This window comes from Achromobacter sp. T5-5, from assembly GCF_055397965.1.
In genome coordinates this window covers 1,757,287-1,811,543 of sequence record NZ_AP027919.1, presented here as the reverse complement: position 1 = coordinate 1,811,543, position 54,257 = coordinate 1,757,287, and the positions used below count along the sequence as shown (strand labels likewise).

The window sequence follows — 54,257 nt, the reverse complement described above, 5'->3', positions numbered from 1 at the left end:
CTGCAGATGCGGGTCCGACGCGATGTCCTGCATGGTCCATGACACGTGCGCGCACAGGCCCGCCTGCTGCAACGCGTCGGCCGTGGCATCGGCGTCGCGCGACGCAAGCCATTGCGTGACCATGGCGTCGATCTCGTCGCGATGCGCCAGCCGCGACGCGGCGTCGGGATGGCGCGCGGCGTCGTCCTCGTGACCCAGCATGCGCGCCAGCGTGCGCCACTGCGCATCGTCGCGCACGGCCAGCGTCAGCCAGCGGTCCGGCTGCGCGGTGGGATAGACGCCGTGCGGGGACATCGCCAGGTCGGCATTGCCCGGCCGCTCGGGGGTGATGCCCAGGCTGGCCAGGACCAGCGCATCGCCGATCATGGCCGAGGCGACCTCGCGCGCCGCCAGGTCCACGTGCTGAGCCTGGCCCGTGCGCCGGCGCTGGTTCAGCGCGGCCACCGTGGCCAGCGCGGCGTGCACGCCGGCCGCGTGGTCCATCACGTGCCGCATCTCCACGGGAGGGCCGTCGCTATAGCCGCTCATCCATCCCAGCCCGCCCCATGCGCCGAACAGCGGCGCATAACCGGCAAAGTGCGAGTCCGGGCCGCTCTGGCCGCAGGACGACAGGGACAGCAGCACGAGATCCGGCTTGACCTCGCGCAGCGCGTCAAAGCACAGCCCCAGTCGCTTCATGACGCCGGGGCGAAAGCTTTCCGCCGCCACGTCGGACAGCGCCACGATCCGCTTGGCGAGCGCCACGGCCTCGGGCTGCTTCAGGTTCAGGCGCACGGACAGCTTGTTGGCCGACACCTGGTCGAACGTGGCCGCGGACATGCGGCCATAGACGGCGTGCGGCTTGCGGAATGCGTCGGGCCGCGTCAGGCTTTCGATCTTGATGCACTCGGCGCCCAGTTGCGACAGCAGATGCGTGCAGAACGGGCCGGCCGCGTGGATCGTGAAATCGGCGATGCGCACGCCGGCCAGCGGCGCCCGCAGCGCACGGGGCGGGTTGCCGGAGAGGGTGTCGGATGGGTTCATGCGGATGTCTCCTGCGCCATGTCGCCCAAGGGCGGGACGCGTCCCTTCCTGGGCAAGGGCGTGCAACGGAACTGAAACGGCGCGACCAGGATGTGGGCGTCACGCCCGTTGGCCAGCACCGCCGGCGCGAAGAGGCCCCGCGCGGCCTCCTGCTCGCCGGCCACCACTTCGGCGGGCAGGCGGTACTTGGCCGCGGGCACACCCAGCTCCTGCGCGCGCCGCACGATGTCGTCGACCGGATGGCGCGCCATCCACGCGCGGACGTGGGCGTTGATTTCGTCGCCGCGCCGGCTGCGCTCGAGCGGATCGCGCAGCCCGGGATCGGCCGCCCATTCCGGATTGCCCAGCAGGTCGACGAGCGACGACCATTGCCGGTCCTCCAGCGTGAGCAGTTCGATGAACCCGTCCTGCGCCTCGAACACGCCGCCGTAGCGAAAGCGCCGGCTGGTCCGGTGCTCCAGCGACCCGTCGCCCAGGCGCTGCAAGGCGAAGGCGCCCACGGACAGCACGGCGTCCTGCACCGACACGTCCACATACTGCCCGCCGCTCGCCGGCACGGCCCACCATGCCGACAGCGCGCAAAACGCCGCCATAGCCCCGCCCTGGTAGCCGCCGAAGTGGCCGTATATCTTCAGGGGCGGCCGGTCGGGGAACAGTTCGTTGGACAGGCCGTTGGGCAGCAGAAACCCTTCGCCGCCCGCGTGCAGCAGATTGACTTCCTCGCCGTCCCAATCGGCCTTGGGCCCCTGGGCGCCGAACGGCAGGACGCTGACGTGGACCAGGCCGGGAAAGCGCCGGCCGATGTCGCCCGGGACGAGGCCCAGCGTTTCCCGGTCGCGCACCGGCGTGTCGTCGATCAGGATGTCGGCGCGCGCCAGTTCGCGGTCGAGCAGGTCGCGGCCGGCGGGCAACGCGAGGTCGGCCTGCAGGCTGCGCTTGCCCACCGCGAGGTACGCGAAGAGCGCGCTTTCGCCGTCGTCTGTCAGCGGCGGCGCCTGCCGCAGGCGCGAACCGCCGGGCGGCTCCAGCATCACGACCCGCGCGCCCAGGGCGGCAAGCATCCGTCCGGCATAGGCGGCCGCCACCGTGTTTGAACGCTCCAGGACGCGGCATCCGGACAACGGCAAGGTGGCGGTGTGTGGCGTTTCGTTGGACTGCATAAGGGGCTGCCTCGAAAGGTTGCGGCCGCGGGCCGGATCAGCGCGTCACCGGCAGTTCGAGGTCGACGCCCGAACCGTCCAGGAAGGCCGGCAGCCGCACGTCGCGAGACGGCAGGGCCACGGTGGCGATCCCCGGCGTGGTCAGTTCGCCGCGCTGGTTCTCCGCCGCCAGCTCGATGTCCACCAGGCCGGTCTTGTCCTTCACGTACTTGCGGACCACCTTACCCTTGCAGAAGGTCGTGTCGCCCATGATGTTGAAGCGGCGCATTTCGGTGCGCACGCGCTTGATGACGCCGGCGTCGCCCATCCAGTTGGTCACCAGCGAGCACATCCACGACGAACGCTGCGGGCCGTAGTCATAGGTGCCGGGCACGCCGACTTCCTTGGCCACGGACTCGCGGTGATGGCCGATGCCGGTGTATTCCACGCCGCCGCCTGCTTCGGGGTTGCGGAAGAAGTGGCCCGGATGCTTGACGGCCGCCTGCAGCACGACGCCGTGCGTATGCCCGCGCCCGCAGCCCACCAGGAATCCCATCGTGTCCATCAGCGACAGCGGACCGCGTGCGATCGTCGGCAGTTCCTCGCCCTCCTGCACGTCTTCCCAGTAGCGCACATTGGCGCCGCGGATGTTCTTGGGCTCGTCCAGCACCATCTGGTCGATGCGGTCGCGTTCCTCGTCGGAGTATTCGTGCTGGACGATCTCTTTGTACTTGCCGGTTTCACGCGCGGCCTTGCGCTCGTGGCGGGTGCACGTGCCCAGCGCGCGGGCGACCAGTTCGCCGCGCTGGTTGTAGTAGCTGGCCTCCACGTACTGCAGCACCAGGCGGCCCGAGAATTTGCTCTCTTTTTCCTCGACGCCCACCACGCGTTCGATGGCGGTGATGCGGTCGCCGGGACGGACGTGACGGAACAGCTCCCAATCGTTGCCGGCGTAGAAGCCGTGCACGCCGGGCAGGCCCCAGCGGGTGCGGCCCAGCCAGCCGAACGCCATGGGGAACATGGGATGGCCGAGCAAGGTGCCGTAGCGCGTGCCCGCGGCGTAGCCGGTATCGCGGTACAGCGGATTCAGGTCGCCGATGCCGTTGCACCAGTTGCGCAGGGTGTCCGCCGTGGCGTCCTGCAGGTAAGGCCCTTCGGGCCGCAGGTGCAGGCCGATCATCGCGCGGGCGGCGGCGACGGCCTCGTCGGTGATGCGGCCTTCGGCGGGCGCGTTTCCGACATCGGCTTGGGGAAGACTCATGACATTGCTCACTTTGATGCTCCTTGCTATCAACGGAATGCAGAATGCATTCTTCAAGTAATCAAAAAAAGGGGCGCGCGATGGCGCTTTCGGTGGCGGTTATTCGATGCGGATCCCGGCGGCCTTGATGATGTCGCCCCACTTCTGGCGTTCGTCCTTGACGAAGGCATCCAGTTGCGCGGGCGGCATCACCAGCGGTTCGACGCCGATATCCAGCATCCGGCGGCGCATGTCCGGCTGTTCGAGCACATGCCGGATGTGGCCGCCAAGTTCCTGGACGATATGGGCCGGCGTGCCGCGTGGCGCGAAGAGCGCATCCCAGGCCACCACGTCGAACCCCTGCACGCCCTGCTCGGCCACGGACTTGACGCCCGGCAGCATGTCGCTCGCCTTGAGCGAGGTGATCGCCACCGCGCGCAGCTTGCCGCTCGCCAGGTGCGGACGGGCCGCGGTGACGGTGTCGATCGCCAGCGGAATCTGCCCTCCCATCGTGTCCGTCAGCGACTGGCCGGACGCCTTGTACTTGACGGCGAAGAGCGGCGCCTGCGCGGACTTCACGAACTCGGCGAAGACGACCTGCGCGGTGGTGCTGGGCAGGCCCACGTTCAACGCATTGGGCTTGGCGCGGGCCCGCTCGATCAGCGCCGGCACGCTGTTGGCGGGCAGATCCGCGTCCGACGTGGCAATCACCATCGGCAACAGGCCGATCATGGCCACGCCCACGAAATCCTTCGCGGCGTCGTAGCCGGGGTTGGCGTAGAGGAATTCGTTGGCCGCGTTGGTGGCGTTGGTGCCAAACAGAAAGGTGTAGCCGTCCGCCGGGGCGCGCGCCGCCGCGGCCGAGCCGATATTGCCGCCCGCCCCCGCCCGGTTCTCGATCACGATGGGCTGGTTCAGGCGTTTGCCGATTTCCTGGAACACCAGACGCGCCAGCACGTCGGCGCCCTGCCCGGCCGCGTACGGCACGATGACACGGATGGGCTTGTCGGGCCACGCCTGCGCGACGGCCGCCGGGGGCAGAACCCACAGGGCCGCCGCGCCCAACATGGCTGCGATGGCCGACCGGCGGGCGGGGTTCTTCGAGCGCTTCATCGATGCGTCCTTTGCGTGAAGGTTCATTGGGAGCCTCCCCCGTTGAGCGCCAGTCCGGCGCGAGGCCAGCGCGCGGCGAAAAGCTGGCCGTGCCCCGACAGGGTGATGTAAGCGGTGCGCCGGTCGGCACCCCCGAAGCAGATATTGGTGCAATAACCTTCGGGCGCCTCGTGGAACTCCAGCAGCTCGCCACCCGGCGAGAACACGCTGATGCCGCCGCGCACGAGCGTGGCGACGCAGATGTTGCCGCCCGCTTCCAGCGCCAGCGAATCGAAGCGTTGATAGCCCGGCAGGCCATGCACCAGCCGCCCGCCGTTGGGCGACGGCCAGGGTTCGGCGCCCAGCTGTCCGCGCTCGCCCTCCAGGACCGGGTACGACCACAGCCGGCTCGTCTCGGTCTCTGCCACGTAGAGCACGCGGCCGTCCGGCGACAGGCCGACGCCGTTGGGCGTCAGCACGGGATGCGCCGCGCGGCGGATGTGGCTGCCGTCGGCGCGGGCGTAATACACCGCGCCGCGCAGGATGCGGTCTTCAAAGGTCTTGCCGAAATCGGTGAACCAGAAGCCGCCGTGCGCATCGAAGACGATGTCGTTGGGGCCGTGCAGCGCCACGCCGTCGCAGTGCGTGTAAAGCGTCTGCACTGCGCCGGTCGCCACGTCCACGCGCTGGATGCTGCCGCCCGCGTAGTCGGCCGCCGGGCCGGTCGGCCGCGTGAAGCCGTTGTCGGTGCGCCAGCTGAACCCGCCGTTGTTGCAGACGTAGACGTGCCCGTCCGGACCCAAGGCCGCGCCGTTCGGCCCGCCGCCCAGCTCGGCCACCTTGCGCAGCTCGCCATCGGGCAGCACGCGCGTCAGACGTCCCGCGGCGATCTCCACCACCAGCACGCTGCCGTCCGGCATGGCCACGGGCCCCTCCGGGAATTCCAGTCCGCTCGCCAGGACCTCGCCTTGCAGCTTCGTATGTTCCATCTCGGTTCCTTTCATGCGTGGGTGGCGGACGTGGCGGACGGGCTGGCCTGCCCTCGCGCGCCCAGATAGGCGTCGATCGCGCGCTGGCGTCCTTCGCGGCTGCGCAGCGCCTGCTCGTCCAGTTCGCCCACGATATGGCCGTGCCGCAGCACCCAGGCCCGCTCGGCCAGCCGCGCCGCGACGTGAAAGCTCTGCTCCACCAGCAGCGCCGCGAGCTTCTGTTCCCGCTGGATGGCGGCCAGGCGCTCATACACGCGCGCCACCAGCAGGGGCGCCAGTCCCAGCGAGGGCTCGTCCAGCAGGAGCAGGCGCGGGCCGGACATCAGGCCGCGGCCGATCGCCAGCATCTGTTGCTCGCCGCCGCTGAGCAGGCCGGCCGGCGCGTTGCGCCGCCCCGCGATCTCGGGAAAGAAGTCCATCACCATCTGTTCCCGCCGCGCCCGCGTGCGCGCATCGACGAAGTAAGAGCCCAGGATGAGGTTCTCGCCCACCGTCAGGTCCGTCACGATGGCACGCCCTTCCGGCACGTACACGATGCCGCGCCGAAAGCGCTGCGCCGCCGACAGGCCAGTGATGTCCTGCCCATCGAGCAGGATCCGGCCCTGCGCGGGCTCAAGCCCGGCGATCGCCCGCAAGGTGCTGGACTTGCCCGCCCCATTTGCGCCCAGCAGCGCGGCGACAGACGCCGCGCCCACCGACAGCCCGATGCCGTGCACGACCGGCCCGGCGCCGTACCGCACCGTCAATCCTTCCACCGCCAGCAGCGTCGATGCTCCGTCATGCATCCTCGTCTCCCAGATAGACCCGCACGACGTCGGGATTGCTCCGCACCTGCCCGGGGCTGCCCGAGGCCAGCAGCCGCCCCACGTTCAGCACGTGGATGGTGTCGCAGACGTCCATGATCAGGTCCATGTCGTGTTCCACCACCACCAGCACCAGCCCGGGCGCGCGCAGGCGCTTCAGGGCGCTGGACAGGTCGCCCGTTTCGATGGAATTCAAGCCGGCCGCGGGCTCGTCCAGCAGCAGCACCCGCGGATCGCCGGCGATGGCGCGCGCGATCTCCGCCAGGCGCAGCACGCCCGGCGGAAGCTGCGCGGGATAGTCGTCGGCCACGTGCAGCACGCCCAGCCGGTCCAGCGCCGCCAGCGCGCGCTCACGGTTGCGGCTGCGCTCGGCGCGGCCGCCGGGCAAGGGCAGGAAGGCGTCCAGCCAGCCGGCCGACGACTGCCGGTCCAGGCCGATCATGACGTTCTCGGCCATGGTCAGCTCCGGGCACAGCGCCACATGCTGGAAGCTGCGGGAGAAGCCCAGCGCCGCGCGGCCGGTGGGCGGCACGCCCTCCAGGCGCTGGCTGCCCAGCCGGATGCTGCCTTGTTGCGGCGAGTACAGCCCGGTCAGGCAATTGAAAAAGCTGGTCTTGCCCGCCCCGTTCGGTCCGATCAGCCCGGTGATCTCGCCCGCCTTCAGGTGCAGGGCAATGTGTTGCAGCACCTGGATGCCGCCGAACGACAGCGACAGGTCTTCGACCACCAGCGGATCGCGGTCCAGCGTGGCTTGCGCGCTCATGGATTGCCTCCGTGCAGACGGGCGCGCAGCTTGGCGGGCAGCGCATTGACGCCCAGCACCACGGCCAGCAGCGCCGAGCCGTACAGGATGGGCACCCAGTCGCCCGCGCCGGCCAGCAGCAGGGGCATGAGCGTCAGGAACAGGCCGCCCAGCAGGCTGCCCAGGATCGACATCGAATACAGGCTGACCACCGAGCCCACCAACAGGAAGATCGAGGTCCACAACGTAAAGCTGTTGGGCGACACGGTTGACGAGCTGAACGACAGCAGAGCGCCGGCGATGGCCGCGATGGCGCCGCTCAGGGCCATGCACGACAGGCGCGCCCAGCTGCGGCGCACGCCGAACGATTCGGCCGCGTGCGGCGAGGCGCGGATCAGCAGCAGCGCCATCGCCTGGCGCGAGCGGCGGAAGTGGCGCAGCAGCAGCGCGACGGCGACCAGCCCGGCCAGCGGCAGGTAATAGCGCTGCGTTTCCTTGGCGATGCCGGGCAGCGCGTCCAGCTTGACGTACAACCCTTCGTAGCCGCCCGACACCGACGAGAAATGCAGCAGCACCTCGGGCAGGGCCAGCGCCAGCGCCATCGTGGCGACGGCCAGGTAGATGCCCGACAGATAGCGCGAGGGATAGGCGAAGAGCAGCCCCAGGAAAGCGCCCGAGACCGCCGCCAGCGGCAGGCTGGCCAGCAGCGACACGCCCAGGTATTTTTCCATCAGGGCGACGGTATACGCGCCGGCCGCGACGAACACGCCATGGCCGATCGAAACCTCGCCGCCGTAGCGCACCAGAAAGCTCACCGAAATGATGGCAATGGCGTTGGCAAAGCACAGGCCCAGGGTGTAGGTCCAGTAGCCGCCCGCCACCAGGGGCAGCAACGCCAGGACCACCACGCCGGCCACGCCCACGCCCGCCATCAGGCGCCGCGGCGCCGCGGCGACCGCGGCCGGCTTTGCGTCCGCCGCCAGGCGGTTGGATGACATGATCACGCTAGACACGGGCGCCTCCCCGGATTGCCAGAACGCCCTTCGGGAACACATTGAGCACCAGCAGGATCGTCAGCAGCAGATAGGTGTTGTTGAACTCGGCCGAGACATAGAACGACAGCAGGTTCATGATGGCGCCGATCAGGATGCCGCCCAGCACCGCGCCCGGCAGGCTGTTGAAGCCGCCCACGACGGCCGCAGCGAACGCCTGGAGCATGAAGGAAGACACGCTGGTCGAGGACAGGAACGTCGTCGGCACGATCAGCAGCGACGCGATCAGCCCCAGCACGCCGGCCGTGATCCACGAAAACAGATGCACCCGGCGCAGGTTCAGCCCGCACACGCGGCTGGCGTAGGGATTGGCCGACACCGCGCGGAACGCAATGCCGATGCGGGTGCGTTCGATCAGAAGGTACAGCAGCCCGATGGCGACGGCGGTCGCGCCCAGCACCGCGAGGTCATAGGCGGTGATGCGGATCGGACCGATCTGGCCGCGCCACGCGGGCAGCGGCAGGTCCAGCGACACCACGTTCGAGCCGAAGAGCAATTGCGTCGCCCCCTGCGCGATCAGGCCCACGCCAAGGGTGGCGATGGTGCTGGTCAGGTCCGACTTGAAGACCAGCGGCGCGATCAGGAAGTAGCTGACCGCCATTACCGCCACCATGACCGCCAGCGTAAGCACCACGGCCGCGCCCCAGGCCAGGTTCGCGAACAGGCCGGCCGTGAAGCCGAACACCAGGAACGCCGCCAGGCCCGCCAGGTTGCCGTGCGCGAAGTTCACGACATTCGAGCTCTTGTAGATCAGCACGATGCCGATCGCACCCATGGCGTAGAGGCAGCCGCTGACCACGCCCGCCCAGATGAGTCCGATGAAATCATCCATGGCCGGACTCCTGCTGCGCCGACGCCACGCCGGCGCCGTCGCCGCGATCGATGATTTCGATCACCGACGGGAAGTAGCGGCCGCTCCATCCGCCGCTGGCCGTCGCCGCGTAATACCGTTGGGCCAGTTCCGTGACGCGCGCCGTCAGTCCCGTCTGCCCGGCAAGCTCCAGCACGTAGCCCAGATCCTTGAGCGCGTATTCAGGCGGAAAGGATTTTTCGGGAAATTCCCGCGGCAGCATCGCCCGGCGCCCGTGGTTGCGCAGCACGAAGCTGTCGCCCGACCCTTTGGACACCGCATCCAGCAGCACCGCCGGCTGCACGCCGGCGCGCTCGCCCAGCACCATCATCTCGGCCAGGGCCACGGTGTTCTCGAACACCAGCGCATTGTTGATGAGCTTGACCACCTGACCGCAGCCCGTCTCGCCGCAGCGCGTCACGTCCGAGCCGATGTAGCGCAGCAGCGGCTCGATGCGCGCATACAGCGCCTCGTCCGCGCCCACCATGATGCTCAATTCGCCGCGCTGCGCCGCTTCGCGGGTGCGGGCGACGGGTGCGTCGGCGAATGCGACGCCCAGGTCGGCAAGGCGCTGCGCCGTCGCGCGGGCCGACGCCACCGTGGTGGTGCTGAGGTCGACGATCACGGCGGGACGGCGCGCGCCGCGGGCAAGGCCGCCCTCGCCCAGGCAAACCGCTTCCACCTGCGGGCCGCCGGGCAGCGACAGGAACACCACGTCGGCGCGTTCGGCCACCTCGGCCACCGAACCGGCGCGGTGCGCGCCGCTGCCGTCCAGCAGCGCGTGGGCCTGCGGGTTCGTGTCAAAGGCGATGACGTCGCCGGCGTGCTTGACGGCCATGTTGCGGCACATCGGGCCGCCCATCACGCCCAGGCCGATAAAGCCGATCACGGGTAGGGTATCTGCGGTCATGCGTGGCTCCTGTCTGCGTCGGCGGTCGTCAGTCCATCCACATGCCGCCGCTGATGTCCAGCGACGTGCCCGTGATCCAGTTGGACGCGGGCGAGCACAGGAACAGTGCCGCCTGCGCGATGTCGTCGGCGTTGCCGTAGCGGCCCAGCGGCACGGTGCCGTTGGCCGAGGGCGCGCCGCCGCTGGTGACGCTGGCCCACATCGCCGTCTCGACGGGTCCCGGGGCCAGGGTGTTGGCATAGACGCCGTGCGGCGCGCCGGCCTTGGCGATCCAGCGCATCATGCCGTGCACGGCCGCCTTGGACGCGACGTAGGCCGGTCCCGACGCCACGCCGCCGTTCTTGGCGGCGATGGAGCCGGCCGCCAGGATCTTGCCGAAGCCCTGCCTGCACATCAGCGGAAACAGCTTGCGCGCCGGATTGACCACGCCGCGCACGTTGACGGACATCACCGCGTCCCATTCGTCATCGGTGCTGTCGCCCAGCGGCGTGCGGGCGATGATGCCCGCGCACAGCACCAGGATGTCGATCCGGCCGTATTCGGCCAGCACCGCGTCGATGACCTGGTCGGTCTCGGCGCGCGAGGTCACGTCGTAGCGGCGATAGTCGATGCCGCCGCCCAGCGCCTGCCCAAGCTCCTCGGGCGCCACGCGGTCCGTCGCAATGACGCGCGCGCCTGCCTGCCGGAATGCCTTGGCGATCGCCTGACCCATGGCGCCCGCGCCGCCGGTGATGAACGCAACCTGGCCTTCAAGATTCGCCGGACCGCTCAAATGCTGTGCCATCTTCTCTTGTCTCCTGTCAGTGTTTTTATCCGGGCCGCGCCGCGCCTTACCGCAGCACCGCCGTGGCGGACATCGCCAATTCGCCGTCCGGCCCGCGCGCCCACAGCGCGAACGCGCCGTCTTCCTGCGTGTGGCCTTCTATGTGGAAGGCGCGCGATACGAACAAGGGGCTGACGCCGCGAAAGTCAAAGCGCGCCAGGCCGCGTCCTTCTCCGTGCTCCACCGCAAGCTGCTGCAGCAGCGTGGCGGTCAGGGGCCCATGCACGACGAGGTCCGGATAGCCTTCTTCGTTGCGCGCGTAGGCCTGGTCGTAATGGATGCGATGCCCGTTGAAGGTCAGCGCCGAATAGCGGAACAACAGCGTCGTGTCGGGCCGGACCTCGCGGCCCCAGCGCGCCTCGGCCTCGTGCCGCGTCGGCGTCGCGGCGGCCGCGCCGGGCGGCGGCGCCTCGCGGTAGACGATGTCCTGTTCCTCGACGATGCAGTCCGTCCCGTTGCACTGCGTCGTGTGCTGGACCGTCACGAACCACAACGCGCCGCGCTTGCCGACCTTGTTCTCGACCTTCACGATGCGGCTGCGCCGCGTGGCCTGCTCACCGATGGGCAGGTCCGCCAGGTAGTTGATCCTGCTGCCCGCCCACATGCGGCGCGGCAGGTCGATGGGCGGCAGAAAGCCGCCGCGCCGCGGATGGCCATCTTCGCCCAGCCCGCTGCGGCGCGCGGCCGGATTGAAGAACAGCCACTGCCAGCCGGGCGGCAGCGGTTCGCCCGCGCGCGGTGCGCCTTCCAGGTCCAGCGTTGCCGCCATCGCCGCCACGGCCGCCGCGTCGATGCGCTGCGTATGCGCTTCTTCGCGGCCGACCCATTCTTCATATGCATTGCTCACGCGGGCACTCCTTTACTGTGTGCCGGCCTAGGCCAGCTTGGCATCGAACACGTCGGCCGGATAGGGCTTGAAGTCCCGCACCAGCTTGAAGCTGCCGCCGGACACGGCCTGGATGATCCCTTCCTGGCGCGCGCCCCGGTGGTCGCCGGGCTTGAAGGTCACCTCGCGCGCGCCCCCGACGGTCTGATTTGTCATGGTCTCCATGACATCCACCAGGTTCGCGCGCGTCAACGGCTTGCCGCTGGCCAGCAGCATCTGGAATCCCTTGGCGAACAGCGCCGCGTTGCTCCAGCCGTTCAGGCCGAAGACGCCGATCGGGTCGTTGGGATAGTGCTTGGCCACGGTGTCGCGGTAGGCCTTGATGTTGGCGTCGTCCGCGTCCACCGGCATCAGCCACGAGGAAAAATACGCGCCGTCCAGCAACGGGCCGGCCAGCTTGTAGGTGGTGGGATCGGCGGTGAAGAACGGCGCCATCCACTTGCCCTGATAGCCCAGCCGGTCCGCGGTCTTGAGCGCCGCGGCCAGGTTGGCGTTGGAGCCGAACAGGATCACGACGTCCGCCTTGGCGTTGGCGATGCGGCGCACGTGGGGCGTGAAATCGGTGCTGCGCACCTCGAAGGGGATGGACTCGGCGGGCTGCTTTTTGTTGGCGGCCATGAGCATGTCGAAGCCGCGCTTGGCCGAGCGGCCCAGCTCGTCGTTTTCCCATAGCAACGCCACACGGTCGGCGTTCAGGCCGCTGAAGGCGTAATCCAGGTTCGAGGCCGCGGACCAGCCGTAGTCGGGCAGCAGCGGGAACACCAGCCGTTCCGCAAAAAGCGCCGTCGCGCCGCCGATGGGGCCGATCATCGGCAGGCCGACTTCCTTGGCGTAGGGAATCACCGCCACGGATTGCGCCGTGCCGACGGGCGCGGCCAGCGCGAAGATCTTGTTCTCTTCGACCAGGCGGCGCGTGACGGCGACGCTGCGGGCCGGCTCATAGCCGTCGTCATACGTGACCAGCTTGATCTTCCAGCCGTTCAGCGCGTCGGTCTCGTTGATCCATTTGAAGCAGGCGTCGGCGGCGCGGGAGAGGATCGCATAGAACGGCACCGGGCCCGTGATGGGGGTGAAGGCGCCGACCGTGACCGTCTTGCTGGCCGTATCGATGCCGGGAGAAACGGACTGCGCGCGCGCCCAGCCTGGAAGCGAAATCGAGGCTGCCGCCGCACAACCGGAAAGAAAAGTCCTTCTGTGCACGTTGTGTCTCCTGGTTGTTCTTCGATTGCCGCCGTCTGCTGAGCGACTAAGAATGCATTCTATATATTTACTAGCCGCGAAAAATACGGGCTTTCCCTAGCAAAATGCGTTGTACTGGGCAAACCTTGAACATATAGAATGCATTCTTTCAAGACCAACGCCAGGAGACACCATGCACTCCCCACCCCTCGCGGGACGCCGCGTCATTGAACTGGGCACCATGCTTGCCGCCCCTTTTGCCTCGCACATCCTTGCCCAGCTTGGCGCCGAAGTAATCAAGGTGGAGCCGCCGCGCGGCGATCCCACCCGCAGTCTGGTCCGCGGCGGCCCGAGCGGCACCTTCATCGCCTACAGCCATGGCAAGAAAAGCGTGTGCCTGGATCTCGCCCGCCCGGACGGCCACGCCGCCTTCCTGAAAATGCTGGAGACGGCCGACGCATTCGTGCACAACCTCGCGCCCAAGGCGGCGCGCAAGCTCAAGCTCACCAAGGCGGAATGCCAGGCGATCAATCCGCGTCTCATCTATTGCCACATCCGCGGCTATGCGGACGGGCCGCAGGCGGACGACCTGGCTTCCAACCCCGTCGCCGAAGCGTCCACCGGCGTCATGGAGGCCAACCGCATCGATGGCCGCCCCAGCCGGCTGGGGCCGTCCTACCACGACCAGTTCGCCGGCGCCTATGCCGTCATCGGCATCCTCGCCCGCATGCTGCAGCCGGAAGCCGCCAAGGAAGGCGGCCACGTGGAGATCGGCCTGTACGAAACCGGCTTGCACGTCGCATCGCGCGACCTGGTGGGCGTGCAGCTCAAGACCCAGCTCCTTGGGCGGCCGGAACGCGAGCCGCATGGCGAATTCAGCATGCCGGGGTACGGCGCCTACCTGACCTCCGACGAACGCTGGATGTACCTGCTGATGCTGACCGACGCACACTGGTTTAAGTTCTGCCAGGCAATGCAACTGCCCGAGGCCGCCGACGCCTCGCTCGCCGCCCTGAAGGACAGGAAGAAGGCGCGCGAGCGGGTCGAAGACATCGTCCGGAAGGCGATCGGCGCCCGGACGTTCGACGACGCCACCGCGCGGCTGCGGATGGCGGGCGTCGGCAGCACGGAAGTCCTGCCGCTGGAACGCGTGCTGGACGCCGAGCAGGCGCGCCAGCCCGGCAAGCTGCGCAGCGTGCGCTACCGCGACCTGGCGTTCGACGTGCCGGAGTTTCCGCGCCGGGATGCCGCCCGCGACGGCGTGGCGACGCTGCCGCCGCCGGATCTGGGCGAACACACGCGGGATGTGCTGCTGGCCGCGGGGCTTACGCCCGACGCGTGCGAGGCGCTGATCGACAACGGCGCCGCCTGCGCCGGCCGGCCGGGCGATTTCGCATGGGCGCCCGTGCGCAAGCAGGCATGACCCGCGTATAAAGGCGCCGCAATCACGCCCCAACGACGACCGGACCGACAACGGGCGCGACAGCGCGGCGAGAACCGAGGAGACAGAAGATGAAGCTCAACCCAGTTGTGCCCGGCCTGTTCAAGGCCGCCATCGCCGGCTTGCTGTTCGCCGCCGCCACCGCCTCCGCCGCGGGCTATCCCGACCGGCCCATCCGCCTGGTCGTCGGCTTTCCGCCGGGCGGCGGCGCCGACTTCGTGGCGCGGCAGGTCGCGCAGCGGCTGGGCGAATCCCTGCACGCCAGCGTCGTCGTGGACAACAAGGCAGGCGCCAACGGCACCATCGCCGCAGCCGAGGTCGCGCGGGCCGCGGCGGATGGCTATACGCTGCTGCTGGGCGTCACGGCCTCGCAATCCATCAGCCCGGCGCTGTCATCGCGCCTGCCCTACGACCCGCTGCGCGACTTCACGCCGATCACGCAGGTGGGCTACACCCCGCTCGTGCTGGTCGTGAATCCCAAGCTGCCCGCCAGGACGCTGGGCGAATTCCTGAACTACGCCAAGGCCAGCCGCACGCCCGTGCCGTACGGATCGGCAGGCACGGGCAACATCACCCACATGGCCGCGGCGCTGTTCGTCCAGTCGTCAGGGGTGTCGAACTTCCAGCACGTGCCCTACAAGGGCAGCAGCCAGGTAATCACGGACCTCATCGGCGGGCGCGTCGATGCCTACTTCGACACCCTGCCCTCGTCGCTGCCCCTCATCCAGAGCGGCCAGCTTCGCGCCATTGCGGTGACCGGCCCGGCGCGCTCGGACACGGCGCGAGACATTCCGACCGTAAAGGAAGCCGGCTTGCCCGGCTTCCAGACCACGACCTGGTTCGGCGTGCTGGCGCCGCCCAAGCTGGACCCCGCCCTGGCCGAGCGCCTGTATGAGGCGCTCAAGACCGGCATGGGCGCGCCCGACGCGCGGCAGGCGCTGGTCACGCGCGGCGTGGAGCCGGTGCTGGACACGCCCGCGCAGTTCAGCGCGGAACTGAAGGCGGACCTGCAGCGGTGGCGCGACGTGGCGCGCAAGGCGGACATCAAGATCGAGTGAGCCGCCGGGCCCGGCGCGTCACGGCGGCCGGCAAGGCGAGCCGCCCGGCCGCGTGTCGCCTTTACGGCTTGTCGGTAATGCCGGCGTCGCGAACGATCCGGCTCCAGCGCGCTTCTTCTTCCTTGACGTATTGTCCCAGCGCCGCTGGCGTGCCCACGTCGGGCGCCAGGCCTTCAAGCTCCAGCGCCGCGCGGAACTCGGGGTCCTGCGAGGCTTTCCGGATCGCGGCATTCAACCGGTCGATCACCGCGGCGGGCGTGCCTTCCGGCACGAAGACCCCGTACCAGCTATCCACGAAGTAGCCCGCCTCGCCGGACTCGGCCACGGTGGGCACGCCAGGATAGGCCGGCGAACGCTGCTGCGTCGTCACGGCAAGCGCGCGCAACTGGCCGCTCTTGATGTGGCTGCTGACGCTGGCCGAGGTCGAGAAAATCATGTCGATCTGCCCGCCGATCAGGTCGTTGATGCCGGGGCCCGCGCCCTTGTAGGGCACATGCAGGATATCGACCTTGCCCAGGCTCTTGAAGAGTTCCCCGGCCAGGTGCGCCGACGTGCCGTTGCCATAGGAGCCGAACGTCAGCTTGCCCGGATGGGCGCGCGCGTAGGCCAGGATGTCCTGCACGCTCTTGAAGGGCGACTTCGGCGAGACGACCAGCACGTTCGGCGATTTGCCTATCATCGCCACCGGGGCAAAGGCGCGGTCGGTGTCGTAGGGCAGCTTCTTGTGGATGGCCGGATTCACGGCGTGGGCGAAAGTGGACATCAGCAGGGTGTAGCCGTCCGGCGGGCTTTTGGCCACGTTCTCGGTGCCGATGATGGTGCTGCCGCCCGGACGGTTTTCAACGACGACGGTCTGGCCGAGTTCCTGCGTCAGGCCCTTGGCGAGCTGGCGCGCGATGAGGTCGGTGCCGCCGCCCGGCGTGAACGGCACCACGATGCGCAAGGGTCTGTCCGGAAATGCCGCGCGCGCCTGCGGTGCCGCAGCGGCGCCCAGCGCCAGGACGGCCGCCGCAAGGGCCATGCCGCCGCGCGTGAATAGGTTCTTCTGTTTCATGGTTGTCTCCTGTTTGTCCACCTGCCTGAACTACTTCGACCGCTCCCGCAGGACGGCCACGCCGTCCGCGGCGCAGACGCCCTGGCCCAAGGGCCGCACGAAGAGCGGGTTGATCTCGGCCTCGGCCAGCCTGTCCTCCAAGGCCGCGGCCATCCGCGAGAACGCCACCACCGCCTCGACCAGCGCCGGCACGTCCGCGCGCTCGCGCCCGCGGTAGCCGTCCAGCAACGGCCACGTCTTCAAGCGACGCAGCCCCGCAAGCACCTGCTCCGGTGTGAGGCCGCCGCCGTCAGCGGGCAGCATCAGCAGCGTCGTATCCCGGACCAGTTCGGCGACGACGCCTCCCATGCCGAGCAGAATCGCCGACCCCAGGGGATCCCGGTGCAGGCCGACGATCAGTTCCGCCGCGCCGGTGACCATCTCCTGGACCAGGAAGGCCTGCGGCCGGCTGCCGGCGTGGCGCTGGACGTCGTCGGCCATCTGCCGCAGCCGCGCAGGCACGTCTTCCCGCGCCACACCGACGGCCACGCCGCCCACGTCGCTCTTGTGCGTGATCTCGCGCGACAGCAGCTTGAGCACGACGCGCGGCCCCAGCCGGGCGGCGGCCTGCGCGGCCTCTTCTCCGGTGCGCACGACGATTTCCCTGACGCCCGGAATGCCATGGCGCGCAAAGAGCGCCTTGGCCTGCGCCTCGTCCAGCGACCCGCTTTCTTCGACGGGCGCGGCGACGGGCAGCGGCGCGCGCGGCGCCTGCGCCCTGGATGGCTGGGCGCGCCCCTGCACTTGCCACATCGCCGCCATCGCGGCGCTGACGCCCTCCGGCGTGTGGAACGCGGGAATGCCGTAGCGGCCGAGCACTTCCGCGGCGCGCGGCGCGTGCGGGCTGATGTACGACAACACGGGCTTGCCGGCGTCCGCCAGCGTGTCCTTCAGCGCGCCTGCCATCAGCTCGGGCTGGGCGACGCCGGACGAGCCCACGACCACCACCAGCGCGTCGTGGCCGCCGCTGTCCAGCATGATGCGGATCGCGCCCCGAAGCAGGTCGGGCTGCAGGCCCGCGAGGGTCACGTCGATGGGGTTGCGGTCCAGGACCGCATGGCCGCCCGGCTGCAGGGCGCGCAGGGCGGCGCCGGTCGCCGCATCGGGCGGCGGCAGTTCGAAGCCCGCCAGGCCCAGGCAGTCGGCCACCAGGGTGCCCGCGCCGCCCGTCGAAGTCAGGATCGCGACGCGGCGGCCTCGCAGCGTGCGCTCATGCGCCAGCGCGGCCGGAATATCCAGCAGGTCGGAAAACGCTTGGGCCCGGATGACGCCGGCGTCCTCGAACAGCGCGTCGTACATGGCATCCGCCCCAGCCAGCGCGCCCGTGTGCGACGCGGCTGCCCGGGCGCCCGATTCCGAACGCCCGATCTTGAACGCCACCACCGGCTTGCCAGCTTCCAGGGCCTTGCGCGCGGCGGCGCGGAACCTGGCGGGATGGCGGATGCTCTCGACATACAAGGCGATGACGCGGGTGGCCGGATCGTCGGCCAGCGCGTCGACGAAGTCGGCCAGGTCGAGGTCGGCCTCGTTGCTGGTCGAGATCAGCTTGGACAGGCCTATGCCGCGGGCGGCGGCCCGCGACAGCAGCGCGCCCAGGATGCCCCCGCTTTGCGAGACCAGGCCGATGGGGCCGGCGTGCAGCGCGTCGAGCTCCAGGGCGCCGCTGGCAGATAGCGTGATGCGGTCCGTCAGGTTGACCAGGCCGATCGTGTTCGGCCCCAGGATGCGCATGGCGCCGGCGGCCTCGCGCAGCTCGTGCTGGCGGCGCGCCCCCTCCTCCCCGGCCTCGGTGTAGCCGCTGGCAAGCACGATGGCCGCGCCCGTGCCGATGGCGGCGAGCTCGCGCACGGCATCTTGGGTGCGCTCCGCGCCCAGCACCACGATGGCGACGTCCGGCGCCTGCGGCAAGGCGCGCACGTCGTGATAGCAACGCAGCCCGTCGATGTCGGACGCCCGGGGGTTCACGGGATAGATGCTGCCTTGGAATCCGTGCTTGCGCAGGTAGGCCACCGGCCGGCCCGAGGTCTTGGCCGGGTCGGCCGAGGCGCCCACCACCGCCACGCTGCGCGGCCGCAGCAGCTTGTCGAGGGCGCTCATTGGGCGTCTCCCCGGCCGCGGGCGGCCTGGGCCATGTTCTCCAGGAACGCGGCCACGGATGCGCGATGTTCGGCGCTGGTGTAGCAGATGCCCTGCGCCTGGCTGCCCATGGCGAAGACCTGGTCGGCGGTCAGCTCGAAACTCTGGTCCAGGATCGACTTGCCCAGCGCCAGCGCCGTGGCCGAGCCCTGGCTCAAGGCCGCGGCCCAGGCCTGGGCCGCTTCCACCTCCGTGCCCGCGGGCGCCAGCCGGTCGGCGATGCCCAACTGCAACGCCTCCTGGGCCAGGACCCGGCGGCCGGAGAAGATCAATTCCTTCGCGCGCGCCAGCCCGACGCGGCGCGGCAGGAAATACAGGCCGCCGCCGTCCGGGATCAGTCCGCGCGCGATGTAGCTCCATGTGAACGAAGCGCTCTCCGAGGCCACGATGAAATCGCAGCTCAGCGCGGTATCGGCCCCCAGGCCCGCCGCCGCGCCGTTCACCGCCGCGATCGTCGGCTTGGGCATGCGATGCAGCAGGCTTTGCGCGTGGTGCACGCGCTGCTGGCGCGACCACCCGTTGAACCCGACCTCGCCGGCCGGCGCGTCCATCCGGCGCTGCATGCCCGCAATGTCCCCGCCCGCGCAGAAGCCCTTGCCTTCTCCGGTCAGCACCAGCGCGCGGATGGCGCGGTCCTGGGTGACAAGCTCAAGCGCGTGGATCAGTTCGCCGCGCATCGCGTCGCTGATCGCGTTGCGCTTGTCAGGCCGGTTCAGCGTCAGCGTCGCCACGCCGTCCTGCGATTGCAGCCTGATGAATTCGTAGTCAGCCATATTCGTGCTCCGTCGTTGTGGGCCAGCCGCTGCGCATCGCGGACCATCGCGGACCATCTCGGACTTGGCGGCTGGCAATGACGACACGGTAGGCGCTACAGTGCGCAAATACACCGTCCCATTTCCACGGAGTGGAATTGCATGAATACGCCCCCCAAGCCCTCAACGCCGTCCGGCGACAGCCGGCGCTTTACCGGCGTCAGCCAGAACCGATCGCTGGAGCGCGGCCTGGAGATTCTTCGCGCGTTCAAGCCCGGCACGGATCTGCTGGGCAACGGCGAGCTCGCCGAACGCACCGGCCTGTCCGCCGCCACGGTCAGCCGCCTGACCCAGACCCTCGTGACCAGCGGCTTTCTGGAACACGACCGGCGCGCGCGCGCCTACCGCCTGGCCGCACCCGTGCTCAGCCTGGGGCACGCCATGCGCGCCGCCTCGCCCGTGCTCCGCGCGGCCACGCCTCTGATGCGCGATCTGTCGGTCAAGCTGCGGATGAACGTGGGACTGGCCAGCGCCGACCGCGCCGAGATGGTTTACCTGGAATCCATCCGCTACAACCGCAGGGCGTCGCTACGCACCATCGTCGCGGGGCAGCGGGTTCCGATCGAACTGACCTCGCTGGGCCGCGCGTACCTCGCCACGCTGCCGGCCGGCGCGCGCGAGACGTTGCTGGACCAGATCCGTCGCACCTATCGCAGCGCCGCCTGGAAGCCCATCCGCGCGGATATCGACGCAGCCATCGCCAAGGTGGCGGCGCAGGGATATTGCGTCGCGTCCTGGCAGCCCGGCGTGGTGGCGATGTCCACGCCGCTGCGCGGCCAGGGCGAACTGGCGCTGGCGCTGAACATCAGCCTGATCACCGACGATGCGCCGTCCGTGGTCGCGCGGCAGCACGCGCAGGACCTGCTGGCGCTGAAGGCCAGGATCGCGCATCAACTGGAAATCCAGGCGCCGGCCGATTGAAGCAGGCCGGATTCGCCTGGCGCGGTCGCTGACGGCGGCGGACCCGGCCGCCCGCCATCCGCGCCGCCCTCCCTCAAGGCGCCGCCGGCCTGATGTTCTGGTTGTGCCGGAAGAGGTTCTGCGGATCGTAGCGGGTCTTCACCTGCACCAGCCGGTCGTAGTTTTCCCCGTAGGCCGCGCCCACTCTTGCGGTCTCGTCCTGGGTCAGGAAGTTCACGTAGACGCCGCCCTGCGAGTACGGCTCCGTGGCCTTGAAGATGTCGCGCGTCCAGGCGATGCAGCGCTCGTCGTCCTGCGGATCGTCCCAGCGTCCGTGCACGTTCATGGCGAACTGCGCCGCGCGGTGCGGATACGCCATGGCGGTCACGGGCACGCGCATCGCCGCGCCGGCGATGTGGCCGAAGAAGATCTCGCACTGCGGCGAAGGCACGTCGCGCACCGCCGCCACGACCGCGTCGATCAGGCCGTCCTGCAGCACGCCCAGGTTGTGCGATTTCCAGTAGTTGCGGGCGCCGGGCGTCAACAGGGGATCGAAGGCCTTTTGCCAGGCCGCGTAAGGCATCGGGCCGAGTTGTTCGCCGTAGGGTTCGCCCAGCGCGCGCACCGCCTCGACGGCCTGCGCTCCCTGGTCCAGGCTGCCGGTGTAGCAGGCGGCGAAGGCGACGATGGGCTTGCCATGCGCGGAGGGCGGTAGGAACGGCAATGGCGGCGCCTGTCTCAGGACCGCCCACACCGTCAGTTCCTCGGGCATGGATTGCAGCGCATCGCGGTATCTCGCCAGCGCCTGCCTGCCCTGTTCGAGCGGCACCACGACCAGCCCGCCATAGACCTGCGGACCCACCGGATGCAGCTGGAACTCGAACATCGTGACCACGCCGAAATTGCCGCCGCCGCCGCGGATGGCCCAGAACAGGTCCGGGTTTTCCGATTCGCTGGCCCGCAGGAGCTGGCCGTCCGCGGTCACCACGTCGGCGGACACGAGGTTGTCGATCGTCAGGCCGAACCTGCGCGTGAGCCAGCCGAAGCCGCCTCCCAGGGTCAGGCCGGCCACGCCCGTCGTCGAATTGATGCCCAGGGGAACCGCCAGGCCGAAAGCCTGGGCTTCGTGGTCCAGGTCCGCCAGGGTCGCGCCGGGTTCCACATACGCCCTGGCGCGCTCGGGGTCGATCCGCACCGACTTCATCGGCGACAGGTCGATCATCATGCCGCCGTCGCAGACGGCGGTCCCGGCGATGTTGTGGCCGCCGCCGCGCAGGGACACCGTCATCCGGTTTTCACGCGCGGCATCGACAGCGCGCCGCACGTCGGCCACGCCCGCACAACGGACGATGACCGCGGGGCGGCGGTCGACCATCGCGTTCCAGATCTTGCGGGCCTCGTCATAGCCGGCGTCGCCCGGCAACAGGACCTGGCCTCGCGCCGTCGCCTGCAGGTCGGCGATGCGCGCCGCATTCGCCTGCGGGTCATCGTTACTACTGCTGGACAGTTTGTTCATCACACATCTCCTTGAAGGCGATGCATTCACAAACAGCGTCTGAAGCTCCGGAATGGGTCCGGAGCGAGCCGTCTATCGGATCGGGCGCGACATGGAATTTGCCTCCTGTGAAAGGGGCCATGACCCTAGGCACGTGATTGCCCGGCGTACGCCGCGCGGGGGAAGGCGGCAGACGCCCTGTTTCGTGCGCCGGAGCGTGCGTGATGAAAAAAGTATAGGCCTTTGGCCGCGAGCCCAGCAGCCCCTAGGCCTCGTTTTTCAGGACGCCGCGCACATTGAGCGCCGCCAGGCCCAGTTGCAGAGCAATAAGCGCCCAGGCGCCGTCATGCAGGCCCCACGCCACCCACAGCACATTGCTCAGCAGAAAGACCCAGAAGCCCGCCGTGCGCCGGCGGGCGCTGCGCGACGCGACCAGCCACGCGGCGCCCAGCGACGCCGCCATGGCCGGCCACTGCAGGAAGTCCCATAGCGCGTCCAGGGTCATGGCCTGCCGTCCTGCGATGCGCTAGGGGACGGGCTCAAGGCTTGGACCGGGCGCCCTGCCCGCGATTGCGCTGGCTCTGCTGGTCTTGCCCGGTGCCTATCTGCGAGACATGGCCCTCTTTCTTGCTGCGGTTCTGCGTGTCGCCATGGCTGGCCTGGGCCTGGCGGGGCGTGTCGTCTTCGCTGCGGTTCGGGGCGTCCTTGTCCCGCGTGGTGTCCTTTGGCTTGGTCATCGTCTGCTCCTGTCATCGGGGCCGTATCGGCCCTTGGGGTTTTGGGGGCTGCTGGGTCCGGGCGCGCCGGTCATGCCGTCTTTCCGGGGACGCCGCCGGCCCCCGCGGCGCTGGCCCCCGGGCTCGCGACGCGGATGCGGTTGTCGACGTCATTCACGCCGGCGCACTCCACGGTGCAATCCTCCACGTCGTGTTTGGTGCGGCGTTGCGGCACGGTGCCTTCCAGCACGACCCGGCCGTCGGTCACCGACACCGACACATCGCTCACGTCCAGGCCGCTGTGGGCCAGGGCCTCGCACACATTCTCGCGAACGCGTTCGTCCGAACGGACGTAGCCCTTGGGATCGGTCCGGCGCGAGCCGCGGTCGCGCCACGCCGTTGGTCCGCGGTTGTAGCCGCCGCGCTCGGCGGTCTCGAACGACATGGGCTCCTCGCTCCACGCCGGACGGTCCCCGTAGTACCCGCCTTCGTCGTCGCCGAACGATGTAGGGCCGTCATAGCCCGGGTCGCGGCTGCCGGGGTCGCGGCCGCCGGGGTCCCGGTTGCCGCCGCGCGGGCCCCGTCCGGAGCCGCTGTCACGGTCCCAGCCTCCGGCTGCCCGGTCGCGCCCGCTGTAGACCTGCTGGCGCTGGAACGCGGGGTCTTCGTTCGAAAAGCCGCCATAGCTGCTCTGGCCAGGATCGTCGCTGCGGCTGCGCACCGGCTCGCGGGTGTTGCGCGCGCCGCCCTGGCGTGTGCCGGTGCCCTGGTATCCGAAGGAGGGCGCGGGGTCCTGCCATGGCTCCCGGTCGCCGCGATATCTCGACGTGTTCCTCGGATCTCTGCTCATGTCGTGTCTCCCGTTGCAAGCTGCAAATCCTGCGGGTCCGGCCTGGGCCATCTGCCGCGTTGCCGGCCCGCCCCCTGCACGCAGCAAGTGCTGTGCCGGATTTGCGCGCCGGGACATGCGCCATTGGGGTCCCATGCTGAATGGCCGATAGGCCGAATGCCGCCGCGGTGCTAAGAATGGGGAACCATGCGGTGACGACGGCGCGGTCAGGCCGCCCCCCGCATCCGGCACAACGACACACGACATTCAGGAGATGAACAATGGCTTCGGGATCCAGGCTGTCCGATGTAATCGTAAAACTTCCCGATCGATCGACATGCCGCGTAGAACGGCGTTTGATCGCAAGACGGACCAAGGAAGCTTCTGGCGTTCCCATCTACGTCTGCACCCTGCCCACGGGCGAGCCCGTCACGTGGCTGGGCGGTGGAAAGTACCGCCTGCCCTGCGGCGCGGTGGGCGTGGCCGTGGCGCACAAACCGCCGGACAGATAGGCCGATATCCGGCCGGAACACGGCTTGCTGCGCACCCGGGCGATGCACCAGGAGGGACGGACATGAATGCCATCGAACGGGTCGCCGCCTGCATGCACGCGCATTCGCTGACACGCGTGACGGCCGAATCGTGCACGGCCGGCCTGATCGACTATCACAGGCAGTGGCGCGAAAGCGCCCGGCCATCCGCATCGCGTTCCGGCTGAACGCCGGGGCCTGCCGCGCGCTCGTCGCAGCCCTTGCGCAGCGCACTGGCGAATCCGCCTTCGACGCGCGAGTGCGGCCGCGCACTGGTCGTCACGCGCGGCAGGCTGCTCCATGCGATGCGCGCCCCGCCCTGCTCCAGCCGGTCGACCAGGGCCTGGTCCTCGCTGCACGCCAACGCGGCGAACCCGCCGATCCGCCGGTACGCCTGCGCCGCAACGCCCAGGTTGGCGCCATGCACGTGACGGTGGCCGTCGCAGTCCTGGTAGTGCCGCACGAAGGCGCGTTGGGCGCGCTGCGCGAGCGCGCCATGGGCCTCCCACCCGGTCACCGATACGGTCCCGCACACCACTTCCGCGTCCAGGGAGAGCTGATCGGCCAGCCAGGCTGGCGACACGCGGCTGTCGGCGTCGGTGAAGGCCAGCCAGCGCGCACCCGCCTGCAGCAGATGCTGCGCGCCCGCAGCGCGCGCCATCCCCACATTGCGCGCCTGGATGGCCACGCAATCCACGGGCCACGCGGCCGCAAAGGGCGCCGTCCGGTCCATGCAATGATCGAGCACCACGACGATCTTCACCGCTTCCCGTCCCAGCCGCCGATGGCGCGCGGCGCGCGTGACCGCGCGCAGGCAGTCTTGGATGTGGCGCTCCTCGTTGTGCGCCGGAATGCATACTCCGATCATGACTCGCTTCCTTGGGGTTGTCTGCGCCAGAGATCCAGGCGGAACTCGGCCTCTTCGTGATGGACCCGGCGCGCCAGGCCGGGCAGCGCGCCGATTGCGGCATGCAAGGTGTCGGTGGGCTGCAGGCGATCATCGAAATCCGGCCGCCAGTGGCAGGCCACGATCTCGCCGCCGGGCGCGAGCGACGCGTCCACGCCGCGCAGGAACCGGGCCAGCGCGGCATCGTCCAGGTAATACCCGACCTCGGACAGCACGATGAGATCGAATCCGCGCGCCGGTGCGGCGGGCCATTGCCGCGGCAGGTCCAGCAGCAGCACGTCCACGTGGTCCAGGCCTTTTTCCGCCATGCGTGCGCGGCAACGCGCGGCGGCGGCGGGCGCAATGTCGGCCGCGCTGACGCGCGCGCAGCGCAGGGCCAGGCACTGCGTCAATTGCCCCGCGCCGCAACCCGGCTCGAAGGCATGGCGGTAGCGTTGACGGCCCAGCGCCGCCAGCAGCAGGCGGCGCTTGCGACGTTCGTACCAGGCGCTCGACACGCGCCAGGGGTCGGGATCGGCGCGGTACAACTGTTCGAAATGGTCTGCCGCTACAGGGCCCATGGCGCGCCTTCCCGCTTGAGCACCGCCTGTCCGTGCGAGGCCTGGTCGCGCTCCGCATGGCTCTGCCGGATGTAGACGGGCAGATCGGCCATCGCTTGCGCAAAGCCCGCGTCGCGGCACAGCGGCCCGGCGCCCAGCGCGCGCGCGGCGCGCTCCATCACCTGCGCCGCGGCGGATTCCACGGCCAGGCGTGCGCGCACGCACTCCAGCGCGCACGCCTCGTGCGGATGCGCATCGATGACCGCAGCGGTCTCGCGCAGCACGGCCCGCGCCATCGCCATGGCCACGTCGATGGCGCCCAGGTGCGCCAGCCGGTGCGGATCGGCGCCCGCTGCCGGCAACGCGCCGCGCAGGGTCTGCGCGATGCGCTCCAGGCCCCCGTACCAGCACGCCGCGACGCCCGCGCCGCCATGATGAAAGCCGGGGCGATGCACGTACGCGCCCGGCTCGCCGACGAGCGTGCAGGGCACGTCGTCGAACACCACATCGACGCTGGCGGACGCGCGCATGCCCACGGCATGCCAGCCGGCGTCGGTCACCGCGACGCCCAGTTGATCCAGCGCCACGGCGGCAAGACAAGGCTCGCCCGCCGGATTCCATCCGCTCACCAGGGCATGCGTCACCGACGCGGCGCCGGAACACCAGCCCTTCACGCCGCGCAGCCGCGCGGCGCCGCCTGGCTGCGGCACGATCTCGACACGCTGGTCCGGCGGTTCGGCGCACCACACGCCCCAGCGGCTATGCGCCGGCGGCGCGGACGCGCGCAGCTCGGCCAGGATAGCCAGCGCGTCGGTGTGCCCCTCATACAGCTTGGCCAGGCTGAGGTCCGCCGCGGCCACACGGGCCAGCGCCCGCCAACGGTCCAGCGTGCGGCCGGACGCGGGCAGCGGCAATCGATCGCACCCCTGGTCGACCAGGACGCGCAGCCATCGTCCGGCGTCCATCGCGCTGCGCACGCCGCCCACGGCCTCGCCCAGCGCCTGGTGCAGCGGCGGCAAGGGGGATGCGAGGCCGGGAGAGTGGGTCATGGAAAGGTCGATGGCGCGGCGTGGAGAATGCCCCGCATGCAGCAAACGCCGTGCCCATCGTCACGCCGGTCGCGGCGTCCATCCCAGCGGCAACGCGTCGCCTTCCACGCACGCGACCAGCGCTGCGCCCTGCCCGCCCTGCACCGCGTGTCCGCCCGTGAAGTCGGAGAACGCGGGCAGGACGGTCATCGCGGGTCGCAGCCAGAAGGCGGGCCAGCTTCGCGGCACGCCGGGCACGCGCGTCTTGGGATGCACGTGCCCGGCGATCACATGGCGTCCCTGCGCGTCCGCCTGCGGCAGGTGCCGGAACAGGAACGGGCCGTCGGCCCACGCCTGGCCCAGTTGGCGCATGCCCAGGGCCGCGCCGTCCAGCGCGCGATCGTGATTGCCCGCCAGCACGGCCACGTCCAGATCGGGATGAGCCTGGCGCCAGCCGATCCACGCATCGCGCCAGGCGGCCTGCGCGGCCGGGCCGTGCAGCACGTCGCCCACGATCAGCAATTCGCGCGCTGCCGTTGCCGCCACCAGGTCGGACAGCCGCCGCAAATCGTCCAGGGTGGCGCCGCGCGGGACCGCGATGCCGGCCTGTCGAAAGACATGGCTTTTGCCCAGGTGCAGATCGGCGATCACCAGCCTGGCGCGCGCCGGCCAATGCAAGGCGCGCGCGCCAAGCAGGACGACGCGCTCGCCCGCCAGCGTCATCGCCAGTCCCGCGTCAGGCGTCGCGGGCATAGCGCTTCTCCAACTGCTCGGCCGCGCGCCGGACGCGCGCCTGCCAGGTTTCGGTGCTGAGCTGCCCGCGCAGGCTTTCCGTCCAGAGTGGAAACGACAGCGGCGTCAGCGCCCCCGGTTCGCGCAGCGCCAGTTCGCGGCGCTGGCAGTCCTGCAGCGCAGCCCTCAGGCGCGGCGCTTCGAGCTGCAGTTCGAAGACCTCCCGTTCCGCCTGCGCCAGCAGCAGATGGTCGGGGTCGTAGCGGCGCAATACGTCGTAGAGCAGGCCGCTCGAGGCCTGGACCTGCCGCAACGAACGCGCCGCCTGTCCGGGCAGCGACGGCGTCAGCAGGCCCGCCACGCGCGCGATCTCCCGGAACTGGCGACGCGCCATCTCGCCCAGGTTGACGCCGTCGCGCAGGTCGTCGGCCATGCCGTCTGGACTGAGCAGCGCGCGTAGCAAGGCGTCGTCCAGCGCGGCGGGCTCGGCCAGCGTCAGCATCAGTCCGTAGTCATTGACGGTGTAGGAAAACGTGTTGGCCTGCCGCCTGCCCCAGCGCAGCGCGACCATGGCGGCGATGCCCTCGTGGACCGCGCGGCCCGCGAACGGAAACAGGAACAGGTGCATGCCGCGCCGCGTGCCGATACGCTCGGCCACCAGCCGTCCCCGGTCCGGCAGCGCGCTGGCCTGCGCCTGGATCCGCAGCAGGGGCTCGACGGCGCGCATTTCCGGATGCGTGCCGGGATGGGAGTACAGGCTTTCGACTTCGCTGGCGAGCTGCGTGGACAAGGGCATGCGCCCGCCCTGCCAGGTGGCGACCGGGCCGTCGCCGCCCTTGGCCCGCCGCACGTAGGCGGTCATGCCTTCCAGCCGCACGAGCTCAAGCGTGCGGCCGGCGAACTGGAAGCGGTCGCCGCGCCGCAGGCGCGCGAGGAATCCTTCCTCGACCGAACCGAGGCCGCCGCCGCGCAGGTACTTCACCGCCACCGCGCCGTCGGCGGTGATGGTGCCGATGGACAGCCGGTGCCGGAACGCAATGCGCCGGTCATGCACGCGGTAACAGCCGTCGTCGTCGCGCACCACACGCCGATAGTCCGGGTATTTCTCCAGCGCCCGGCCGCCCTGGACGATGAAGTCCAGCACGGCCTGCCAAGTCGCGGCATCCAGCGCCGCATAGGCATGGGTGCCGCGCACTTCCTGGTAGAGCGCATCGCCCTCGAATCCGCCGCCCAGCGCCAGCGTCACGGCATGCTGGGCCAGCACGTCCAGGCTGCCGACCGGCGGCGGCCGAGACTCGATCTCGCCGCGCGCGATCGCCTGCCGGGCGGCGGCATATTCGATCAGTTCCAGCGCCTGGGCGGGCACGCAGACCACGTTGCCGGACTCGCCCGGCCGGTGCTTGGACCGCCCGGCGCGCTGCAGCAGGCGCGCCACGCCCTTGGGGCTGCCGATCTGCAGCACCTGATCCACCGACGGGAAGTCCACCCCCAGGTCCAGGCTCGACGTGGCCACCGCGCAGCGCACGGTCCCGTCGCGCAAGCCCTGTTCCACCGCGGCGCGCAGCTTGGGATCCAGTGATCCGTGATGCAGCGCCAGCGTGCGCGGGTCCTCGGGCCAGATCGACTCCAGCGCGCGGTGCCACAGCTCGGCCTGCGCGCGCGTGTTCGTGAACAGCAACGTCGTGGGCACGTCGAAGAGGCGCTTGAACACCCGTTCCAATTGCGACAGCCCCAGGTGCCCGGCCCACGGCAGCGCGCGGCTGCGTTCGGGCAGCAGGGTCGATATCTGTATTTTGCGCGGCCGTGCGCCCGCCACCAGCGCGCTGCCGGGCGCATGCGGCAGCAGCACCGCGCGCGCCTCGTCCAGGTTGCCCAGCGTGGCGGACAGGCCCCACGTGCGCGCGCGGGGCGACAGCCGTCGCACGCGCGCCAGGCACAGTTGCAGCAGCACGCCGCGCTTGTTGCCCAACAGCTCGTGCCATTCGTCCACCACGATGCAGCGCAAGGCGCGAAAACGCAGCGACGCGTCGGCATAGGACAACAGCAGCGCCAGCGATTCCGGCGTGATCACCAGCACCTGCGCCTTGCCTTGCCGCGCCAGCCGCTTGTCGCGCGCGCTGGCGTCGCCCGTGCGCAGCGCAACCGTCCACGCCAGACCCGCCTCCTGCACGGTCTGCGTCAGCGCCCGCGCGGTATCCGCGGCCAGCGCCCGCAGCGGCGTCACCCACAGCACGCGCGGTCCTTCGCCCGTGGCCGCGGCGGCCGGTGCCGCGTCGGCCAGCGCCTCCAGCAGCGGCCCGCCAAACGCCGCCAGGGTCTTGCCGCTGCCGGTCGGCGTGTGCAAGAGGCCCGACTCGCCCTGCAGATAGCGGCGCCACGTCTCGCGCTGGAATGCCGCGGGCTTCCAGCCGCGCGCCGCGAACCACGCGGCAAGCGGCGCATCCCAGCGCCGGGCCGCGCCGCTCATCGCGCCAGCGCCTTCAGGGTCTCGAGCTGGTCGGCCTGGTCGGCCGGCTTGTCATGCCGCCAGCGCAGGATCCGCGGAAAGCGCACCGCCACGCCCGACTTGTGCCGCTTGGACAGGTTGACGCCTTCGAATCCCAGTTCGAACACCTGCACGGGCTCCACCGAGCGCACCGGCCCGAAACGCTCGCGCGTGTGCGCGCGCAGCCAGCGGTCGAGTTCCAGGATTTCCCGGTCGTCCAGTCCGGAGTAGGCCTTGGCGATGGGCACCAGCGCATCGCCATCCCACAGGCCGAACGTGTAGTCGGTGTAAAGCGTGCTGCGGCGTCCGTGACCGGACTGCGCATACAGCAGCACGGCGTCGATGGTGAGCGGATCGATCTTCCATTTCCACCAGTCGCCGCGGCGCCGGCCGCTCTGGTAGGGCGCGCTGCGCCGCTTGAGCATGAAGCCTTCCACGCCGCGTTCGCGCGACTCCGCGCGCAGCGCCTGGGCTTCGTCCCAGCCTTGCGGCGCGATGACGGGCGACAAGCGCAGGCGCGGATCCGGATGCCTGCGCAACAGCGACTCCAACCGCTCGCGGCGCTCGGATTGCGGCAGTTCACGCAGGTCGGCGCCCTCCAGTTCCAGCAGGTCGTAGGCCAGCAACCGCACCGGCGCTTCGGCCAGCCACTTGGGACCGGGCTTGAGCCGCTGGATGCGGGTCTGCAGGGCGGAGAACGGCATCGGCCCGGCGTGGTCGTCGTGCCAGGCCAGCAGTTCGCCGTCCACGACGCAATCGACGTCCAGCGCGGCCGCCGCCGCTTCGACTTCCGGAAACCGGCCATCCAGCCGCTCTTCGCCGCGCGACCACAAGGCCACCTCGCCGCGCCGCCGTATCAGTTGCGCGCGGATGCCGTCCCACTTCCATTCGATCAGCCAGTCGTCGATCGCGCCCAGCAGGACGGGTTCGCCTTCCAGCGGCGACGCAAGAAAGAAGGGATAAGGCTGCTGGCGGTCGCCGGGCAGCTCTTCGGCGCTGAGCAGGTCGCGCAGGAACGCGGGGCTGGGCGACCACGCGCCGAGCATGCGCTGCGCGATGCGCGCGATGGGCACGCCCGACATCTCGGCCAGCGCCTGCTGCACCATGCGCTGCGACACGCCGACGCGCAGCGCGCCGGTCAGCAGTTTGTTGAAGACCAGCCGTTCGGCATACGGCAGGCCCCGCCACGCCGACACGATGACGTCGCGGCGCTCGGCCTCGTCGCGATTGGCGACGGGCACGAGGATCTCTTCGATCCAGTCGGCCAGGCCGCGATCGGGCGCGGGCTGGCCGGGGTCGGGAATCAGCAGGGCCAGCGTCTCGGCCAGATCGCCGACCTGGTCATAGCAGGCGTCCACCAGCCACGGCGCGGTGTCGCTGGCCGTTGCAACCCAGGCCCGCAGCTCTCCGACGCCCGCGATCTTGCGGCGCGCGCTGGTGATCTTGCCCCCCGCAAGCAGGTACAGCGCCCACACCGCGTCGCGCGGCGGCGCTTCGCGGAAGTACGCCACCAGCGCCGCGCGCTTGTCCAATGTGGCGGTGCTGCGGTCCAGCTCCTGATACAACGCCGCGAATCGCTTCATGCCTGCGTCCGTTCCCCTGTCTTGGCCTGTCATCCCCGCCGCGCGGGTTCAATCGTCTTCGCCGTACTGCGTGACGAGCGTCTCGGCGGCGATCCCCGATTCGTTCAGCGTGCGCACCAGCGCCTCGGTATCGCCATGCGTGGCGATGACGCGGCGCGCGCCGCACTCATGGACGGTGCGCAGCAGATCGGGCCAGTCCGCATGGTCCGACACGACAAAGCCGCGATCCATGTTGCGCCGGCGCCGGTTGCCCCGCAGCCGCATCCAGCCGGATGCGAAGCCGTGCTGGGCCTTGCGAAACCGCCGCAACCATGCGCTGCCGGCCGCCGAGGGCGGCGCCAGGATCAGCTCTCCAGCAAATCCCGTGCCCGAGGCGGCGGGTGCGGCGCCGGCGTCGATGACCAGGCGGGTGTCCGCCATCGCCACGCCCGCCTTGCGGTACACGTCCACCCCCGCTGCAATTGCGCCATGCAGATAGACGGGCCGGTCCACGAAAGGCATCAGCTCGGCCAGCACGCGCTGCGCCTTGCCCAGCGCATAGCAGTACAGGATGGCGGCCTCGCCGCGCGCGGCGCAGTGATCGCGCCATTGCACGATGTCGCGCGCCACCTCCGAAGCGCTCGGCCAGCGATAGATCGGCAGGCCGAAGGTGGCCTCGGTGATGAAGGTGTCGCAGGGCACGACCTCGAACGGCGTGCAGGTGGGATCGGGCTGGCGCTTGTAGTCGCCCGACACGACCCAGACCTGGCCGTCCGCTTCGATGCGCACCTGCGCGGATCCCAGCACGTGGCCCGCCGGATGCAGCGACACGCGCGCCTCGCCCAGCGTGAAGGTTTCGCCGTAGTCATGGACGCGATAGTCCTGGTCTCCCAGCCGCCATTGCAGGATGGGCAATCCTTCGGCGCTGGTGTGATAGCGGCCCATGCCCGACCGCGCATGGTCGCCGTGGCCATGGGTCAGCACGGCGACGTCGACGGGCCGCCAGGGATCGATATGAAAGCCGCCGGCCGGGCAATACAGGCCTTCCGGACGCAATTGCACGATGTCGCGCATGGCATCTCCCGATAGGCGCGGCGCGAGGGCTTCGCGGCCGCATGCCTACTCTTATACCTTGAAGGTCCGTCCGGTCCGCAAGTGCAATGCCCAACCCTCGATAACATCCGATGAGGAATTACATCTTCAGTTGCAGACGGCGCGTTCGTTGTCAAAGTACTGTCGACGAGTGCCCATTCAAGGAGAAAATATGCGTACGAATCACATCCTCGCGTTGATTGTCCTGGTCGTCGTCGTTTCGGTCGCCGTGTCGGTCGTTCCCTGGTAGCGCGTTCCGGGGGCAGCGAGTCCAGCCATGCCTCGGAACCTTCATGCCCCTGCCCTTTGCGCTTTCCCTGCTCGACCAGACTTTGCGTGGCGTCGCGCGCCGCTATCGCTTGCAGGAAACGCCCGAGGCGGCGCGCGGGCCTGAAGCTTCCGATCCGGCGACCGCCCTTGCCGTCGCCATCGAACATGCCCGCGCCGCGCTGGGCTCGGGCAGCGCGCCCGCCGAGGACACGCGCCGCGGGTTCATCGATGCGCTATCGTGCCTGATCCACGGGGCGCTGCGCGGCGATCCCGCCTTCCAGGCCATGGTGCTGCGGCACCGCTCGCCGCAGGTCCGGGAATATGCGTCGCTGTGCGCGCATGCCTCGCCGGACCACCGCGGCGTGCGGACCGCGGTCGATGCGCTGGCCCATCCCGGCAAGCGGCGCGGCATGCCCGACGGGCCGCTGCGCGACGCGCTGGCGCAACTGCATGCGGCCGCCGCGGCCGGCGACTGGTCCGCCCTGGCGCACGAGGCCGCCCGTCTCCTCGCCACGCTGGCGCCGCGCGATGACGCGGGCCCCAATGGTTCGCCACTTGCCTGCGGGCTTCAACGGCTGCTCGACGACCCCGCGCTGGCGCGCCTGCGCCGGCTTGACGGGCTGGCATCCGATCCGCTCGTGCAGCGCTACCAGATGCTTTGGGCGCGGCAAGGTCCCCGCCCCGGCACCGCCGAGGCCGCCGCGCAGGGCTTGGCTTCGCGCCGCCGCGGCATCGCGGTCGAAACGCTGGCCGAACGAACGGTCGCGGCGCTGGCCGATCGCCTTGCCGCCACAACCGGCGATGGCTTCCGTGTGGCCACCTCGATGCGCGTCCCGGCCTCGATGCCCGGCAACGCCGAGCGCGCCAAGACCGAATGGGACGTCGTGTTGCTCCGCCAATCGGCGGGCGAGGACGCGACGCCTGCCTGGGACGTTTGCCTGCTGGTGGAGGCCAAGGCGTCGACGGACGCCGCGTCCACGGACCTGCCGCGCCTGCTGCGCGGCTTGCGCCTGCTGGCGCACGCCGACGCGCAGACGGTCTACCCATTCGATAGCCACCAGGGTCCGGTGCATCTGCGCGGCGCCTCGCTCGCCGCGCTGGCGACGGACGAACCCAGCCTGATGCGGACCGTGCTCTATTTCTCCGACGCGCCCGCGGAGTCCGCGCCCCGGCTTCTTGGCGCAGCCAGCCGCATGCAGCTGCTGTCCGCCCAGCCCAGCCTGGACTACGCCAGCCTGCTGCTCGACGGCGAGGCGCCGGATCCGCAACGGCTGGAATCCGTCTGGCATCAATTGCTGGCGTCGCCGCGATGGGGCGCGGTACGCGAGCAGTATCCGCTGCTGCGCCAGGTACGAGCGCTGATGGTGCACGCGGACGATCTGCAGGCCGCCATCGAACGCATCGGCATGCCAGCGGCGTAGCGCCGCGCCTCACCCCGCGGCCGTGACGGTCCTGCCCCAATCCTGCGCATGGCGCTCGATGTGCGCGCGGAGGAAGTCGGCCAGCACGCGCGTGGCCATCGAAGGAAACCGATTGGGCGCGGTGAGCAGATAGATGGCATCGCCCACGCCCTCGGGTTCGAACGCAGGCAGCACTTCCTGCAACGTCCCGTCGCGAAGCTGGCTCCATACCGCATAGCGGGGCAGCAGGGCCACCCCCAGGCCGGCCAGCACCGCATCGCGCAAGAACGGATAATCCCCCGACTGCAGCCGCGGCGCGACGCGCAGGATCAGCGGGTCGCCATGGGTCTGCTTGAGCCGCAGGTCGAAACGCCGGCCCAGCGATTGCGGCGCGATCAGATCGCAGCGTCCCAGCTGCTCCACCCCCTCTACCGGGCCATTGCGATCCAGGAAGTCCGGCGACGCGCACAGGCACCACTGGATGCCGCACAGCCGCCGCGCGACGTGGTCCTCGGGCGGCGATGACGTGATCTTCAGCGCGATGTCGACCTCGGCGGAAATCAGGTCGCCGATGCCGTCGTTGATGTGCACGCGCAGCGCGATGTCGGGATAGGCGCGCGCAAAATCGAGCAGCACAGGCGCCAGGTAAAGATGGCCCAGCCCCGTGGGCAGACGGATGCGGACGTCGCCGCGCACGGTTCCATCCAGGCTGTCGATGGCGGCCTGCACCGCGCGCATTTCATCCAGCAGCCGGATGCCATGCTGGTACAGCAGCTGCCCTGCCTGCGTCAGTTCGACGTGCCGCGTGGTGCGCCGGAACAGTTGCGCGCCCAGGTCCAACTCAAGCCGTTTCAGGCGATGCGACATGTTGGACCGCGTCATGCCGCAACGCTGCGCGGCCGCGCTGAGGTTGCGCGACTCCACCATCGCAACGAACAGCCTGACGAGATTCAGGTCCGGCATATTGTCAATCATGATTCACCATTCCCGGCACAAACCGGTGGATTGTCCAATGCGTCGGCCGAGTCTAGCATCGTCCTCATTGCCCTTGGACCGTTAGCCGACCCATGCCGACCTCGCCGACCGACCTCTCTTGCGCCCCCTATTCGGGACTGCGCGTGCTGGACCTCAGCCAAGGCATCGCCGGGCCGTACTGCGCGCAGATCCTGTGGCAGCAGGGCGCGGACGTGGTCAAGGTGGAACCGCCGGACGGCGACTGGGGCCGCCACGTCGGCGTGGTGCGCGACGACCAGAGCGCCCTGTCCATCGCCTACAACGTGGGCAAGCGCGGCGTGTGCGTGGATGCGCGCCAGGCGCGGGGCAAAACGCTGCTTGCGGACATGGCCGAGCGCGCCGACATCGTGATCCAGAACTTCCGGCCCGGCGTTGCCGAGCGCATGGGCGTGGGTTACGACGGCCTGGCCGAGCGCCGCCCGGACCTGGTCTATGTGTCCATCAGCGGGTATGGACCCGACGGCCCCTACGCCAACGCCCCGGCCTCGGACTCCGTGATGCAGGCCGACAGCGGCCTGATGTACACGAACCAGACGCCGGCCGGAGAGCCCCGCCGCATCGGCCTGCTGATGGCGGACATCGCGACCGCGCTGTATGCGGCGCAGGCCGCCAGCGCCGCGCTCTACCAGCGGGCGCGCAGCGGCCGCGGCCAGCACGTGCAGCTCAATCTGTTCCAGGCCTGCGCCGCCCTGCAGGTCAATGACATCCTCGCCTACGGCATCGCGGGCGAGCGCGAGGCCGTGGCGGTCAGCGCGCCCAACGGCGTGTTCCAGACCGCCGACGCGCGCCTGTCGGTCCTGGCGTTGAACAATGACCAGTTCGCGCGCCTGTGCCGCGCGCTGGAACGTCCCGAATGGCTGGCCGATCCGGCGCTGTCCAGCAACGCCGCGCGCATGGCGCAGCGCGAGCGGCTGCATCGGGAGATGGCGGAGCAACTGGCGCTGCACCCCGCCTCGCATTGGGAGGAACGCCTCGCGCGCGAGGACGTGCTGCATGCGCGGGTGCGGGACTACGATGGCCTGGCCGCCCATCCGCAGGCGGCGCACCTTGAGCTGCTGGAGCCGCTGGCGCAGCCGGGCGGCACGCCCCTGCCCTATGCGCGCGCGCCGGGCGCCGCCGCGCGCAGGCCGCTGCAGGCCGCGCCTGCGATCGGCCAGCACACCGTGGAGGTGCTGACCGAATGGGGCGTGGCGCCAGCGGAGATCCAGGCCATGCTGCAGGCCGGCGTGCTGCGCCAGGCCGACGCCGGCAAGGAGTCCCTGTGATGCGCGCCCTGGTCTGCCACCGCCACGGTCCGGTCGAGGACGTGCTTGTCGACGAGATCGCCGACGCCCCCGCGCCGGGGCCCGATGACGTCACGCTCGCCGTCGACTACGCCAGCGTCAGCCACGCGACCAAGCTGTTGATAGAAGGACGCTACCAGAGCCGCCCGCCCCTGCCCTTTGCGCCCGGCACGGAAGCCGCCGGCCGCGTCATCGCATGCGGCGCGAACGTCACGCGCATCAAGCCCGGGGACAGGGTGGTGGCGCTATCGCGCTGGGGCTGCTATGCCGAGCGCCTGACCGTGCCTGAATACACGGTCTATCCGGTGCCCGACGACCTGCCGCTCCTGACTGCCCTGCCCATCCCCATTTCGTACGGCACCGCCTGGGCGGCGCTGCGCTGGCGCGCGGACATGCAGCCGGGCGAGACGGTGCTGGTGCTGGGCGCCGGCTCCGGCGTGGGCCTGGCGGCCGTGGAGATCGCCTCGGCGCTGGGGGCAACCGTGATCGCCTGCGCCAGCACGCCGGCCAAGCGCCAGGCCGCCCTGGACGCCGGCGCGTCGCACGCCTTCGCGGCCGACGAGGACATGGCGCAGGCCGTCAAGGCGGCAAGCGCCGGGCGCGGCGCCGACGTGGTGCTGGACGCGGTGGGCGGCGACGCCTTCGAACGCAGCGTGCGCGCCGCGGCGGCCAATGCGCGCATGGTGTCGGTGGGTTTCGCCAGCGGCCGCATCCCCGAGGTGCCGCTGAACCTGCTGCTCGTAAAAAACATAGCCCTGCATGGGTTTTTCTTTGGCCGCTACATCGGCTGGACGCCCGCGGACGAACGCATCGTCCACGCGCCCGCCGTGCAGCGGACCATGGCCACCCTGTTCGACTGGGCCCGCAGCCAGCGGATCCGGCCGGCCGTAACGGCGATCTATCCGATCACCGGTCTTGCCGCAGCACTCGCCGCCCTGGAAAGCCGACAAGTCGTCGGCAAGGTGGCGATCACGATAACGACGGAGACAACCCCATGCATGCCAACGACTTCCGGCGCGCCGCCCGGCCCCGCCGCTCCCGCGTAGCTCCCCGCCTGCGCCATCTCGCCGCCACGGCGCTCGCCCTGGGCTGCGCCTGCCTGCCCCTGGCCGCGCCGGCCGCCGACGCCTTTCCGAGCAAGCCCATCACCATGGTCGTGCCCTATCCGCCGGGCGGTCCGACCGACATCGTGGCGCGGCTGGTGGCGGCGGAAATGTCCAAGACCATCGGCCAGAACATCATCGTCGACAACAAGCCCGGCGCCAGCGGCATGATCGGCGCGGATCTCGTGGCGCGCGCCGCGCCGGATGGCTACACCTTCCTGGCCAACGCCTCGCTGCACGTCATCAACCCGTACATCTATGCGTCCATGCGCTACGACGCGTTCAAGGACTTCGTGCCCATCACGCAGCTGGCCGATGTGCCGCTGGTGCTGGTCGTGCCGCAGGCATCCCCGGTCCGCACCGTGCAGGACCTCGTGGCGCAGGGCAAGGCTCAGCCCTTGAACTTCGGATCGGCCGGATCGGCGTCCGCGCAGCAGCTCGCGGGCGAGTCGTTCAAGGTGCGTTCGGGGCTGCGGATGCAGCACGTCCCCTACAAGGGCAGCGCCCCCGCGCTGACGGACCTGGTGGGCGGACAGATCCAGCTGATGTTCGACTCCATGCCTTCGGCGATGCCGTTCATCAAGTCCGGCAAGCTGCGCGCGGTGGCCGTCACCACCGCCCGCCGCGTGGACGAACTGCCCGACGTGCCCACCATGGCCGAATCCGGCTTCCCCGGCTTTGACATCAGCACCTGGCATGGCCTGTGGGCGCCCAAGGGCACGCCGCCGGCCATCGTGGCCAAGCTCTCCGAACACGCGGCCCGCGCGCTCAAGCAACCCAACGTCGTGACGCAATACGCCGGCCTGGGCGCCAAGCCGGTGGGATCGGACCCCGCCACCTTCGCGCGCTTTAACGTGTCCGAGGGAGAAAAGTGGCGCGACATCGTCAAGGCGGCGCAGATCGTGCCGCAGTAGTGGAAATCGCGGACCGGCTGGGGTTCACCGGTCGCAGCGCTGCGGCACCTTGCGCGGGGTTTCCGTGTAGCCCAGCGCCGTCACCCTGCGCAGCAGGTCTGCGTAAACCGAGTCGTCCAGGCAGGGCACGCGCGCCATGACCCAGACGTAATCGCGCTTGGAACGGCCAATGATGGTGGTCTGGTAGTCCTCGTCCAGGTAGGCGATGACGTATTCGGCCTTGATGGGCCAGATGAACTGCATGCCCCAGACCGCGTTGCCGGTGTCCGGCCGCACGGTGGCCACCGGGTGCATGGTGTCGACCGGGGCGTCGAAGCTGCCGTCGCGGTAGCGGAAGTCGGTCTGCACCCGGCCGTCCGGCAGCCGGCGGTAGCTCTCGACCGCGTCGTAGGCGTTGCGCTCCGGCCAACTGGGAATGTGCGCGATCACATACCAGTCGCCCATGAAGCGGTCCAGATCCACCTGGGCCACCGGCGGCATGGGCGGCGGCGACGCGCAGCCGGCCAGCAGGGCGGCCGCGGCGATGTACAGGGTTCGCAGCATGATGGTTCTCCTCAGGGCCGCGTGTAGCGGTAATGCGCCACGCCCCATTGCTGGCCGGCGTCATAGCCGAAGAGCTCGGCGCACGCCATCCAGAACATGCGCCAGCGCTGGTTCCACAGTGCGGCCAGCGGCGCGCCGTAGGCCTGCCCCAGCACCGCCAGCGCCTGGCCGCGCCGTGCATCCTGGTTGGCGAGCCAGTGGTTGGCGGTGCGCGCATAGTGCGTGCCGTCGAGGAACCAGCGATCTTCGAGCTGCAGGTCGCGCTGGAAGTGCAGCAAGGTATGCGCCGACGGCATGATGCCGCCGGTGAAAAAATGCCGTCCCATCCAGTTGTCGGCCCCCTCGGTCTCGAACGGATAGGCGCGTTCGCGGTGCGCGAAGATGTGCACGAACAGCTTGCCGCCGGGCCGCAGCCACTGGGCGATGCGCGCCAGCAGGTCCTGGTAGTTGCGCATGTGTTCGAACATTTCCACCGAGACGCAGCGGTCGAAGGCGGCGCCGGGCAGCGTCAGCACGTTGACGTCGCACGTGACGACGCGCACGTGCGACCAGCCCCGCTCGCGGCAGCGCGCCTCGATGTGCTGGCGCTGGGTGGCGGAATTGGACACCGCCGTGATGCGCGCGTTGGGAAACTGCTCGGCCATCCACAAGGTCAACGAGCCCCAGCCGCAACCCAGCTCCAGGATGTCCTGGCCGTCGGCCAGCCCGGCGCGCTCGCCGTACAGGCGCAGCATGGCGAGCTCGGCCTGGTCCAGCGTTTCGCCGCCGGTCGGGTAATAGCAGCTTGAATACTTCATCCGCGCGCCCAGGCACAGCTGGAAGAAGGCGGTCGGCAATTCGTAGTGCTGGGCGTTGGCGGCGTCGGTATGAATGGCCACGGCGCTGGCGCGCAGCCCGGCGATGAGCTGGCGGTCGCGCTCGGTCCAGGCGTCGATGCCGCCGGCATATTCCTGCGCCAGTCGCTGGGCGCACAGGCGCCGCATGCCCAGCCGCAGCAGCGCGTCGGGCAGCAAGCCGCGTTCGGCCAGCCCGAGCAGGCCGGGCGCGGGGCGATCGGCGGCCAGGGGAGTGTCGTGCAAGGTGGCGGTGGTCATGGCGTGCCTCGTCAGTGTTTGGGAAACCAGGGAAAGAAGGCCGACGTGCGGTGCTGATAGTCGCGGTAGTCGTCGCCGCGCGTGCGCAGCGCCTGCTGCTCGGTGAACGGAATGCCGCTGATCCAGCGCAGGAACACGTACATCAGCACCGGTCCCAGCCAGGCCATCCACTGCAGCGGCGACCCCCAGGCCAGGGCGACATAGCCGAACCAGTGGCACCATTCGAAGAAATAGTTGGGATGGCGCGAATAGCGCCACAGGCCCTCGCGGCAGGTGCGGCCGCGATGGGCGGGGTCGTCGCGGAAGCGGTCGAGCTGGCGGTCGGCGATCACCTCGCCCGACAGCGCCGCCAGCCAGATCAGCAGGCCCAGGACCACCGGCCAGCCTTGCGCCGGACTGGCGCCAACCGCCAGGAACGGCAGGCAGAACAACATCACCAAACCGGCCTGGAACATGAACAGGCCGAAGAACTTGCCCTGGTGGCCCTGCCAATGCTCGCGCAGCGCGCGATAACGTCCGTCCTCGCCCTGGCGCACGCGGCGCCACAGATGCCAGGCCAGCCGCAACGACCAGACGCCCGCCATCAGCGCCAGCGCCAGCCGGGCCGCGATGCTGCCCGTGCCGGTGGCGGCGATCAGGCAGGCGGCCGCGCCCATGCCCAGCGCCCACACCACGTCGACGATGCCGGCATTGGCGCGGCAGCGCTGCCAGCCCCAGGCCAGCGCCATCGCCACGATCATGCCGGCCGCGATGCATAACCATTGTTGCCAGATCGTCATGATGCCTCCCGGTTCCAGCGCCGCGCGCCCGCGGTCAGCGCCGGCAATGCCAGCGCCCAGCCCGCCGCCAGCGCGGCGGTGGCGCGCCACGCCGGCGGTTCGAATTGCACCGCCTGCCAGCCACGCGCGGCGCCCCAATAGGCCAGCGGTCCGCCAATCGCGCCGACCGCGCAGGCCAGCCAGGGCCGCGGACGCAGATAGGCCAGCGAATGGTTCAGGGTCAGCGCGAACGCCGCCCACAACGCCAGGATCCAGGCCGGCGCGAGCCAGCCGTTGGCGGCATAGCGCGCCCAACCCAGCGCGGACAGCGTGCCGTCCAGCGCCATGCCGCAGATCACGGCGGCCCCGGCCAGGCGCAGATCGGCGCGCGCCGTGGCCGACGCCGCCAGTTGGGCCACGATGAAGACCAGGGCGGCGGCCACGCCCGGCCAGGCCAGGCCGTGGCCCGCGCCGATCACGGCGCTGAACCACACGATCTGGTAGCCGATCAGGTTGGCCCAGAACCGCATCATGCGTCCTCCCTCACCCAGCGCGCGCCCGTGACGCGCGCCTGCGGATGCGTCAGCAGCAGGTGCGCAACGCCGATCGAGCGCTCGCGAAAGCCCCCTTCGCAGTACGCCAGATAGAACTCCCACAGGCGGCAGAAGCGCGCGTCAAAGCCTTGCGCCCGCACCTGCGGCAACCGCGCCAGGAAGCGCTCGCGCCAGATCTGCAGGGTGCGCGCATACGACAGGCCGAAGTCTTCCAGGTGCACCAGGGCCAGGTCGCAGGCGCGTGTCTTGGCGCGCAGCATGGCGTCGATCGACGGGATGAAGCTGCCCGGAAAGATGTGGCGCTTGATGAAATCGACCGATGCCAGCGCCTGCTGGTAGCGGTGGTCTTCGATGGTGATGGCCTGGATCAGCGCGCGGCCGCGCGGGTCGAGCAGGTTGGCGACCTGGCGGAAATAGGTCTCCAGGAAGTTCGCGCCGACCGCCTCGATCATCTCCACCGACACCAGTTTGTCGTATTGCCCCTGCAGGTCGCGGTAGTCCCGCAGCACGACGTCGACGCGGTCCTGCAAGCCGGCGGCGTGCACGCGCTCGACCGCCAGGTCGTGTTGCTCGCGCGATAGCGTGGCGGTCGTGACATGGCAGCCGTAGTGGCGCGCCGCGTGGATCGCGAAGCCGCCCCACCCGCTGCCGATCTCCACGACGCGGTCCGTGGGCTGCAGTTCCAGCTTGCGGCAGATCGTCTCCAGCTTGCGATGGGAGGCCGCTTCCAGCGTGTCGTCGCCGTCGGCCCACATTGCCGACGAATACATCAGGTCATCCGACAGGAACAGCCCGAAGAAGGTGTTGCCCAGGTCGTAGTGCGCGGCGATGTTGCGCCGGCTGCCCGCGCGGGTGTTGGCATTGCCGGCATGCCAGCGCCGGAGCGCCCAGCCGGCCAGCCGCGCCAGGCCGGATTCCATGGCGTCCAGCGTGTCGCGGTTGCGCACCAGCAGGCGCACCAGGCCGACCAGGTCATCGCAGCGCCACAGGCCGTCGCCATAGGCTTCGCCCGCGCCGACGCTGCCTTGCGCCGCCACCAGCCGGTAGAACCCCAGGTCGCTCACGGTCAGCCGCACGCAGGGATCGCCCCGGCCCAGCGTGACGCTGCCCAGGCTGTCCTCGATCAGCAGCTGGCCATGGTCCAGCGCCGCCAGGCTGGCGAACAGGCGCTGGCGTAACAGGCGGTCGAGCGGGCCGGCGCGGCGGCTGGCCGCGATCGAAGCGTGTTCAGAGGGCGTCATGGGCTTCATTTCGGTTCTCCGTTGGGCGTGCGGGGATGGTCGTAGACGGGGTTGCGCTTGAGCCACAAGCGCAGCGCCTGCCAGTGAATGGCGCCGATGACCTGCAGCGTCATCAGCGGATAGCGCCACAGCAGCCGGGCCAGCGCCGCGCCGTCGAGCGCCCGGCGTTGCAGATCGAGGCGGGCGTCGAACTGCGCCACGCCCTGGCGGCTGACGCGCATGTGCACGCGCAGGTCGTCCGCCGGTGCGGTGAAGCGCCAGTCGTAGGCGCAGTCCATGGGCATGAAGGGCGACACGTGGAAGCGCTTGTCGAAGCGCCAGGCCAGCGCCGCGCCCTCGCGCTCGGCGGCGGCGGCCGGCAGCACCACGCAATGGCGCTGCTTCCACGGGGTGTTGGTGATTTCCGCCACGATCGCGGCCAGCGTGCGGCCGTCGGCCTCAAAGCAGTAGTAAAAGCTGACCGGGTTGAAGACATAGCCCGCGTAGCGCGGATGCGCCAGCAACCGGATCGGCCCGGCCGGCACGTCCCCCAGGCTTGCCCGCAGGCGTTCGCGCACGGCCTGCGCCAGCGGCAGCCCGCCGTCCGCGTCCAGGTAGTCGGCCCGGCGCCATTGCGCCAGGTTGGGCCGCTCGACCGACCACAGCCAACGCCCCTGGAACACCTGATCGATCTCGTCCAGGTCCAGGTAGAGCTGGGCCATGCGGTAGCCGAAGCCATGCGCATGCGGGTGGTGGCGCCGGTGCGTCACCTTGCCCTCGTAGACGGCGCTTTGCAGCGTCATGCCGCCTCCCGGGCCCACGCCTGCGGCCGAGACTGGATGGCGCGCACGACGTCCAGCGCGCTGGCCACGCCATCCTCGTGAAACCCCCAGCCCCAGTAGGCGCCGGCGTACCAGGTGCGCCCCCGGCCCGAGATGTCCGCGCGGCGCGCCTGCGCGGCCACCGACGCATGGGTGTAGACGGGATGGTGATAATGCATGCGCGCCAGCACGTGCGCCGGGTCGATGGCGTCGCTGCGGTTCAGCGTCACGACGAACGGCCGCGGCGACTCGATGCCCTGCAGCAGGTTCATGCAATAGCTGACCGAGCATGGCGCGGCCGGGTCGGCCGGCACATAGGCATTCCAGGCGGCCCAGGCCTTGCGTTGGCGCGGCAGCAGGCGCGCGTCGGTATGCAGCACCACGTCGTTGTCCTGGTAGGCGATGGCGCCCAGCACCTCGCGCTCTTGCGGCGTCGGGTCCGCCAGCAGCGCCAGCGCCTGGTCGCTGTGGCAGGCGAAGATCACTTCGTCATGGGGTTCCTGGCCGTCGCGCGTGACCACCTGCACGCCGGCGGCGTGGCGCCTGACGCTGCGCACGGGACAAGCGAGCCGCTCGCGCACCGTCCAGCGCTGGCGCATCGCATCGATGTAGCGGCGCGATCCGCCCCGCACCACGCGCCACTGCGGCCGGCCGCTGATCCGCAGCATCTGGTGGTTGGCCATGAACTGCACCAGGTAGCGCGCCGGGAATTCCAGGATGCGGGCCGCCGGCGACGACCACAGCGCCGAAGCCATCGGGATCAGGTGATCGGTGCGAAAGGCGTCGCCATACCGATGTTGCGCCAGATAATCGCCCAGCGTCGGGCCCGGATCGGGCGAGTCCAGCAGCGTGGGGGCCTGGCGGTAAAAGCGCAGCAGGTCGCGCACCATGCCCAGGAAGCGGGGCGACACCAGGTTGCGCCGCTGGCAGAACAGCGTGTCCAGCGAGGTCGCGTTGTAGGCCAGGCCATCGGCCTCCTTGTGGACCGAAAAACTCATGGTGGTGGGCTGCGACGCCACGCCCAGTTCATCCAGCAGGGCCGTGAAGTTCGGGTAGTTGAGCGGGTTGTGGACGATGAAGCCGCTGTCGACCTGATACGGCCGGCCGTCCAGCTCCACCGCATGCGTGTGCGTATGCCCGCCCAGGTAGTCATTGGCCTCGTACAGCGTGACCTCGTGGTCGCGGCCCAGCTTCCAGGCGCAGACCAGTCCCGCGATGCCCGAGCCGATGATCGCGATGCGCATGTTCACTCCTTGGCGGCGGCCAGCGCCCAGGCCGGCACGGGTTTGAGGTCCCAGATCAGGCCGGCGGCCGCCAGAAGGCGCAGGCCGTACCAGGTGATGTCGATCTCGCGGGCGCGGAACCCCTGCCGCGCCGAGCCCGGATAAAAGTGATGGTTGTTGTGCCAGCCCTCGCCGAAGGTCAGCAGCGCCAGCCAGGCGTTGTTGCGGCTGTCGTCGTCGGTGTCGTAGCGGCGCTTGCCGTAGCGGTGCGCAAGCGAGTTGATGGTGACGGTGGCATGAAAGAGCGCGACGGTCGAAACGAAAAAGCCCCAGACCAGCATCTGCGGCCCGTCGGTGCCCAGGCCGGGCGCCACGCGCTCCAGCAGCGCGCCCAGGCCATAGCAGCCCAGGGCCAGGGCGAGCGGCACTGCCGCGTCGTAGCGGTCGAGCCAGCGCAGTTCGGCGTAGCCGCGCAGGTCCGGCACGCGCGCCAGGTCGGTGGCGAAGGCGCGGCGCGTCAGGAACCAGCCCATGTGGCTCCACCAGAACCCATGGCGGCGCGGCGAATGCAGGTCCTGTTCGCCGTCGGCATGGCGATGATGGTGGCGATGGTGGGCCGCCCACCACAGCGGCCCGCGCTGCGCGCACGATGCGCCCAGCACGGCGAACACCAGTTGCATGCCGCGCGAGGTGCGGAAGGTGCGATGCGAGAAGTAGCGGTGATAGAACCCGGTGAGGGCGAACATGCGCAGGGCGTACAGCGCCGCCGCCAGCGCCAGCGCCGCGGGCGACACGCCGGTCCACAGCGCCCCCAGGCAGCCGATGTGCAACAACGCAAAGGGCAAGGCGCGGGTCCAGTCGATGCGATCGGGATCGCCGCCCGGCGCGTCCTGCGCCTGCGTATCGACCCATCGCCTGATCGAAGCGGTCCAGCCTGCGAAAACGGAGCGCATCATGATGTCCTGTGTGAAACGTGTCGGGATATACGGGCGGGCGGCCGCAACGGATGCGTCGGATGCATCAGTGAAAACCCTTATTTCTGGCGCACCGCGTTCGGGCAGGGATGGGCCACGAACGCGTCCAGGTCGTCAAGCACGGGCGCGCGCCAGCGCAGCGGGCGCGACAGCGTGCCCACCAGCAGCTTGTGGCCGAGGTCGGGGTAGGTCACCAACCTGGCGCACGCGCCGGCGGTTTGCAGGGCGGCCGCCAGGCTGGCGCTGTTGCGGCGCGGGTCGACCGTGGTATCGGCCGCGCCGGTCAAGAGCAGGCCGGGCGGCGCAGCCGCGCTGACGTGGTGGATGGGTTGCGAGTCGGGCGGCGTGTCCGGGTAGCCGAACACCGGCCGCAGCGTGCGCGAGACGATGGGCAGGAAGTCATAGGGCCCGGCCAGGCCGATCCAGCCCGCCAGCGCCGCGGGGCTGGAGCCGGCGCCGCCCAGCCAGCGCCCGTCCAGCGCCAGCATGGCGGCGATGTAGCCGCCGGCGCTGTGGCCGGCGACAAAGACGCGCCGCGGATCGCCGCCATGGTCGGCGATATGGCGCTGGGTCCAGGCGACCGCCAGGGCGGCGTCGCGCAGGAAGTCCGGGTAGCCGGCTTCGGGATAGAGCCGGTAATCGACAACGACCGCGACCATGCCGCGCGCCGCCAGCGCGTCGCCGACGAAACGGTAGTCGGCCCGTTCCCCGCTGCGCCAGCTGCCGCCATAGAAGAACACCACCACGGGCGCATTCACCGCGCCGGGCGGCCGGTAGACGTCCAGCCGCTGGCGCGCCAGCGGACCGTAGGCCAGTCCCGCCGAGACCCGGTGGGCGTCGTCGGGCACGGCGCCATTGAGCACCGTCAGGGGCGAACAGGCGGCCAGCAGGCCAAGGGCCAGCGCGGCCAGGACCACGATGGCAAGCAGGCCGCGCGGGCCTGCGGTAATCCAGGAAGACATGAGGGGCTCCGCAATGGGATACCCCTCTATACGCGGTCCGGCCCGCTTTGGATGCGGCTCAGATCTTGAGCACGTCGCCGCTCATGATGACCGGCCCCGTCGGTTTGCCCGAAGGCGATCCGCCCGGCGGTTCGAGCGTGATGGCCAGCTTCTGGATGCCTTCCAGGCCCTGGCTGCGCCGCAGCGCCGTCTGGCCATCGGGCGCCACCACGCCGACCGATTGCGGCGCCTGCCCGGGCGGGATCACCCACAGTTCCAGCGCCTTGCCGCCGGCGCGCGAGGCCAGGTCCTGCAAGGCGTGGACATGCAGGCCGCCGCGCTCGTCGGCGCGCACCACCAGCATGGCCTGCGCCTCCGGGCTTTGCAGCACCGCCATCAATTGCGTGCGCGCGGCGCGGTCGACCTGCATCGGGTAGACCACCACCCCGGCCACCAGCACCGCCGCCAGCGCGCCGCTGAGCACGCGCCAGAAAGCCAGGCCCTGCCAGCCGCGGGCGCCGCCCGGCTTCAGGCGCGGTTCGATGGCGCGCCAGACGCGGCGTGGCGGCACGCGGGTAGGCAGCGACCACAGCAGCGGATAGATGTCGTTTTCCCAGTCGCGCACCTGGCGGCGCAGGTTGGCGTCGGCGGCCATCAGGCCCTCGAAGCGGCGGCGCGCGCCGCCCCGCATCGCGCCGGCCACGTAGTCGGCGGCAAGCCGCGCGCGCAGTTCGGGATCGCTGTAGTTCATGACAGGCACCTCTTGAGCCGGTCCATGCCGCGCCGCACCCAGCTCTTGATCGTGCCCAGCGGCGCCTGCAGGCGCCGGGCGATCTCGCTGTGGCTGAGGTCATCGAAGAAGGACAGCGCGATGGCGGTGCGTTGCTGCCCTTCCAGTTGTTTCAGGCAGTCGGCCAGGCGCTGGCCGTCCTGGTCGCGTTGCAGGCGCTCAAAGGGGCCGGGCGCGTCGTCGGCCCAGGCCTGCGTCAGCTCGCCGTCGGCGTCGGGACGCTCCAGGTCCGGCCTGCGCAGCAGGTCGATGCAGCGATTGCGCACGATGCGCGTCATCCAGGTCATGACTTGGCTCTGCTCCGAAGAATAGCGGGCGGCGTTGCGCCAGATATTGATGAAGCTGTCCTGGAGGACTTCCTCCGCCCAGTCGCTTCGCCGCAATATACGTACGGCAAGCGCAAATAGATGCGGGGACGTCTGTTGATAGAGTTCGGCCAGCGCGGATTCCTGGCCGCGGGCGCAGTCCTGTATCAATGCCTGCAGACGAAGCGGGTCGGGCATGGCGGCTATCCGGGTCACTGATGATGCGGCCGCGCGCGGGAAACCGGCGCGCGGGAGGGCGGAAGTCTTCGTGCGCATGATACAGGCAAGTCCCCCGCGCTGGCGGCGGCGATTTTTAAGGCCGGCCGCGCGCGCGGCCTGGGGTAATCCCCCATAAGCAGGGGATGGCCGCTGGATAAGAATTCATGGTTTTCTCACTGATTTATTCCCACGGCCGCCTCGCATCTGGCGAGCAGTCCACATTAGGCATCAGGGGTCCCTGGCATGAAGGCGTTTTTCCACGACGATCAAAAGCTGCACCATCCGCAGACCTACTTCTCGCGCGGCAAGATGCGCACGCCGCAGGAGGTGCCCTCGCGCCTGGACGGCCTGGTGCAGGCGGCCCGCAAGCTGGGATTCGACGTGCAGGCCCCGGCCGACCACGGCGCCGGGGCGCTGGCGGCGGTGCACAGCCTGGACTACCTGCGCTTCCTGCAGGACGCCCACGAAGACTGGATGAAGCTCCCCGGAGACTGGGGCGGCGAAGTGGTGTCCAACGTGTTCGTGCGCGAGCCCAACGCCCTGCGCGGCGTGCTGGCCAAGGCGGGGCGCTATCTGGCCGACGGCAGTTGCCCGGTCGGCCCGAAGACCTGGCATTCGGCATACTGGTCGGCGCAATGCGCCATCGCGGGCGCCGAGACGCTGCTGGCCGGCGACCGCCACGCCTACGCCATCTGCCGGCCGCCCGGCCACCACGCCCGGCGCGACGCCGCGGGCGGCTTCTGCTACCTGAACAACGCGGCCATCGCCGCGCAGCGCCTGACGGCCCGCTTTCCGCGCGTGGCCATCCTGGACACCGACATGCACCATGGCCAGGGCATCCAGGAGATCTTCTATCACCGCAGCGACGTGCTCTACGTGTCCATCCACGGCGATCCCGAAAACTTCTACCCGGTGGTGGCGGGCTTCGAGGACGAGCGCGGCGCCGGCGAGGGCCTGGGCTACAACATCAACCTGCCGATGCCGCACGGCTCGCCCGAATCGGTGTTCTTCGACCGGCTGGCGCAGGCCCGCCGGGCGATCGAACTGTTCCAGCCCGATGCCCTGGTGCTGTCGCTGGGCTTCGACATCTTCGAGAAGGATCCGCAGGCCATGGTCAGCGTGAGCGAAGACGGCTTCGAGCGCCTGGGCCGGGAAGTCGGCGGCCTGGACCTGCCGACGCTGATCGTGCAGGAAGGCGGCTACTACATCGAAGGCCTGGAATCCAACGCCCGGCGATTCTTCACCGGCCTGGGCGCCGCCTGATCCGGCGCGGGCCGTCCTGCTACGCGCCGCGGCCGACCGGCAGGCGCATCGCCACGCGCCGCTGCGCGGGCAGGCCGTGGCGCGCCTCGGCCTGCAGCACCTCGTGCAATCGCGAGCCCGGCAACGCCGGGTCTGGCTGGAATCCCAGCCGCGCATACCAGGCCTCATTCCACGCGACATCGCGGAAGGTCGTGAGGGTAACGGCGCGCATGCCCGCGCGCAGGGCATGCTGCAGCGCCGCGCGCACGAGCTGCCTGCCCACGCCCCTGCGCTGATGGCCGGCGTCGACGGCCAGCTCCCACACGTGCAGGTCGTCGCCGAAGGCTTCGGCAGCCAGAAATCCGCACAACTGCCCCGCGTCCGTGTGCGCCACCCAGGACGTTCCCTGCGCGATCAGCCGCTGGTGCGCGGCGTCGGACATCGCGTCATCGTCGGCGATCCATTCCAGGCCCGCAACGCCGCGAAACAGCGCGCCGGCCGACCGCTCGATGGCGGGCAGCAGGGCGGCGTCTTCAGGGCGGGCGGGGCGTATCGGCATGGGATGGCGGGCGGTCGAGTTCTGGCGGCCGTGATTCTACGCCGCCCCACGCCGCGCGGCAGGCGCGCGGCCATGCCGGCGCGGCGCGCCATGTTGCAGTATTCACCGGCAATCCGGTGTTTAATCGGCGCTCCCTCGCGGGATACGCCGACCGGGCCACGGCGCCTGCCGCGCCCGGCGGCCTTCACATCAAGATCACCAGGATTTCGCACGTGTTTCATGTCATCACCGGCCTTATCGCGCTCTACGTCATCTGGCGCTTCGTCTGGCCCCTGAACTGGCCCGCCGCGGGCAGGATGCTGCTGGCCGTATTGGTGCTGCTGTCCGCCGAGCACCATCTCATCACCCGCAACTTCTTCGGGACCATGGCCTCGCCCGAAGTGCCCGCCGCCGTGCTGATGGCGCTGGGCGCGGCGTTCGGCGCGGTCATCCTGCTGGCCCTGTTCCTGTTCATCCAGGACGCGGCGGGGCTGGCCCTGTCCGCGTTTTCGCGCAGCCGGGGACGCGCCCTGCTCGTCTGCCCGCGCCTGCGCACGGGGCTGGCGTGCGCCGCGATGGCGCTGTCCGTGCTGGGCGTCTGGCAGGCGGTGCGCGTGCCGGAGGTCAAGACGATCGAAGTCGCCCTGCCCCACCTGCCGCGCGCGTATGACGGCTTTCGCATCGTGCACCTGACGGACCTGCACGCCAGCCGGCTGCTTCAGGCCGACTGGATGCGCGCGGTCGTCGCCCGCGCCAATGCGCTCGAGCCGGACCTGACGCTCATCACCGGCGACCTGGTCGATGGCACGCCCGCGGCGCGCGCCGCCGACGTGCAGCCGCTGGCCGACCTGCGCGCGCCGCACGGCGTCGTAGCGATCCCGGGCAACCACGAGTACTACGCCGAATACCTCGGCTGGCTGCAGGCCTTCGAGAAGCTTGGCCTGCGCATGCTGCTCAATGCGCACATGACCCTCGAACGCGACGGCCAGCCGCTCGTGCTGGCGGGCATCACCGACAGCATGGCGGCGCGCGTGGGCCAGCCGCTGCCCGATATCGAGGCGGCCATGAAGGGCGTGCCGCCCGCGTCGGCGGTGATCCTCTTGAGCCATCGCCCGGTCGGCGCCGAGCGCCATGCCCAGGCCGGCGCCGGCTTGCAACTGTCCGGCCATACGCACGGCGGACAGATCCTGGGTCCGCACCTGCTCACGCAGTTGGCCAACGAGGGCTACGTGTCGGGCATGTACCAGGTGGGCGGCATGCAGCTCTACGTGAGTAATGGGGCGGGCCTGTGGCCCGGCTTTCCCATCCGGCTGGGCCGCCCGTCCGAAATCACGCAGATCGTGCTGCGCGCCGGCCCGCCCGCCTGACGCCAACGCCAACGCCAGGGTGGCGGCAGGCGGCGCGGCGCGCCCCTTCCTTGTCGGGGATCAGGCCGTGGCGCGCTGCGCCTCCTGCAGCGCGCGCCACAGGATCTTGCCCGTGTTGGATTTGGGCAGCGCATCCACGAACTCGACGATGCGCGGCGCCTTGTAGGCCGCCATCCGCTCGCGGGCCCAGGCGATCACCTCGTCTTCCCGCGCCGTGTCGCGCGCCTCGGGCCGCAACACCAGCAGCGCCTTCACGGTTTCGCCGCGGCAGGCATCCGGGACGCCGATGACACAGGCCTCGTGCACGGCCGGATGCTCGTACAGCGCATTTTCGACCTCGGCCGGCCAGACCTTGTAGCCGGAAGCGTTGATCATGCGCTTGAGGCGATCGGTGATGAAAAAATAGCCTTCGTCATCCACGCGCCCCAGGTCTCCGGTACGGAAATAGCGCGCGCCGTCCAGCATGAAAAACGCCTCGTCGTCCGCCGCCGGATTGTTCCAGTACCCCTGCATGATCTGCGCGCCGCGCGTCACCAGTTCGCCGGTCTCGCCGGGCGGCAGTTCTTTCAGCGTGGCCGGGTCCACCACCCGCGTGTCCACGCCGAAGGTCGGCACGCCGATGCACTGGCGCTTGTTGCGGTGCATGGGATTGCAGTGCAGGAACGAGGCGCTTTCGGTCAGGCCGTAGGCCTCGTTGAAGACGATGCCGTAGCGGTTGGCCAGCATGCCCGCCACGGCCTCGGGCATGGGCGCCCCGCCGCCGCACAGCAGCGCCAGGGCGGACAGGTCGTAGTCGTCGATGCCCGGCTGCGCGAAGAAATCCACGATCATCGCCGGGGCAGCCGCCCACACGCTGACGCGATGCCGCGCCATCAGTTGCGCGGCCACCTTGCGGTCCCAGCGCGGCAGCAGCACCACCGTGGCGCCCAGCAGGATCGGCAGGTTCATGCAGTTCTGCATGCCCAGCAGGTGGAACATCGGCGCAACGCCCATGATGATGGCCTCGCAAGTCAGGCCCCGCCACAGTTGCGACCCCGTGGCCGCGGCCGCCAGCGTGCCATGCGTGTGCCGGCAGCCCTTGGGCCGGCCCGTGGTGCCGGACGTATACGGCAGCAGGCACAGGTCCTGCGCCCTGGCCCGGTGAGGCAGCGGCGGCGCATTGACCGCCATGGCGCCATACCAGGGCACACCGCCCCGGATGTCCGGCATGCGCCGGGGCGCGGCGATCTCCGCCGGCGGCGCGACCGCGCCGTCGCCCGGCCCCAGATAGTCCGAATAGGCATGCACGATGACACGGTCCAGGCTGCCGTCGCGCGTGAACTCCTCCAGCCGGCTTGCCAGTTCCTGCGCCGCAAACGCGACCCGCGCGCCGCTGTCTTGAAGATAGTGCGCCAGTTCGTCCGGCGTGCTCATCGCATTGACCGGCACCACCACGGCGTCCGCGCGCAGGATGGCGTAGTAGGCAATGATGAACTGCGGACAATTCTGGCTGAACAACAGCACGCGGTCGCCCGCCTTCACGCCGGCCCCGTGCTGCAGATAGCCGGCCATGGCGTCGACCTCGCGCTTTAAGCGCGCATAGTCCAGCGTCGTGTCGTAGAACACGATGGCGGGCTTGGCGGGATAGCGCGTGGCGGACGCTTCCAGGTTGAAATACAGGCTGGACTGCGGCTGGCTGATGGCCAGCGGCAATCCCTTGGGCCAATACCGATGATGCGCTTGCTGCATGCCCTGGGTCTCCGGTTCCCGCGTCGTCGGCGCCGCCTCAGGCGACCAGGCCGCGCGCGATGATTTCTTTCATGATTTCGTTCGAGCCGCCATAGATCTTGCCCACGCGGGCATCGGCGTACATGCGGGCGATCGGATACTCCAGCATGTACCCGTAGCCGCCATGCAGCTGCAGGCATTCATCGATGACCTGGCAGTTCATCTGCGTGGTCCACCATTTGGCCATCGCGGCGGTCGGCAGGTCCAGCGTGCCGTCCAGTTGCCGCGCGATGCAATCGTCGACGAAGCGCGCCGCGATCGTCGCCACCGTCTCGCATTCGGCCAGCTTGAAACGTGTGTTCTGCAGGTCGATCAGCGGCTGCCCGAACACCTGGCGCGTCCGGGTGTAGGCGACGGTCTCGTCGATGGCCCGGCGCATGGTGGCCACCGCGCCCACCGCGATCAGCAGGCGTTCACGCGGCAGTTGCTGCATCAGTTGCGCAAAGCCGCGGCCTTCCTCTTCGCCCAGCAGGTTGCAGGCCGGCGCCCGCACCGCGTCGAAGAACAGCTCGGCCGTGTCCAGGCTTTTCTGGCCCAGCTTTTCCAACAGCCGGCCGCGGCGGAATCCCGGCAGGTCCCGGGTTTCCAGCATGATCAGCGAGATGCCGCGCGCCCCGGCCGCAGGATCGGTCTTGACCACCACACAGATCAGATCGGCGTGCAGGCCATTGGTGATGAAGGTCTTGGCGCCATTGACGACATAAGCGTCGCCATCGCGCGTAGCCGTGGCGCGGATGCTCTTCAGGTCGGACCCCGCGCCCGGCTCGCTCATGGCGATGGCCCCGACGAGCTCGCCGGTGGCCATCTTCGGCAGCCAGCGCTGCTTCTGGGCCTCGGTGCCGTAGTTCAGGATGTAGTGGGCCAGGATCGCGCTGTGCACGTTGTTGCTGAAGCCATGGACCATCGCGCGCGCCTGCTCGGCCGCCACGATGGCCTCGTGCGCGAAGGTGCCGCCGCCGCCGCCATAGGCCTCGGGCATGCTGACGCACAGCAGCCCCATGCGCCCCGCCTTGCGCCAGATCTCGCGATCCGCGTGCTGTTGCTTGCGCCACTTGGCTTCGTCGGGCGCGAACTCCTTTTCGAACAGGCGCCGGGTCGAATCCTGGAACAGCGTCAGGTCGGCGTCCATCCAGCCTTTTTTCGGGGTATCCATCGGGGTGTCCATCGGGGTATCCATCGGAGTCTCCCGCGGCATCAAGGACGCCCGCCGCCCACGACCAGCACCTGGCCGCTGACGTAGTTGGATTCGGGCAGGCAGAACAGGTACACCGCGCCCGCCGCCTCGGCCGGCGTGCCCGCGCGGCCGATGGGAATCAGGCTTTCGGCGTTTTTGAGCACCTGCGGATTCACGCCCACCTTGATCTGCCGGCCCTGGATGTCCAGCGTCGCGTCGCCGTCGGCGGCGGCTTCGGTGAGCCGGGTCTTGATCAGCCCGAAGGCCACGCTGTTCACGTTGACCTTGTAGCGCCCCCATTCCTTGGCCAGCGCCCGCGTCAGGCCGTTCACGCCGGCCTTGGCCGCCGCGTAGTTGGCCTGGCCCGCATTGCCCATCACGCCCGAGGTGGACGAGATATTCACGACCTTGCGAAAGACCTCGCGGCCCTCGGCGGCCTCGGCCTTGGCCGCTTCGCGGATGAAGCCAGACGCGGCCCGCAGGATGCGGAACGGCGCGGACAGGTGCACCGCCAGGATCTCGTCCCATTGTTCGTCGGTCATCTTCTGGATCACGTTGTCCCAGGTATACCCGGCGTTGTTCACGATGATGTCCAGCCCGCCGTAGGCGTCCAGGGCGGCCCCGACGAAGCGGTCGGCAAAGCCGGATTCGGTGACGCTG

At 70.0% G+C, this 54,257-nt stretch carries 53 protein-coding genes (2 of these 53 only partly in view); 10 read left to right on the top strand and 43 right to left on the bottom strand.

The window, feature by feature from the left end:
- The 13 genes from ACZ50Q_RS08200 to ACZ50Q_RS08140 all read right to left on the bottom strand — a co-directional run.
- Positions 1–1,023, bottom strand: the 5' portion of a protein-coding gene (locus ACZ50Q_RS08200; protein ID WP_464081135.1) for a CaiB/BaiF CoA transferase family protein. 210 nt of this gene lie to the left of the window's left edge; the window shows 1,023 of its 1,233 coding nt (coding positions 1–1,023); the start codon lies at positions 1,021–1,023; its stop codon lies off the left edge, out of view.
- Positions 1,020–2,183 (bottom strand): CoA transferase, encoded by a 1,164-nt coding sequence (locus ACZ50Q_RS08195; RefSeq protein WP_464081134.1) that lies wholly within the window; start codon positions 2,181–2,183, stop codon positions 1,020–1,022. The genes ACZ50Q_RS08200 and ACZ50Q_RS08195 overlap by 4 nt, the downstream gene beginning before the upstream one ends.
- A 37-nt stretch (positions 2,184–2,220) precedes the next feature.
- Entirely contained in the window at positions 2,221–3,423 is a 1,203-nt protein-coding gene (locus ACZ50Q_RS08190) for an FAS1-like dehydratase domain-containing protein (RefSeq protein ID WP_464081133.1), read from the bottom strand.
- A gap of 99 nt (positions 3,424–3,522) precedes the next feature.
- Positions 3,523–4,542, bottom strand: coding sequence for a Bug family tripartite tricarboxylate transporter substrate binding protein (locus tag ACZ50Q_RS08185; RefSeq protein WP_464081132.1), 1,020 nt, complete (start codon positions 4,540–4,542; stop codon positions 3,523–3,525).
- Complete coding sequence (locus tag ACZ50Q_RS08180) at positions 4,539–5,483, bottom strand: SMP-30/gluconolactonase/LRE family protein (protein WP_464081131.1); 945 nt, start codon at positions 5,481–5,483, stop codon at positions 4,539–4,541. The genes ACZ50Q_RS08185 and ACZ50Q_RS08180 overlap by 4 nt, the downstream gene beginning before the upstream one ends.
- An 11-nt stretch (positions 5,484–5,494) precedes the next feature.
- Positions 5,495–6,268: an ABC transporter ATP-binding protein gene (locus ACZ50Q_RS08175; RefSeq protein WP_464081130.1), complete on the bottom strand. Its 774-nt coding sequence runs from the start codon at positions 6,266–6,268 to the stop codon at positions 5,495–5,497.
- Entirely contained in the window at positions 6,261–7,049 is a 789-nt protein-coding gene (locus ACZ50Q_RS08170; RefSeq protein WP_464081129.1) for an ABC transporter ATP-binding protein, read from the bottom strand. Before ACZ50Q_RS08170 ends, ACZ50Q_RS08175 begins: the two co-directional genes overlap by 8 nt.
- The gene (locus ACZ50Q_RS08165; RefSeq protein WP_464081128.1) at positions 7,046–8,041 is read right to left on the bottom strand and encodes a branched-chain amino acid ABC transporter permease; all 996 of its coding nucleotides are present in this window, start codon (positions 8,039–8,041) and stop codon (positions 7,046–7,048) included. Before ACZ50Q_RS08165 ends, ACZ50Q_RS08170 begins: the two co-directional genes overlap by 4 nt.
- Positions 8,034–8,912, bottom strand: coding sequence for a branched-chain amino acid ABC transporter permease (locus ACZ50Q_RS08160; RefSeq protein WP_464081127.1), 879 nt, complete (start codon positions 8,910–8,912; stop codon positions 8,034–8,036). Before ACZ50Q_RS08160 ends, ACZ50Q_RS08165 begins: the two co-directional genes overlap by 8 nt.
- Positions 8,905–9,840, bottom strand: coding sequence for an NAD(P)-dependent oxidoreductase (locus ACZ50Q_RS08155; protein ID WP_464081126.1), 936 nt, complete (start codon positions 9,838–9,840; stop codon positions 8,905–8,907). Before ACZ50Q_RS08155 ends, ACZ50Q_RS08160 begins: the two co-directional genes overlap by 8 nt.
- Before the next feature lie 28 nt (positions 9,841–9,868).
- Positions 9,869–10,624, bottom strand: a complete 756-nt coding sequence (locus tag ACZ50Q_RS08150) for an SDR family NAD(P)-dependent oxidoreductase (RefSeq protein ID WP_076515398.1) — start codon at positions 10,622–10,624, stop codon at positions 9,869–9,871.
- A gap of 46 nt (positions 10,625–10,670) precedes the next feature.
- On the bottom strand, positions 10,671–11,510 hold the full coding sequence (locus ACZ50Q_RS08145) for an HTD2 family dehydratase (RefSeq protein ID WP_464081125.1): 840 nt from the start codon (positions 11,508–11,510) through the stop codon (positions 10,671–10,673).
- 27 nt (positions 11,511–11,537) lie between these two features.
- On the bottom strand, positions 11,538–12,749 hold the full coding sequence (locus ACZ50Q_RS08140) for an ABC transporter substrate-binding protein (protein WP_464081124.1): 1,212 nt from the start codon (positions 12,747–12,749) through the stop codon (positions 11,538–11,540).
- A gap of 172 nt (positions 12,750–12,921) precedes the next feature.
- Here ACZ50Q_RS08140 and ACZ50Q_RS08135 point away from each other — a divergent pair, with 172 nt between their 5' ends.
- The gene (locus tag ACZ50Q_RS08135) at positions 12,922–14,151 is read left to right on the top strand and encodes a CaiB/BaiF CoA transferase family protein (protein WP_464081123.1); all 1,230 of its coding nucleotides are present in this window, start codon (positions 12,922–12,924) and stop codon (positions 14,149–14,151) included.
- A gap of 89 nt (positions 14,152–14,240) precedes the next feature.
- Positions 14,241–15,227, top strand: a complete 987-nt coding sequence (locus ACZ50Q_RS08130; protein ID WP_464081122.1) for a Bug family tripartite tricarboxylate transporter substrate binding protein — start codon at positions 14,241–14,243, stop codon at positions 15,225–15,227.
- Between the two features lie 61 nt (positions 15,228–15,288).
- Here ACZ50Q_RS08130 and ACZ50Q_RS08125 read toward each other — a convergent pair whose 3' ends face one another.
- Genes ACZ50Q_RS08125 through ACZ50Q_RS08115 form a run of 3 tightly spaced genes read right to left on the bottom strand, consistent with a single transcriptional unit; the run spans position 15,289 to position 19,229 of the window.
- Positions 15,289–16,281, bottom strand: a complete 993-nt coding sequence (locus tag ACZ50Q_RS08125) for a tripartite tricarboxylate transporter substrate binding protein (protein WP_076515408.1) — start codon at positions 16,279–16,281, stop codon at positions 15,289–15,291.
- A gap of 30 nt (positions 16,282–16,311) precedes the next feature.
- Positions 16,312–18,417 carry an acetate--CoA ligase family protein gene (locus ACZ50Q_RS08120; protein WP_464081121.1) on the bottom strand — a complete coding sequence of 702 codons (2,106 nt, stop codon included), beginning with the start codon at positions 18,415–18,417 and terminating at the stop codon, positions 16,312–16,314.
- Positions 18,414–19,229 (bottom strand): enoyl-CoA hydratase/isomerase family protein, encoded by an 816-nt coding sequence (locus ACZ50Q_RS08115; RefSeq protein ID WP_092582633.1) that lies wholly within the window; start codon positions 19,227–19,229, stop codon positions 18,414–18,416. Before ACZ50Q_RS08115 ends, ACZ50Q_RS08120 begins: the two co-directional genes overlap by 4 nt.
- Positions 19,230–19,370: 141 nt before the next feature.
- Here ACZ50Q_RS08115 and ACZ50Q_RS08110 point away from each other — a divergent pair, with 141 nt between their 5' ends.
- Positions 19,371–20,189 (top strand): IclR family transcriptional regulator, encoded by an 819-nt coding sequence (locus ACZ50Q_RS08110; protein ID WP_464081120.1) that lies wholly within the window; start codon positions 19,371–19,373, stop codon positions 20,187–20,189.
- Positions 20,190–20,262: 73 nt separating this feature from the next.
- On the opposite strand, the gene ACZ50Q_RS08105 is transcribed toward ACZ50Q_RS08110, so the two are convergent.
- From ACZ50Q_RS08105 to ACZ50Q_RS08090, 4 genes are all read right to left on the bottom strand, one after another.
- A complete protein-coding gene (locus ACZ50Q_RS08105) occupies positions 20,263–21,684 on the bottom strand; it encodes an FAD-binding oxidoreductase (RefSeq protein WP_464081119.1) in 1,422 nt (473 codons plus the stop codon).
- Between the two features lie 244 nt (positions 21,685–21,928).
- Positions 21,929–22,168 carry a hypothetical protein gene (locus ACZ50Q_RS08100; RefSeq protein WP_092582630.1) on the bottom strand — a complete coding sequence of 80 codons (240 nt, stop codon included), beginning with the start codon at positions 22,166–22,168 and terminating at the stop codon, positions 21,929–21,931.
- Positions 22,169–22,202: 34 nt separating this feature from the next.
- On the bottom strand, positions 22,203–22,400 hold the full coding sequence (locus ACZ50Q_RS08095; protein ID WP_092582629.1) for a hypothetical protein: 198 nt from the start codon (positions 22,398–22,400) through the stop codon (positions 22,203–22,205).
- Positions 22,401–22,470: 70 nt separating this feature from the next.
- Complete coding sequence (locus tag ACZ50Q_RS08090) at positions 22,471–23,229, bottom strand: BON domain-containing protein (RefSeq protein ID WP_464081118.1); 759 nt, start codon at positions 23,227–23,229, stop codon at positions 22,471–22,473.
- Between the two features lie 335 nt (positions 23,230–23,564).
- Between ACZ50Q_RS08090 and ACZ50Q_RS08085 the strand changes: the two genes are divergently transcribed.
- The gene (locus ACZ50Q_RS08085; protein ID WP_156902709.1) at positions 23,565–23,720 is read left to right on the top strand and encodes a hypothetical protein; all 156 of its coding nucleotides are present in this window, start codon (positions 23,565–23,567) and stop codon (positions 23,718–23,720) included.
- Positions 23,721–23,874: 154 nt separating this feature from the next.
- Here the strand turns inward: ACZ50Q_RS08085 and ACZ50Q_RS08080 are convergent, their stop codons facing one another.
- Genes ACZ50Q_RS08080 through ACZ50Q_RS08050 form a run of 7 tightly spaced genes read right to left on the bottom strand, consistent with a single transcriptional unit; the run spans position 23,875 to position 32,065 of the window.
- On the bottom strand, positions 23,875–24,606 hold the full coding sequence (locus tag ACZ50Q_RS08080; RefSeq protein WP_464081117.1) for a glycosyltransferase family 2 protein: 732 nt from the start codon (positions 24,604–24,606) through the stop codon (positions 23,875–23,877).
- Positions 24,603–25,205 (bottom strand): class I SAM-dependent methyltransferase, encoded by a 603-nt coding sequence (locus ACZ50Q_RS08075; protein WP_464081116.1) that lies wholly within the window; start codon positions 25,203–25,205, stop codon positions 24,603–24,605. Before ACZ50Q_RS08075 ends, ACZ50Q_RS08080 begins: the two co-directional genes overlap by 4 nt.
- Positions 25,193–26,233 (bottom strand): acyl-CoA dehydrogenase family protein, encoded by a 1,041-nt coding sequence (locus ACZ50Q_RS08070; RefSeq protein WP_464081115.1) that lies wholly within the window; start codon positions 26,231–26,233, stop codon positions 25,193–25,195. Before ACZ50Q_RS08070 ends, ACZ50Q_RS08075 begins: the two co-directional genes overlap by 13 nt.
- A gap of 60 nt (positions 26,234–26,293) precedes the next feature.
- Positions 26,294–26,965: a ligase-associated DNA damage response endonuclease PdeM gene (gene pdeM / locus ACZ50Q_RS08065; protein WP_464081114.1), complete on the bottom strand. Its 672-nt coding sequence runs from the start codon at positions 26,963–26,965 to the stop codon at positions 26,294–26,296.
- On the bottom strand, positions 26,949–29,411 hold the full coding sequence (locus ACZ50Q_RS08060) for a ligase-associated DNA damage response DEXH box helicase (RefSeq protein WP_464081113.1): 2,463 nt from the start codon (positions 29,409–29,411) through the stop codon (positions 26,949–26,951). Before ACZ50Q_RS08060 ends, pdeM begins: the two co-directional genes overlap by 17 nt.
- Complete coding sequence (locus ACZ50Q_RS08055) at positions 29,408–31,012, bottom strand: ATP-dependent DNA ligase (protein WP_464081112.1); 1,605 nt, start codon at positions 31,010–31,012, stop codon at positions 29,408–29,410. The genes ACZ50Q_RS08060 and ACZ50Q_RS08055 overlap by 4 nt, the downstream gene beginning before the upstream one ends.
- Before the next feature lie 48 nt (positions 31,013–31,060).
- Positions 31,061–32,065, bottom strand: coding sequence for a ligase-associated DNA damage response exonuclease (locus ACZ50Q_RS08050; protein ID WP_464081111.1), 1,005 nt, complete (start codon positions 32,063–32,065; stop codon positions 31,061–31,063).
- A 311-nt stretch (positions 32,066–32,376) separates the two neighbouring features.
- Between ACZ50Q_RS08050 and ACZ50Q_RS08045 the strand changes: the two genes are divergently transcribed.
- Positions 32,377–33,774: a 3-deoxy-D-arabino-heptulosonate 7-phosphate synthase gene (locus ACZ50Q_RS08045; protein ID WP_464081110.1), complete on the top strand. Its 1,398-nt coding sequence runs from the start codon at positions 32,377–32,379 to the stop codon at positions 33,772–33,774.
- Positions 33,775–33,783: 9 nt separating this feature from the next.
- Here ACZ50Q_RS08045 and ACZ50Q_RS08040 read toward each other — a convergent pair whose 3' ends face one another.
- Entirely contained in the window at positions 33,784–34,728 is a 945-nt protein-coding gene (locus tag ACZ50Q_RS08040; RefSeq protein ID WP_464081109.1) for a LysR family transcriptional regulator, read from the bottom strand.
- A 92-nt stretch (positions 34,729–34,820) separates the two neighbouring features.
- Between ACZ50Q_RS08040 and ACZ50Q_RS08035 the strand changes: the two genes are divergently transcribed.
- From ACZ50Q_RS08035 to ACZ50Q_RS08025, 3 genes are read left to right on the top strand one after another with little or no spacing between them, the layout of a single operon-like run.
- Entirely contained in the window at positions 34,821–36,032 is a 1,212-nt protein-coding gene (locus ACZ50Q_RS08035) for a CaiB/BaiF CoA transferase family protein (RefSeq protein WP_464081108.1), read from the top strand.
- Complete coding sequence (locus ACZ50Q_RS08030; protein WP_464081107.1) at positions 36,032–37,096, top strand: NADPH:quinone oxidoreductase family protein; 1,065 nt, start codon at positions 36,032–36,034, stop codon at positions 37,094–37,096. Before ACZ50Q_RS08035 ends, ACZ50Q_RS08030 begins: the two co-directional genes overlap by 1 nt.
- Entirely contained in the window at positions 37,045–38,067 is a 1,023-nt protein-coding gene (locus ACZ50Q_RS08025) for a Bug family tripartite tricarboxylate transporter substrate binding protein (RefSeq protein WP_464081106.1), read from the top strand. The genes ACZ50Q_RS08030 and ACZ50Q_RS08025 overlap by 52 nt, the downstream gene beginning before the upstream one ends.
- 24 nt (positions 38,068–38,091) lie before the next feature.
- Here the strand turns inward: ACZ50Q_RS08025 and ACZ50Q_RS08020 are convergent, their stop codons facing one another.
- The 11 genes from ACZ50Q_RS08020 to ACZ50Q_RS07970 all read right to left on the bottom strand — a co-directional run bounded on the left by ACZ50Q_RS08020 (position 38,092) and on the right by ACZ50Q_RS07970 (position 47,488).
- A complete protein-coding gene (locus ACZ50Q_RS08020) occupies positions 38,092–38,610 on the bottom strand; it encodes a lipocalin family protein (RefSeq protein WP_464081105.1) in 519 nt (172 codons plus the stop codon).
- 11 nt (positions 38,611–38,621) lie between these two features.
- Positions 38,622–39,704 carry an SAM-dependent methyltransferase gene (locus ACZ50Q_RS08015; protein WP_464081104.1) on the bottom strand — a complete coding sequence of 361 codons (1,083 nt, stop codon included), beginning with the start codon at positions 39,702–39,704 and terminating at the stop codon, positions 38,622–38,624.
- Positions 39,705–39,715: 11 nt separating this feature from the next.
- Positions 39,716–40,483: a DUF1295 domain-containing protein gene (locus ACZ50Q_RS08010; protein ID WP_464081103.1), complete on the bottom strand. Its 768-nt coding sequence runs from the start codon at positions 40,481–40,483 to the stop codon at positions 39,716–39,718.
- A complete protein-coding gene (locus tag ACZ50Q_RS08005; protein ID WP_464081102.1) occupies positions 40,480–40,995 on the bottom strand; it encodes a DUF2878 domain-containing protein in 516 nt (171 codons plus the stop codon). The genes ACZ50Q_RS08010 and ACZ50Q_RS08005 overlap by 4 nt, the downstream gene beginning before the upstream one ends.
- On the bottom strand, positions 40,992–42,266 hold the full coding sequence (locus ACZ50Q_RS08000) for a class I SAM-dependent methyltransferase (protein ID WP_464081101.1): 1,275 nt from the start codon (positions 42,264–42,266) through the stop codon (positions 40,992–40,994). The genes ACZ50Q_RS08005 and ACZ50Q_RS08000 overlap by 4 nt, the downstream gene beginning before the upstream one ends.
- Positions 42,263–43,039, bottom strand: a complete 777-nt coding sequence (locus tag ACZ50Q_RS07995; RefSeq protein ID WP_464081100.1) for a DUF1365 domain-containing protein — start codon at positions 43,037–43,039, stop codon at positions 42,263–42,265. Before ACZ50Q_RS07995 ends, ACZ50Q_RS08000 begins: the two co-directional genes overlap by 4 nt.
- A complete protein-coding gene (locus ACZ50Q_RS07990; protein WP_464081099.1) occupies positions 43,036–44,301 on the bottom strand; it encodes an NAD(P)/FAD-dependent oxidoreductase in 1,266 nt (421 codons plus the stop codon). Before ACZ50Q_RS07990 ends, ACZ50Q_RS07995 begins: the two co-directional genes overlap by 4 nt.
- Positions 44,302–44,303: 2 nt before the next feature.
- Positions 44,304–45,236, bottom strand: a complete 933-nt coding sequence (locus ACZ50Q_RS07985; protein ID WP_464081098.1) for an acyl-CoA desaturase — start codon at positions 45,234–45,236, stop codon at positions 44,304–44,306.
- A 77-nt stretch (positions 45,237–45,313) separates the two neighbouring features.
- Positions 45,314–46,216: an alpha/beta hydrolase gene (locus ACZ50Q_RS07980; RefSeq protein WP_464081097.1), complete on the bottom strand. Its 903-nt coding sequence runs from the start codon at positions 46,214–46,216 to the stop codon at positions 45,314–45,316.
- A 58-nt stretch (positions 46,217–46,274) separates the two neighbouring features.
- Entirely contained in the window at positions 46,275–46,946 is a 672-nt protein-coding gene (locus ACZ50Q_RS07975) for an anti-sigma factor (RefSeq protein ID WP_464081096.1), read from the bottom strand.
- Positions 46,943–47,488, bottom strand: coding sequence for an RNA polymerase sigma factor (locus ACZ50Q_RS07970; protein ID WP_076515479.1), 546 nt, complete (start codon positions 47,486–47,488; stop codon positions 46,943–46,945). The genes ACZ50Q_RS07975 and ACZ50Q_RS07970 overlap by 4 nt, the downstream gene beginning before the upstream one ends.
- 264 nt (positions 47,489–47,752) lie before the next feature.
- Here ACZ50Q_RS07970 and ACZ50Q_RS07965 point away from each other — a divergent pair, with 264 nt between their 5' ends.
- Positions 47,753–48,772: a histone deacetylase family protein gene (locus ACZ50Q_RS07965; RefSeq protein WP_092582607.1), complete on the top strand. Its 1,020-nt coding sequence runs from the start codon at positions 47,753–47,755 to the stop codon at positions 48,770–48,772.
- Between the two features lie 19 nt (positions 48,773–48,791).
- On the opposite strand, the gene ACZ50Q_RS07960 is transcribed toward ACZ50Q_RS07965, so the two are convergent.
- The gene (locus ACZ50Q_RS07960) at positions 48,792–49,310 is read right to left on the bottom strand and encodes a GNAT family N-acetyltransferase (protein ID WP_464081095.1); all 519 of its coding nucleotides are present in this window, start codon (positions 49,308–49,310) and stop codon (positions 48,792–48,794) included.
- Between the two features lie 212 nt (positions 49,311–49,522).
- Here ACZ50Q_RS07960 and ACZ50Q_RS07955 point away from each other — a divergent pair, with 212 nt between their 5' ends.
- On the top strand, positions 49,523–50,656 hold the full coding sequence (locus ACZ50Q_RS07955; RefSeq protein WP_464081094.1) for a metallophosphoesterase: 1,134 nt from the start codon (positions 49,523–49,525) through the stop codon (positions 50,654–50,656).
- A 60-nt stretch (positions 50,657–50,716) separates the two neighbouring features.
- Here the strand turns inward: ACZ50Q_RS07955 and ACZ50Q_RS07950 are convergent, their stop codons facing one another.
- The 3 genes in view from ACZ50Q_RS07950 to ACZ50Q_RS07940 are tightly spaced (at most 41 nt apart) and all read right to left on the bottom strand, a layout consistent with a single transcriptional unit that may run on beyond the window.
- Positions 50,717–52,384, bottom strand: coding sequence for a long-chain-fatty-acid--CoA ligase (locus ACZ50Q_RS07950; RefSeq protein WP_464081093.1), 1,668 nt, complete (start codon positions 52,382–52,384; stop codon positions 50,717–50,719).
- A 37-nt stretch (positions 52,385–52,421) separates the two neighbouring features.
- On the bottom strand, positions 52,422–53,576 hold the full coding sequence (locus ACZ50Q_RS07945) for an acyl-CoA dehydrogenase family protein (RefSeq protein ID WP_464081964.1): 1,155 nt from the start codon (positions 53,574–53,576) through the stop codon (positions 52,422–52,424).
- Between the two features lie 41 nt (positions 53,577–53,617).
- Positions 53,618–54,257, bottom strand: the 3' portion of a protein-coding gene (locus tag ACZ50Q_RS07940) for an SDR family NAD(P)-dependent oxidoreductase (protein ID WP_092582603.1). 185 nt of this gene lie beyond the right edge of the window; 640 of the gene's 825 nt are visible here — the last part of the coding sequence; its start codon lies beyond the right edge, outside the window; the stop codon is at positions 53,618–53,620.

What these genes read in the sequence shown, in the direction of transcription:
- ACZ50Q_RS07990 (WP_464081099.1), bottom strand. Translation starts at nt 44,301, where the DNA reads ATGCGCATCGCGATCATCGGCTCGGGCATCGCGGGACTGGTCTGCGCC.
- ACZ50Q_RS08160 (WP_464081127.1), bottom strand. Translation starts at nt 8,912, where the DNA reads ATGGATGATTTCATCGGACTCATCTGGGCGGGCGTGGTCAGCGGCTGC.
- ACZ50Q_RS08170 (WP_464081129.1), bottom strand. Translation starts at nt 7,049, where the DNA reads ATGAGCGCGCAAGCCACGCTGGACCGCGATCCGCTGGTGGTCGAAGAC.
- pdeM (WP_464081114.1), bottom strand. Translation starts at nt 26,965, where the DNA reads ATGCCCGCGACGCCTGACGCGGGACTGGCGATGACGCTGGCGGGCGAG.
- ACZ50Q_RS08030 (WP_464081107.1), top strand. Translation starts at nt 36,032, where the DNA reads ATGCGCGCCCTGGTCTGCCACCGCCACGGTCCGGTCGAGGACGTGCTT.
- ACZ50Q_RS07960 (WP_464081095.1), bottom strand. Translation starts at nt 49,310, where the DNA reads ATGCCGATACGCCCCGCCCGCCCTGAAGACGCCGCCCTGCTGCCCGCC.
- ACZ50Q_RS08180 (WP_464081131.1), bottom strand. Translation starts at nt 5,483, where the DNA reads ATGGAACATACGAAGCTGCAAGGCGAGGTCCTGGCGAGCGGACTGGAA.
- ACZ50Q_RS08105 (WP_464081119.1), bottom strand. Translation starts at nt 21,684, where the DNA reads ATGAACAAACTGTCCAGCAGTAGTAACGATGACCCGCAGGCGAATGCG.
- ACZ50Q_RS08025 (WP_464081106.1), top strand. Translation starts at nt 37,045, where the DNA reads ATGCATGCCAACGACTTCCGGCGCGCCGCCCGGCCCCGCCGCTCCCGC.
- ACZ50Q_RS08015 (WP_464081104.1), bottom strand. Translation starts at nt 39,704, where the DNA reads ATGACCACCGCCACCTTGCACGACACTCCCCTGGCCGCCGATCGCCCC.
- ACZ50Q_RS08020 (WP_464081105.1), bottom strand. Translation starts at nt 38,610, where the DNA reads ATGCTGCGAACCCTGTACATCGCCGCGGCCGCCCTGCTGGCCGGCTGC.
- ACZ50Q_RS08080 (WP_464081117.1), bottom strand. Translation starts at nt 24,606, where the DNA reads ATGATCGGAGTATGCATTCCGGCGCACAACGAGGAGCGCCACATCCAA.
- ACZ50Q_RS08035 (WP_464081108.1), top strand. Translation starts at nt 34,821, where the DNA reads ATGCCGACCTCGCCGACCGACCTCTCTTGCGCCCCCTATTCGGGACTG.
- ACZ50Q_RS08190 (WP_464081133.1), bottom strand. Translation starts at nt 3,423, where the DNA reads ATGAGTCTTCCCCAAGCCGATGTCGGAAACGCGCCCGCCGAAGGCCGC.
- ACZ50Q_RS08135 (WP_464081123.1), top strand. Translation starts at nt 12,922, where the DNA reads ATGCACTCCCCACCCCTCGCGGGACGCCGCGTCATTGAACTGGGCACC.
- ACZ50Q_RS08195 (WP_464081134.1), bottom strand. Translation starts at nt 2,183, where the DNA reads ATGCAGTCCAACGAAACGCCACACACCGCCACCTTGCCGTTGTCCGGA.
- ACZ50Q_RS08120 (WP_464081121.1), bottom strand. Translation starts at nt 18,417, where the DNA reads ATGAGCGCCCTCGACAAGCTGCTGCGGCCGCGCAGCGTGGCGGTGGTG.
- ACZ50Q_RS08100 (WP_092582630.1), bottom strand. Translation starts at nt 22,168, where the DNA reads ATGACCCTGGACGCGCTATGGGACTTCCTGCAGTGGCCGGCCATGGCG.
- ACZ50Q_RS07950 (WP_464081093.1), bottom strand. Translation starts at nt 52,384, where the DNA reads ATGCAGCAAGCGCATCATCGGTATTGGCCCAAGGGATTGCCGCTGGCC.
- ACZ50Q_RS08185 (WP_464081132.1), bottom strand. Translation starts at nt 4,542, where the DNA reads ATGAACCTTCACGCAAAGGACGCATCGATGAAGCGCTCGAAGAACCCC.
- ACZ50Q_RS07945 (WP_464081964.1), bottom strand. Translation starts at nt 53,576, where the DNA reads ATGGATACCCCGAAAAAAGGCTGGATGGACGCCGACCTGACGCTGTTC.
- ACZ50Q_RS07980 (WP_464081097.1), bottom strand. Translation starts at nt 46,216, where the DNA reads ATGTCTTCCTGGATTACCGCAGGCCCGCGCGGCCTGCTTGCCATCGTG.
- ACZ50Q_RS08045 (WP_464081110.1), top strand. Translation starts at nt 32,377, where the DNA reads ATGCCCCTGCCCTTTGCGCTTTCCCTGCTCGACCAGACTTTGCGTGGC.
- ACZ50Q_RS08005 (WP_464081102.1), bottom strand. Translation starts at nt 40,995, where the DNA reads ATGATGCGGTTCTGGGCCAACCTGATCGGCTACCAGATCGTGTGGTTC.
- ACZ50Q_RS08155 (WP_464081126.1), bottom strand. Translation starts at nt 9,840, where the DNA reads ATGACCGCAGATACCCTACCCGTGATCGGCTTTATCGGCCTGGGCGTG.
- ACZ50Q_RS08130 (WP_464081122.1), top strand. Translation starts at nt 14,241, where the DNA reads ATGAAGCTCAACCCAGTTGTGCCCGGCCTGTTCAAGGCCGCCATCGCC.
- ACZ50Q_RS08175 (WP_464081130.1), bottom strand. Translation starts at nt 6,268, where the DNA reads ATGCATGACGGAGCATCGACGCTGCTGGCGGTGGAAGGATTGACGGTG.
- ACZ50Q_RS07995 (WP_464081100.1), bottom strand. Translation starts at nt 43,039, where the DNA reads ATGACGCTGCAAAGCGCCGTCTACGAGGGCAAGGTGACGCACCGGCGC.
- ACZ50Q_RS08000 (WP_464081101.1), bottom strand. Translation starts at nt 42,266, where the DNA reads ATGAAGCCCATGACGCCCTCTGAACACGCTTCGATCGCGGCCAGCCGC.
- ACZ50Q_RS08110 (WP_464081120.1), top strand. Translation starts at nt 19,371, where the DNA reads ATGAATACGCCCCCCAAGCCCTCAACGCCGTCCGGCGACAGCCGGCGC.
- ACZ50Q_RS08050 (WP_464081111.1), bottom strand. Translation starts at nt 32,065, where the DNA reads ATGCGCGACATCGTGCAATTGCGTCCGGAAGGCCTGTATTGCCCGGCC.
- ACZ50Q_RS08070 (WP_464081115.1), bottom strand. Translation starts at nt 26,233, where the DNA reads ATGACCCACTCTCCCGGCCTCGCATCCCCCTTGCCGCCGCTGCACCAG.
- ACZ50Q_RS08150 (WP_076515398.1), bottom strand. Translation starts at nt 10,624, where the DNA reads ATGGCACAGCATTTGAGCGGTCCGGCGAATCTTGAAGGCCAGGTTGCG.
- ACZ50Q_RS08095 (WP_092582629.1), bottom strand. Translation starts at nt 22,400, where the DNA reads ATGACCAAGCCAAAGGACACCACGCGGGACAAGGACGCCCCGAACCGC.
- ACZ50Q_RS07965 (WP_092582607.1), top strand. Translation starts at nt 47,753, where the DNA reads ATGAAGGCGTTTTTCCACGACGATCAAAAGCTGCACCATCCGCAGACC.
- ACZ50Q_RS08060 (WP_464081113.1), bottom strand. Translation starts at nt 29,411, where the DNA reads ATGAGCGGCGCGGCCCGGCGCTGGGATGCGCCGCTTGCCGCGTGGTTC.
- ACZ50Q_RS07975 (WP_464081096.1), bottom strand. Translation starts at nt 46,946, where the DNA reads ATGAACTACAGCGATCCCGAACTGCGCGCGCGGCTTGCCGCCGACTAC.
- ACZ50Q_RS07970 (WP_076515479.1), bottom strand. Translation starts at nt 47,488, where the DNA reads ATGCCCGACCCGCTTCGTCTGCAGGCATTGATACAGGACTGCGCCCGC.
- ACZ50Q_RS08010 (WP_464081103.1), bottom strand. Translation starts at nt 40,483, where the DNA reads ATGACGATCTGGCAACAATGGTTATGCATCGCGGCCGGCATGATCGTG.
- ACZ50Q_RS07985 (WP_464081098.1), bottom strand. Translation starts at nt 45,236, where the DNA reads ATGATGCGCTCCGTTTTCGCAGGCTGGACCGCTTCGATCAGGCGATGG.
- ACZ50Q_RS08090 (WP_464081118.1), bottom strand. Translation starts at nt 23,229, where the DNA reads ATGAGCAGAGATCCGAGGAACACGTCGAGATATCGCGGCGACCGGGAG.
- ACZ50Q_RS08040 (WP_464081109.1), bottom strand. Translation starts at nt 34,728, where the DNA reads ATGATTGACAATATGCCGGACCTGAATCTCGTCAGGCTGTTCGTTGCG.
- ACZ50Q_RS08115 (WP_092582633.1), bottom strand. Translation starts at nt 19,229, where the DNA reads ATGGCTGACTACGAATTCATCAGGCTGCAATCGCAGGACGGCGTGGCG.
- ACZ50Q_RS08075 (WP_464081116.1), bottom strand. Translation starts at nt 25,205, where the DNA reads ATGGGCCCTGTAGCGGCAGACCATTTCGAACAGTTGTACCGCGCCGAT.
- ACZ50Q_RS08125 (WP_076515408.1), bottom strand. Translation starts at nt 16,281, where the DNA reads ATGAAACAGAAGAACCTATTCACGCGCGGCGGCATGGCCCTTGCGGCG.
- ACZ50Q_RS08055 (WP_464081112.1), bottom strand. Translation starts at nt 31,012, where the DNA reads ATGAAGCGATTCGCGGCGTTGTATCAGGAGCTGGACCGCAGCACCGCC.